We start from the raw sequence: 57,671 nt of genomic DNA, 5'->3' as shown, positions 1-57,671 counted from the left end.
AGGACATACTGACCACAGAAGAGATGGCATCAGATGATGTTAGATTCATCAAACGCACCACCACGGTGGCAATGGATTATGGGGTGATGAAGCTAGATAGCGGAGAGACCGTACGCATCTATGGCACACCAGGGCAGCGCCGATTTGACTTTATGTGGGAAATATTAAGCGAAAACGCACTGGGCTTAATATTGCTACTCAACGCCACCGATGCTGACCCCTTTGACGATTTGGATTATTATTTGGATAAGTTCATGCCCCTAATTAACAGCAGTGCTTTGGTGGTGGGCGTAACCCATGCCGAAGACATTCCATGGGATTTACATGAGCGGTTATCTGAGCATGTCGTTAATAAAGGGGTAACTGCCAATGTGATTTTGGTTGATGCTCGCAAACGTGAAGACATGCTAGAATTGGTAAAGTCATTGATTTATATGATTGTCAGTGGATTTTAGTAACTGACGTTGCCCAAATGACTGACGTTGCTGATTGATAAAATGACATTATTGGACAGATTGATAAGAAATTGGACAGATTGATAAGAACATCATGATTTTAAATTCTGAGACCGAACAGTCATCACAACATCAAAGCCAAGACAACCCCCATCTGATGCTGACCCCAGAAGGGGTGTTCGTGGCATTTGCCCAAGATAAGCCAAGCGAAGAAGCACTGTCGTTACAAGCACTGCTTGCCAATAAGCGAAGCTGGCTTGTTCGTGATTGGACAGATAAGTATGGCCATGAATGGCTAGATACCTTTATTGATAAGGGTTGGGTACAAAGAATCAATCAAGGCATTACCGCGCCCAATTTGCCGTTAGACCAGTTTTTGCCCTATGTGGTCGCCAGTCTGTCAGGCAGTCGCCGAGCTGCCATTGGCAATACAGAAGGCTTTTGTTTGGCTAGGGTTGGCTATAGTCAACAAGAAGCCGATACCCTATGTGTGGCAGGGGCGGATTTGGGAGAATTTTTAAACCGTCAACGTCAGCGTGGTTGGGTCATTCAAGAGCAGGCGGTTTCTTTTTTTCGTCATGTGGATTTATTGTTACCAGCAACTAGCTTTATGTTTTTATGGATTGATGGCAATGGCTTTATTCTAGTATTAGAAGACGAGCCTTTGACCAACAGTCGTGCCTTTGTGGAGTTGATATGGGCGATTAAAACATCGGGTTTGCGATTTGTACAAGAGTAATACCATTTATCGGTTGATTTTGTCATCTGATATCGCCATATTAAAACAGTCATGATGGCTTGGCTGTTTTAACTGACGCTGTCTATTAACAATATTTATCAATCATGTCTATTCACAATAAAATAAGGAATGTTATGACTCGCTTAACCGTAAATACCCTTGAATCTGCCCCAGAAGAAGCCAAATCCAGAGTGGAAGCGGTACAAAAAGCCAATGGTTTTATCCCAAATTTAATCGGTGTGTTGGCAAACTCACCACACGCCCTACAAATGTATCAAGAAGTGGGCAAAATGAATGCCAGTAACAGCTTGACCGCCGAAGAAGTTGAAGTAGTACAAATCACGGCGGCTGCTCATAATGGTTGTGATTTTTGTGTGGCAGGGCATACCAAGGTTGCCACCAGATTAAAAATGCCTGAGACAGTATTGACCGCATTGCGTTCACGCACCAATATTGATGATAACCAAAAGTATCAAGCCTTAGCCCAATTTACCATGCAGTTGATAGACAACCGTGGTAAAGTGTCTGATGAGCAAGTCAAAGCCATCAAAGAAGCAGGCTATGATGAACAAAATATTTTAGACATCATCATGGGTGTGGCGTTGGCAACCTTATGTAACTATGCCAACAACGTTGCCAAAACTGACATTAACCCAGAGTTGCAGGCATTTGCTCCGTAAAATTGGGTGGTAGATGGTTCATTTCTCCCATAAAAAATCCCTTATAATTATAAGGGATTTTTTATGGGTAGGTTTTTTGGGTTACATCATTAGGGCATGTGCTAATACAATACCCGCACCCGAATGGTTTCTTTGACATCTTTGAGCATTTGTAAGGCTTTATCTGAGTTATTATCGTCCACGTCCATCATCAGATAGCCAACATCATCTTGCGTCATCAGACTTTGTGCCAAAATGTTCACGCCAGCGGTTGCAAATAGGCTGTTGATTTGTGATAGCACCCCAGGGACGTTTTGGTGAATGTGTAACAAGCGGTGTGTGCCTTCTTTAAAGGGAATGGACACTTCTGGGAAATTCACAGCGGTGATGGTGTTCCCTGTGTCTGAGTAGTTAACCAGTTTTTCAGCCACTTCTAAGCCAATATTGGCTTGGGCTTCTTGGGTTGAGCCACCGATATGGGGGGTTAATATCACGTTATCAAAACGGCGTAAGGGCGATATGAATTCTTCATCGGTGGATTTTGGTTCATTAGGGAACACGTCTATGGCAGCTCCCAGCACTTTGCCAGATTCAAGCACATCGGCTAAGGCATCAATGTCGACACAGCCACCACGAGCGGCATTGATAAAGTAACTGCCATCTTTCATTTTAGCGAACTCTTTGGCGGTCATCATGTTGCGAGTGTTGGGGGTATCTGGCACATGTAAGGTTACCACATCAGCTTGGCTTAACAGTTCATCAAAACTGCCAACTTGCATGGCGTTACCTAATGGCAACTTGGTGATGATGTCGTGATAGATGACTTTCATGCCCAGACTTTCAGCAAGCACTGATAATTGTGAGCCGATAGAGCCATAGCCAACAATGCCCATGGTTTTGCCACGCACTTCATGCGAGTTTTTGGCAGATTTACTCCAACCACCACGATGAACGGTGGTGTTTTTTTCTGGAATGCCACGGTAGAGCATGATGGTTTCAGCCAGTACCAACTCAGCGACTGAACGGGTGTTGGAGTAGGGGGCATTGAACACCACAACCCCCAGCTCACGGGCGGCATCTAAATCCACTTGGTTAGTGCCAATACAAAAACAACCCACTGCCACCAGCTTTTCCGCTTGTTCAAGCACTTCACGGGTTAATTGGGTGCGTGAGCGAATGCCAATAAAGTGCGCGTCTTTGATTTTATCAATCAACTCGTCTTGGTCCAGAGCAATGCTTAAGTATTCAATGTTGCGATAGCCTGCCTTTTGCAAGGTGGTCAAAGCATTGTCATGAACGCCTTCTAACAGCAAAATGCGAATTTTTTCTTTGTTTAGTGAATGGGTCATCAAGGGCTTCCTTATGCAAAAAATGATGCCTGATTATCATACCTAAAAAAAAGCCCTAACGTTAGGGCTTTTGTGTCAAATTCGTTGGATTGGTTGGGGAGTGATGCTATTTTTTATAGGCTTCAACCTGAATGGTTAATTTCACATCTTGCATGCTTTTAAGGTCGCTGTATTTATCCATGCCCCATTTGTTGCGGTTAATCACGGTCTCAAAGTCGCCACCACAGGTTTTTGCCTTGTGCATGGGGCTGTCATAGCAGTTAAATTTGGTGGCGGTTAGGGTAATTGGGTGCGTTTGCCCAAGTAGCGTTAAGAGACCGTCAATCTTGCTGGGCTGATTGCCATTAAAGTGCCATTTGGTGGATTTAAAATAAGCGGTTGGGTGTTTTTCAATATTAAAAAAATCAGCAGATTTTAGGTGTTTGTTAAAGCCGTCAATGCCTGTGTCTAAATTTTCGATGGGAATGGTGATGCTAACAGCACCTGTTTTTTTGGCTGGGTCAAATTCCACTTGACCTTGTAAATCATAAAATGCCCCATGATTGGTGGATGTGCCAAAGTGGTCAATGGCAAAGCGAGCCACCGTGTGCTTGGAGTCAATGACAAAGGTTTCGGCTTGAGCCACACTTGTGATGGCAGATAGGGCTAAAATGGCAGATGCAGATAAGGTCAGTTTTTTCATAACAGCTCCTTTAAGAAAATGGCGAATAAATCATGGTGGAAGTGGATAGGTAAGGACCAATGAATTTGGTTGTCAATCTGGTTGTAAAGAAAAAGTTAATAACCACTCGTTTATGTTACCATAAAAAAACGAATTCACATCAGCATCATGGTTATTTTTAGTAACTGACTGCCAATGATTGATAAAGAATTGATGAAGGAGCTTGGGTTGTGTGTGTAAAAAAATTATTAGAAAAACTTCATAATACAACCCAAGCATGGTACAACCCAAGCTTATCACTGATTGGCTTATCGTTTGGGAATATGGGCCAAAGTCATTTTTAACCAGTCAAAGAACACAGCGACTGTGTCCACCTTCACTCGTTCATCAGGTGAGTGAGCCCCTGTGATGGTTGGTCCAAAAGAAATCATGTCCCAATGTGGGTAATGTCGTGCCAATATGCCACACTCTAACCCTGCATGAATGCCTTTTAGGGCAGGTGATTGCCCAAACAGCTCTTTGCCTGTGTGTTGCATGACTTTTAAGATATCTGAGTTCATATTGGGCGACCACCCTGGGTAATTGCCAGACAGCTCAACGCTTGCCCCTGCTAAGGTGTATAGGCTTTGTAATTGGCGAGATAAATCTTGTTTGCTGCTGTCTAGTGATGAACGGATGAGCTGACTGATGGTGATTTGATGCTCATCAGTGCTGACAATGCCCATATTGACCGAAGTTTCGACCAAGTCATTCATGCTCACACTCATGCGATAAACCCCATTGGGGCAGGCATGTATCACATTGAGCACCTTTTGGGCATCATCAGGCACAATGGCATCAGTTGGCTGTTTATCCTGTTGTGTATTGCCATGTTGCACAGGTTCAATGGTCATGCTCATCTGATTTTTGACATTTTCGATGCCTTGATATTCGCTTGCCAAGGTTAAAAGATGGTCTGTAAGATGTCGTTTGATGTCATCAAGATGGACAGGGTCAAAAGCGATGATGGCATCTGCTTCACGGGGAATGGCATTGCGTAAGTTGCCACCATCTAAGCGTATCAATCGCCATTTATCGCCTAAGACATCATCTAAATCAAGCAACCACCGCACCAATAGCTTATTGGCGTTAGCACGCTGGTCAATGATGTTTAGCCCAGAATGTCCGCCACGCAGTCCTGTCAGCTTGATGTGATGGATTGCCATGCCATCAGGTATGGGCTGGCGGCGAATGGTCATCTTGGCGGTTACATCAACTCCGCCAGCACAACCAATGTACAATTCTCCCAACTCTTCTGAGTCTAAATTAAGTAAAATCTCACCCTCTAACATATTGGGCTGTAGTCCAAACGCACCCACCATGCCTGTCTCTTCAGTGCTGGTAAATAAGGCTTCTATGTCAGGGTGAGCGATGTCATCACTGGCAAGCACCGCCATGATGGCAGCCACACCCATGCCGTTATCTGCCCCTAAGGTTGTGCCATGAGCCTTGACCCATTGTCCCATTTCATTGGCGTTGATGTTGGCAGGCGTGTCAGAAGTTACTTCATCAATGTATACTTGTAAAGGGTCGGTGGCAAAGTCATGTTGGCTGTCTTTGTTGGCTTGTGCCACCATGTCCAAATGTGATTGTAAAATCACTGGTTTACAATGTTCCATGCCTTGGGTGGCAGGTTTTTTAATGATGATGTTGCCCACTTCATCTTTTAGCGTGTCCAATCCCAAGCTTTTACCAAAATCTAGCATAAACTGTTGAATGGCTTCTTCATGGTGTGATGGTCTGGGAATTTGCGTGAGTTGATAAAAATATGACCAGACCTCTTTAGGCTCTAGATTGGCAACGGGGTGATTAAGTGTGTTGCTGGGGGTGTTGTTAGATGTGTTATTGGGGGTGTTGATGGTGTTATCGGTGGTCATAAATTTTCCTTTTGAATAAAAATGAATGGCTAATCATCAATTATCAATTGTTAACAATCAATCGTCAACAGATGACAAATTAGGAACACGCCCTAAGGTAGGTAACCGATAACTAACCCCTAGGGAAAATAACTAAGACAAATAATAAATCTCATCAGTCAGTTGCTGGATTTCTGATTTGTCATGGCTGACATACAGCATGGGAATGTGAGTGGTGCGGATAATCTGCTCAAAAAATGGCAAAATCTCTTGTTTATGAATGCTGTCTAAGGCGGATAACGGTTCATCTAAAAGTAACAAATTTGGCGAATAAAGCAACGCTCGCCCAAGTGCCACTCGCTGTTTTTCACCGCCTGACAGTTTGGTGGGCATACGCTGGGTCAGATGCCCTAATTTTAACAGCTCAATGATTTCATCAGGGTGAAAGCGTCTTTGGTCATCATCAATGTTGTGATAACCAAATAGCAAATTATTCATCACCGATTTATGGGGGAAAATTTGGGCATCTTGAAACACCAAGCCCACTCGTCGCTGCTGAATGGGCATGTTGATTTTTTTTTCGCCATCAAACCAAGTTTGCCCATTGATACGGATACTGCCTTTTTTTGGGGTGTTTAGCCCTGCGATGGTGTGTAAAATGCTGGTTTTGCCAGAGCCTGAAATCCCAAACAGCCCCATGACAGGCTGTGATGATTGTAAGTCAACGGATAAATCCAGCCTGCCAAGCACCAGTTGAAAATGACAATCAAATATCAAAGGGTCATCTTTTGATGTTTGGGCGGTTTGTGTTTGTGCGGTTTGGGTCATTGTGCAAGTCTTCTTTTTTGATAACGAGCATACCACTGCGACAACCATAATGCCGAAAACGCCACCCCAACCGACAACATCAACAATCGCATGATTTGGGCATCGCTGTCAGGTTGTTGTAGTAGGCTATAAATCGCCAATGGCAAGGTGCGAGTCTCCCCCGATATGTTGCCCACAAAGGTGATGGTTGCCCCAAATTCGCCCAAACTGCGACAAAACGATAAAATTGCCCCAATCACAATCCCAGCACCCGCCAGTGGCAAGGTTATCTGAAAAAATGCCTGTAAACGGCTTGCTCCCAATGACATGGCGGTCAGTTCAAGGCGTTTATCCACCAATTCAATGGCAAGGCGTACCGATTGCACCATCAAGGGAAAGCCCATGACCGCTGATGCCAGTACCGCCCCTTTCCAATTAAATGCCAAATCAAACCCCAACTGTGATAAATATTGTCCGATGACCCCTTGATTACCAAATAAGACCAGCAAAATATAGCCTGGCACAACAGGGGGCAGAACTAAGGGCAAAAACACAAGGGTTTCAAACAAAGACTTGCCAAAAAAATCTTTGCGAGCCAACAGCCAACCCATGGCAATTGCTGGCAATAGGTTGACCAGAAGACTCACGCTTGCGATTTGATAGGACAGTTTGATGACCTCCATCTCATCAGGCGACAGTGTTAGGTTCATGATTGTACCAAGCCTTGATAAAAATGATGACAAGACACTGATTACAAGACACTAAAACCATATTTGCGATAAACCGCTTTGGCTTCATTGGTCTGTAAAAAGTCATAATACTGCTGGGCTTCACGACTTTGCTTAACCATGCTGATGGGGTAGACAATCGGCGTGTGTGTGGTGATTGGGAAAGTGTTAATCACTTGCACATTTTTAACCACTTTGGCATCTGTGGCATAGACAATGCCCAACTGACATTCACCACGGTTCACAAAGTTTAGTGCAGCACGCACATCTTCGGTCTCTACCAAGCGTGGTTTGATGGTGTCCCACCAACCCAGGTTGGTTAGGGCTTCTTTGGCGTATTTGCCCACAGGCACGCTGGCGGTGTTGCCAGTGCATAGCTTGCCTGTAAAGGCATTGCCGATGTCAAAGGATTTATCCATCTTAATATTGGTCTTGATGGGGTTGTTTTTGGGGGTAATCATCACCAAGTGGTTGCCCAATAGGTTTTTGTAGCTGCTGGTAACAATCTTATCTTTTTTGGCAAGATAATCCATCCAAGAGGTGTTTGCCGAGATGTAAATGTCAGCAGGTGCACCTTGCTCAATTTGTTTGGCAAGGGTAGATGAAGCGGCGAATGAGGTTTTTACTTTGCTGTTGTATTTTTTTTCATACAACTTATTGATGTCTTCGACGGCGTTGGTCATGCTGGCGGCGGCATACACGGTGATGTCTGCATGAGCCGATGTTGCCCCCATGACCATCATGGCGATGAATAAAGGTTTGATGGCTGATTTGATGGTTGCTGTCATGACATGCTCCTGTTTGTTCTGTGGTTGTGGGGTTTGGGCGTTACTTTTTGACACCAACAACAATGTGTGATGCCTTAATTAAGGCAGTAACAGGCAAACCCACGGCTAAGTTTAGATTTTGACAGCTTTGGCTGGTGATGATGGCACTAATCACTGTACCGCTGGCGGTTTTGATGGTAATTTCGGCATTCACCGCACCGTCGGTGATGCTCTCCACCGTGCCTTGCAATTGGTTGCGAGACGATAAAATCAGTTCATCATCTGTTGCGACGATGACCGATGGGGCTTTAAAAATCGCCACCACGCTGCTGCCAACAGCAAGGTTAAGACGCTTGGTACTCTCTGAGGTAATCACAGCCGTTAATTCATCGCCATCGGTTAAACTAAGTTTGATGACATCATTGACCGCCCCTGATTGAATGTGTTTGATGGTGGCGTTAAGTTGATTTCTTGCACTGATTGCCATGGGTATTCTTCTTGATTGATGGCTGATAAAAATTGATTATGATAATGACTTAGCCATTATTACTTAGCCATAAACTTTGGTTGCTGTCGGTATAAAATTCTTGCTTCCATACAGGAATGTCTGCTTTGATGGCATCAAGTAGCCAGCGACAGGCATCAAAAGCAGAATGGCGATGTGCAGACACCACCCCTATCCATACCGCCATATCGCCAATCGCCAAATCACCAATGCGATGTATGGCGACCGCAGTTTTGATGTCAAAGCGTTCTTTGGCTTGGTCAATGAGTTTTTTGCCTTGATTTACTGCCAGCTGTTCATAGCCATAGTAGGTCAGTTTCTTGACTGGGCGAGCATTGTTGTGGTTACGTACCCAGCCTTCAAAGGTGGCCAACGCCCCACAATCGTCATACATTAGGGCAGATTTGAGCCGTTTGTCATCTATGGGTTTATCCACCAGAGCAAAGCCTTGTGATATGGCAACTTGATAAGCATCGTCAATGCTTGATGTGATGACAGATGACCCTTGATGTATCGATGTTTGATGTGCTGATGATGCCATGTTATCCTCCTGCCACAGGTGGAATAAAGGCGATGATGTCGCCATGGGCAATGGGTGTATGCCAATCACCCATTTGATGGTTAATGGCAACCGCAAGCTTATCTTGTGTTAAATCAAAAGCGTATTGCTCACTTAACTGTTCATAAAGTTCGCTCAAGCTTGTCCCAACAAATTGCAGATGCTCTTCATCTTTGCCTGCCTGTTCAGCAAGGCTTGCAAAATACAGCAGGTGTAATGTTTTGGCAGTTGACATTTTAGCGGTTGACATAGTCAGACTTCCCCCCAGTTTTGTTCACAAGCTTAATGTTGCTGATGTTGATGTCGTGTGATAATGCCTTGGTCATGTCATAAATGGTCAGACACGCCACTGACACAGCGGTTAATGCTTCCATTTCTACGCCTGTTTTGTGGGTAACTTTGGCGGTGGCGGTGATGTTAATGGCATGGTGTTTGTCATCGTATTCAAAGCTAAGTTTGACGCTGTCTAGGGGCAGTTGGTGGCAAAGTGGAATCAGCTCATGGGTATGTTTGGCAGCCATCACACCTGCAATGTGGGCGGTCTGGGTAATTGACCCTTTTTTTGTCATACCGTCGGTTGATTTTATTGCTTGATAAATATCGGCAGGAAAGATGACTTGTCCTGTGGCGGTGGCGGTGCGATGGGTGGCGGTTTTGTTTGACACATCAACCATGGCGATATCACCATCTGCTGTCAGGTGGGTGAATTGTTTATTTTCGGTCATTGGATTCTCTTTTTTTATGCCATTTTTCAAATGATGTAGGGCGGTATGAAATTCTTGAATGGTATTAAAATTGGTCAGCGATTGCCATTGATGGGGTATGCTGATGGCATGGCTGTTAATTTGTGATAAAAATGCCATTACCGAACGGTTACCCTTGTCCAAAAATTGGGTTAATTTTGCCAATAAATTGGTATGATACATGGCTAATAATGGATACTCTTTATCGCCTTTTAAATAAATCACATCGGCATGATTGCCATGTGTTAATTGCTCAAACACAATGTCCGCCCCAAGTAGGCTATCACAGCTTAACACAAGCAAAAATCCATCTTCTGAGCAATGTTTCATTGCCCCTGCGATTGCTGATAATGCCCCTGCTCCTTTACCATGTTTGTCATGGTTTAGATGGTCATCAATGATGGTTATGGTGTTAGACTGACAAAAATTTTTACCATTGTCTGCCACCATGATGGGCAGATTTAAGCGTTGGGCATGGCGAATGTGAAAATCAAGCAAAGTTTCATCATGCCTCTCATCATGCGTTAATGGCAACAACGCCTTGGGCGACCCCATGCGAGACGATTCACCCCCTGCTAAAATCACAACCCCCACTGGCATCATCATGTGTTTTGGCTCAATCATGCGTCGGATTTTCACGCATCAGATGTGGCACAAAGTTACATGGGCGGGTACGATTATCAAGCTGTTCTTTTAAAATCCCTTCCCAGCCTGTTCGGCATGCCCCTGTTGAGCCGGGCAAACAAAAAATTGCTGTGTTATTTGCCATGCCTGCCACCGCTCGAGATTGTAAGGTACTCATGCCAATGTCATCTTTGGATAAGATGCGAAACATCTCACCAAAACCTTGCACTTCTTTATCAAATAACGGTGATACCGCCTCTGGCATGCTATCACGGACATAAAAACCTGTGCCACCTGTGGTAATCACCGCATGAATGGCTGGGTTGGCTATCCATTTGCTGATGATGGCGCGGATTTGATAGATGCAATCGGTGGTTAAGGCCCGCTCCGCTAAGGTATGACCTGCTTGGGTTACGCTGTCAGCTAAGTATTTGCCCGATGTGTCTTCATCAAGCGTGCGAGTATCGGACACAGTTAAAACAGCGATGTTTAAGGGGATAAAAGATTTTTCGGATTTGGCGGTGTCATTCATAAAGTCTCCTTAACCAGACATTGACATAAGATGATATGATGCTAAGAATAGATGCTAAAGTCAGATGGTGATAGCTCAATGTGATGAGATGTGATTAGCCACCCACCATGGACAAGTTTTGCATGATGCCACTGTTGTTATCCAACAAATGATGATGTTCAGGCTTAATTGGCATCAAGCGTTGTAATGTGGCGATTAGACCATGAACATCGCCTGCCGTTAAAAACTGGCGAATGTCATAATTGGCCTGGTCAAATAAACACAAATGCACTTTGCCCAAACTGCTGACTCGCAAACGGTTACAACTGTTACAAAACTGTGGTGCATATGGCTCAATGATGCCAATTTTGCCCATATAATCAGCATGATGATACTCAATGGCAGGCCCTGCATCATCAGCTTTTGGGGTCATTATCCAACCATGGTCTAATAAATATCGCTGAATTATCTTACCGCTGGCATGTTGAGCAAAAAACAGCTCACGATTATCGCTGGTCTGCATAAATTCAATAAAGCGATAAGTAACAGGACGGTCTTTAACATACGCCAATGCGTGCTGTAGATTATCAAAGGCAGTATCTGCCTTTAAAATACCATTGAGCTTTAAACGAATGTCTGTGGTTTCTAATAAGGTGTCCAAATCTTTAAGCAAAGTTGGCAACATATCAAACCCTGTGATTTGGCGAAAAACATCAGCATCAAAGCTGTCAATACTGACATTTAATTGCGACAACCCTGCCGTTTGCCAAGCAGATAAATGCTTGGCAAGTTTATAGCCATTTGAGCTGACTGCCACAGTATTTAAGGTGGGATATTGACGAGCCAAGGCGATGATGTCCGCCAAATCACGGCGAATGCTTGGTTCACCCCCAGTTAGGCGAATTTTTTTTGTTCCAAGTATGCTAAAGCCATCGAACAAAACCGCCATTTCATCAAGGGTCAGTTCATTATTTGGGCGTTTTTTGCCATGAGCAAGATAGCCATTTGGTAGGCAATAATCACAACGGAAATTACAAAAATCGGTAACAGATAACCGAAGATAAGTTAGGCGACGCTGAAAATTATCAATCAAAGGCATCATGGGCGGATTGTGGCTGGCGATGGGCTGGCGAGATTGATGTAGACCAAGCCCAATATTGGCTGGTTGCATGATTGATAAGGTTTTCATAAAGGTATCTTGCGTTAAGCGTTGCCTCGGTGATGGGTGAATTGATACGGTAACAAATTTTTAATAAAATTACCATTCACCTAATAGTAAAATACCTACCACTTTAGTGGTAGATGGCTTTAATGGTGGACATCAAAGCTGATTAATGCCCATGTGATGTCAAATGGTGATTTATCAAACACATGATGATGGTCATCAAAATAATCTTGAAACTTTTGCATGTCTTATTGGGATAAATTTTGGTTTTTTTGCTGAGTAATTAAAAAGCTGAGTAATTAAAAAAAATCAAAATCCTTGCAATGACGAAATTTGCCTTTGATTTGCACAAAATATAATTTTGCCATATAACCTAACTGATAATATTTGCCGCATAAATATAATCAGCAAACGGTGGTTTTGGTTTGCCCAATAAGTGTGAAATGACCGCTGGCTTAAAATAACCGCCAACCAAATATGAATAATAAATCCAATAAAAAAGAAGCTTAATTTTTAAGTGTATCGAATACATTAAAAACCAATTCATCTTTGATTAAGACAGTCCAAGGAAAGATAGAACTTAAATATAAATACGATGGGATGGCTCTATATTTTAATGAGGTCTTAGGTTTAAATTTAGATGTCACCAAACCAGATTTTGCTTTTATTGGAGATTATTATGTACATTGTAAGATACCAAATAAACATAAGATTAATTCCAATAAAGAAATGGCTGCTAAAGTCATTAATCAACAGCGTTGATGGTCTGTCATAGATTTAATAACTTAGATTTTAAATAATAACTTAAATTTTAAATATAAAACCATTTTGCTTATTTCAACTTTACTTACCCCAACATCTGCTTTAAAAACTGCCCAGTATGCGACAATGCAATTTGAGCCACTTGCTCAGGTGTGCCTTCAGCGATGATTTCACCACCACCTTTGCCCCCTTCAGGACCTAAGTCAACAATCCAATCTGCTGTCTTAATCACATCTAAATTATGCTCAATCACCACAATGGTATTGCCCTTATCACGTAAGGCATGCAAGATATTAAGCAACTTGGCAATGTCATGAAAATGCAATCCTGTGGTGGGCTCATCAAGAATGTACAGCGTTTGCCCTGTGTCACGTTTGGCAAGTTCTCGAGCCAGCTTGACACGTTGGGCTTCGCCTCCTGATAACGTTGGGGCAGATTGTCCTAGACGGACATAGCTTAGTCCTACGTCTGTTAAAGCTTGTAGACGGCGATGAATGGCAGGAATGGCGGCAAAAAATTCAGTTGCATCTTCCACCGTCATCTCCAACACATCGCTGATGGTCTTGCCTTTATAATGGATTTCTAGCGTTTCACGGTTGTAGCGTTTGCCATGACAGCTGTCACATGGTACGTACATATCAGGTAAAAAGTGCATTTCTACTTTAATCAGCCCATCACCTTGGCAAGTTTCACAGCGACCACCTTTGACATTAAAACTAAAACGCCCCGCTTGATACCCCCTTGCTCTGGCTTCTGGCACTTGGGCGAACAGTTCACGAATGGGTGTGAACACGCCTGTATAAGTGGCGGGGTTGGAGCGTGGGGTACGCCCAATGGGACTTTGGTCAATGTCTACCATTTTGTCCAAATGCTCAAGCCCTGTTATGCTCTCGTACTGTTCGGGAACGAGCGTGCTGGCGTTGTTAAGTTGGGTGGCAGATATTGGCATTAAGGTGCGATTAATCAAGGTGGACTTACCAGAGCCTGATACACCAGTGACACAAGTCATGACTCCGATGGGTAATTTTAAATCCACAGATTTTAAGTTATTACCCATCGCACCTTTGAGTTCAATGTACATTGGCTGTTGTTTGGTTGCTTTTTGTTTGCCTGTGCCAATCTGTTGCTCTTGAGTTTTGGCAGAATGACGCACTTTGGGAACAGCGATTGATTTTTCTCCAGACAAATATTGTCCTGTTAAAGATTCTTTGACCTTAGCGATTTGTTTGGCATTGCCTTCGGCAATCACTCGCCCTCCATGCACGCCTGCCCCCACACCAATGTCAATAATATGGTCAGCTTGGCGAATGGCGTCTTCGTCGTGCTCCACCACCAACACCGTATTGCCCAAGTCTCTTAATCGAGTTAAGGTCTTAAGCAGGCGGTCGTTGTCTCGCTGATGCAGACCAATAGACGGCTCATCAAGCACATACATCACTCCCATCAATCCTGCCCCAATCTGACTGGCTAAGCGGATACGTTGAGCTTCACCACCTGATAAGGTTTCAGCACTTCTTGCCATGGTTAAATAATCCAACCCCACACTGACCAAAAAACCCAAGCGTTCGTTTATCTCCTTAATGATTTTATCGGCAATCTCACCACGATGGCCATCAAGCTTAAGGTTGGCATGGTGGTTTTTGGCATCACCAATCGATAATTTCACAATATCGGCGATGGTGCGACCATCTACTTTCACATTGCGGGCAATTTCGTTCAGTCTTGACCCATCACAGACGTTACAGGTGGTGTCAGCCAAATATTTTGCCAACTCATCACGCACCAAATTGCTGGTGGTTTTGGCATAACGACGCTCCAGATAAGGCAAAATACCTTCAAATGGCACGGTTTTATCCGTTTTGCGTCCACGTTCGTCGGTGAATTTAAAAGCAATTTTATCTTTACCAGAGCCTTGTAAAATGATGTTTTGCTGTTTTTTGGATAACTCTTGCCAAGGCTTGTCCATACTGATGTCATAATGCTGACAGACAGTGGTTAATAGCCCAAAATAATAGGCATGGCGTTTGTCCCAACCATGAATTGCCCCTTGGTTTAGGCTTTTTTCTGCATGGGTAATGAGCTTATCGGCACTAAAATATTGACGTTTGCCCAAACCATCACAGGCAGGACACGCCCCATAAGGGTTGTTAAAACTAAACAATCGTGGCTCAAGCTCACCCACCGCACGGTCACAAATGGGACAAGAATGCTTAGCAGATAACAACTGGTCGCCCCCATCAGCGTCATCGGCTCTGTCCATATGGTGCAATATCGCCAAATCTTGCCCCAATCGCAGGGCGGTCTCTAAGCTTTCCGCCACTCGGTTGCCCAAATCTTCACGCACCTTAAAGCGGTCAATCACCACCTCGATGCGGTGCTTTTTATTCTTCTGTAAGACTGGCAAGTTATCCATGTCATAGATATGACCATCAATACGCACTCGCACAAAACCTTGACCCATCAGTTGTTCTAACAACAGCGTATGTTCTCCTTTGCGGTCTCGTACCACAGGCGCTAATATCATCAGCTTACTGTCGATTGGTAACGCCATGATGTCATCTACCATCTCACTGATGGTCTGTGCCACCATCGGCTCGCCATGCTCAGGACAGTATGGGGTGCCTACACGGGCATATAACAGGCGTAAATAGTCATAAATCTCAGTAATTGTCCCTACCGTAGAACGTGGATTGTGGTTGGTGGATTTTTGTTCAATGGCAATGGCGGGTGATAAGCCTTCAATGCTGTCCACTTCTGGCTTTTCCATTTGTGATAAAAACTGGCGTGCATAGGCTGACAAACTTTCGACATAACGGCGTTGCCCTTCAGCATACAGGGTATCAAAGGCAAGTGAGGACTTGCCAGACCCTGACAGGCCAGTGATGACCACAAACTTATCTCGTGGAATGTCAAGGTCAATGTTTTTTAGATTATGGGTGCGCGCCCCACGGATTTTGATGTGTTCATGTGCCATAAGAGAATCTTTTGTTGGGTGTTTTGTTCATTTTGTTCAGTGAGCCATTGGGCAGATATGGGGTTAATGGGGGTAAACTCTGTTGCTTCAAGCAAAAAAAATAGATGACAGACTTAGGGCGTGCCTGTCATTGACATTTTATTGAGAACTGGTAAAAATTCACATCTTTAATCCATTCACACCCTAATCATTACTCATACAGATAAAATAACATCTTACTTGACTTATAATAAATGATTGGTTTAATAATTAGCCGCATCATTTTGCCACTCATGACGCAACTCATCTTGACATGCCACCCATCAATCCACCCATCAATGCCTTTTTTTAAAAGGCTAAAGACGTCATTGTCTTGGACAAGATTATCTTGGACAAGCAACATGCTGGTAAATACTTCGCCATTGTTAGTAAACCAAATTGTTAGCCAACCGAACCGTTTCCCCAAATTTTATCTGCAAAATTTGTTGTTGTGTCATCTGTGGCAGTTGCGTCAATTCTATCAGCACTCAATTCTATCAGCACCAAAACATCATCACACACCGCTAGATTTTCATGTCAATTTGCGTTAAAGTGAGGGTGAATTTTTGATAATTTTTTTTGATAAACTTTTGATAAATTACTTTTGATAAATTAAGGAAATTTTATGCGAGGCGTTAATAAAGTCATCATCGTTGGCAACCTTGGGGCTGACCCAGAAGTGCGTCAGTTTAATAATGGAGGCAATGTTACCAACATATCCGTTGCCACCAGTGAGCAATGGAATGACAAACAAACAGGAGAGCCTCGTGAAGCCACCGAATGGCATCGCATCAGTCTGTTTAACCGTCTGGGTGAAGTCGCTGCTCAATATTTGCGTAAAGGCAGTAAAGTGTATATCGAAGGCAGTCTGCGTACTCGTAAATACCAAGACCAAAATGGACAGGAGCGTTACATCACTGAAATCCGTGCTGACAACATGCAAATGCTTGACAGTGCCAACAGTGCCAGAGGAGGAGTCGCTAACCAAAATCATCAAGGCGGTTATCAAAGTGGTTATCAAGGCGGCCATCAAGGCTATGGTAACTTCCAAAACCAAAATGGCAACCCAAATGGCAATCAAAGTGGATTTCAAAACCATCAAAACACTGCCAATGCCTATCAAAATAACTTTAACAATAACAACTTTAACAACACCGACAATCACTCAGCCCAACAAGCAGGGCAAAACAATCAAAATCAACCCAAACCCAATAACGCCGTTGCCATGCAGCCAGCACCTGCCGATGAAGACATTCCGTTTTAATGGTGGGTGTTAAGCGAGGATAATATCATGGCAAAAAAGCCAGACAATCAGATTTGTGCCAATAAAAAAGCTCGGCACGAATATTTTATTGAAGAGAAGTTTGAGGCGGGGATTGCCCTACAAGGTTGGGAAGTCAAAGCCATTCGAGCAGGTAAGATGAGCATCACAGAAGCGTATGTGGTCTTCCGTGATGGTGAGGCATTTTTATTTGGGGCACATATTCAACCGCTGTTATCCAGCTCTACCCACATCAACCCTGATAGCATTCGTACCCGTAAGCTGTTACTTCACCGTAAAGAGATTGATAAGCTGTTTGGTGCAGTCAATCAAAAGGGGTTTGCCTGTGTGCCGTTATCTTGCTACTGGAAAAAATCCATGGTCAAATGCCAAATTGCCTTGGCCAAAGGCAAAAAATTGCACGACAAACGTAAAACCCTAAAAGACAGAGACTGGGAACGCAGTAAAGAGCGTGGCTTTAAACAGCATTTGAATGGATAACTTGATTTAACCGTTTTGAATCGCTGCCCACGCCAACCACAACCACGCACCCATCATCAGTATGCCTCCGATGGGGGTGATTGCCCCCAACCACCTTGGCAAGCCTAAGGTCATGGCAAATAAACTGCCTGCAAAAATCAACATGCCCAGCTGCATCATCCACGCCATGCCCTGTGGATAATGCCAGCCCTTTATCAGTATGCCCATCATAAGCAAGCCTAAGGCATGAAAAAACAGATACAGCGTGCCTGTGTGCCACCATGCTAACTGCTCTGAGTTGACGATGGATTTTAGCCCATGAGCCCCAAATGCCCCAAGAGCGACAGCAACGCTAAGATTGATGCCAGCGATGGCAATCCAGTTCATCAGTTGCCCCTTAATAATCTGGCATGACCAAGCTGTCGATGGTCATGGCATCACGGATTTTATCCATGGCGTTTTTTTCGATTTGGCGAACTCGTTCAGCAGAAATGTCATAGACTGCTGCCAGTTCGTGTAACGTTGATTTTTGCTCAGACAACCACCGCTGTTCAACGATGTCTCGTGAGCGGTCGTCTAGGGTATCCATGGCTGCCATCAGTGCATTGGTGTTATTGGCTTCCCAATCAGCCTCTTCAACCAACTCAGCAGGGTCAACACCATCTTCTAAAAATAACTGGGGAGCGTAGCGTCCTTCATCATCATCGTCGTTTTGGGTTTCAAAAGATGCGTCATACGACGTCAGGCGAGATTCCATTTCCAGCACCTGTTTGCGAGTCACGCCCAAGTCTTTGGCGATGGCATCGGCTTCGTCTAGGGTAAGTTGGTTGTTGCTTTTTTTTAGGCTTCTAAGGTTAAAAAACAGTTTACGGTGAGCCTTGGTGGTGGCAACCTTGACAATCCGCCAGTTGCGAATGACAAATTCATGGATTTCAGCTTTTATCCAATGTACAGCAAAGGACACCAGACGCACGCCTTTATTAGGGTCAAAACGTTTGACCGCTTTCATCAGTCCTAGGTTGCCTTCTTGGATAAGGTCGGCTTGTGGCAGTCCATAGCCTGAATAACTGCGGGCAATGTGAATGACAAAGCGTAAATGGGACATGACCAACATACGAGCAGCCTCAACATCGCCGTCATCATAATAGCGGTGAGCCAACTCTTGCTCTTGCTCTGGGGTCAGTATGGGGATTTGATGCACCGTATTGATGTACGCACCAAGATTAACCCCAGGGGCAGTCAAGTGCATGGGAATGGCAGGCACAACGGCATGGGTGGGCGTGCCTGCATAATCAATCTCATCTGTATCAATCTTTTGAACGTCTTTGTGATGGTCTTTGTTATGTCTGGTGTCGATGGGGTGGATGCGTGCCATGGCGTAACCTTTAGGTAGGGGTTGATTGGGTTTTTAATATTGAGCATTGAATGTTGGGCGTTTTTTGGTTGTCAGGCCATTGGTTGGGTTATTGTGTTGATTGTCAATGAGATTTTGTCATTATATGAATTTGATGAATGGATGTTAAGTGTTGTCGTGTAAGTAAATTGTGATGATGTGATTACCATAAGATAAAGTGGTATTGGCTGGTGTCAGTGTTGTTGCCGATGTCTATGTCGCTGTCTATGTTGTCATTGTCCATGCCATTGCCATGGGCTTGCCAAAGCTGTCGGTTGGCATGTTTGGCAAAGGCAGCAATGTCGTGGATAGAATTTTTATCAGACGCAAGTAAATAAACCGCCTGTCCTTGTGGGGTGTGTTTAAGTGCCATTTTGGCTTTTAGAAGTGGCATGGGACAAGCCAAACCTTGAGCATCAATCACCTGATAAATGGTGATGGCATCGGTCGCTTGACCGTTAATGATTAACTGCTTTTTGGCAAGCAAATCAGTTGCCAGTTGTGGCAGATGTTGTGATTGTTCGGACAAAGTAATGGTTAAGGTATTTTTGGTTAAGGTATTTGGCATGAGTGTGCTTAATTTGTGGGCAGTAACATAAATAAAGCATGATAGCAAGGTCATTTGATGCTGGCAAGCCATCTTATCTTTGACTGTGTCAATATGAAAAATTAGGATTTTTATCCATGATACTGAATATGTTATTTTTACAATAACCAAACAATGTATGACATTAAGGTCATTTTTTATGCAATTTTGTTGGTTTTTTTATTGCCATTACAACCAAATTTGTTTAAGATAATTCATATTAATGATTGCAAGTTCCTTGCTAATCCATCACGTCAAGTAAACCAACTTGATTTTTCATCAATCAAATATCCCACAACGTTTCATTTTATCCATTTATCAAGGAAGACCCATGTCTCACTTTTCACTGACCAAACTTACCCTTGGTGTTACCACCGCTTTAACATCATCTTTGAGCTTTGCCGCTGCCATGGACCGCTCAGGGCAAGATGTGACCGCTTTTTTACAAGATGGCACTTACGCCGAAGCCGTTTATACTCATATCGATGCCAATGTTACAGGTCATGATAATGCTGACTTAACAATTGACGACCTAAAAAAATACACAAAAGGCAATCCTGTGAATGATGCCGCCAAAGAATATGATTTTTTTCGTTACGGCGTTAAAGCAGATGTGAATGACACCTTTAGCGTGGGTGTCTTATATGACGAGCCGTTTGGTGCTGATGCGGTGTTTACTGGTCAAGATAACTTTGTCTCAAGAAACCCAGATGACATCATCAATAAACTGACTGGCGGTCGAATCACCTCCTTAGCCGCTATGCCAACCCCTGAGCAATTAGAGCAATTAGCGGCTGGTGCTAGGCAAGCTGGTGATGGTGCTAGGCAAGCTGGTATTACTGCCAAATCACTTGCTGAGCAAGCTCAGCAAGCTCAAGCTGCTGGTAATTTGACTCAAGCTCAAACCTTAAAAACACAAGCAGAACAAGCCCAAGCCCGAGCTCAAGAATTAGCAACCCAAGCTCAGACGCTGGCTGGCAGAGCCAGAAGCTTAACCGCTGCCAATGCCATCGCTGGAGGTGTGCAGTCGTCTTTGGGTCAAGCAACCACCGTGACGGTCAACTCAAAAAATTTAACGGGTTTGGTGGGCGTTAAATTGGGTGCTAATAAAAATTTGCAAATCTATGGCGGACCTGCCCTACAACAAATCAAAGCAGATGTGGCATTACGTGGGCCTGCCTATCTGACTTCAGCTGGCTACGATGCTCACGTCAGCCCACAAACAAAGCTCGGCTGGGTGGCAGGTGCCGCTTATAGCATTCCTGAGATTGCCTTTAGAGCCGCTGTGACGTATCGTTCTGAAATTGATTATGAAGCACCAATTGGTGAGAGCTTACCTTCTTTAAATTATCTGTCTCCCACCATGAAATCAGGCATTGAGGCAAGAGTGGTGAATGCAGATAAAGTCAAAATCACCACGCCACAATCAGTGAACTTCAACCTACAGACTGGCATCAGTCGTGAACATCAATTATTAGGTACGCTTGATGTGCGTTGGGTACCTTGGAGTGACTTTAAAATCACTCCGCCTTTATATCATGCCGCATCTAAAGTCCAATATCTTAAAGGGTTAAATTTGGTTCAATACAGCGAAGACCAATGGAAAGTGGATTTGGGACTGGGCAAACGCTTTAATGACAAACTCTCAGGCTCGGTTAATGTGGGCTGGGACTCTGGTGCTGGTAACCCTGTCAGTTCATTAGGTCCTGTCAATGGCTATTACAGCGTTGGTGGTGGGGTGAAGTACAATTTCACACCTGAGTGGGCATTATCTGTTGGTGGCAAATACTTAAAATTTGGTGATGCCACTGCCGAATTACCTAATGGTAAAGTCGTGGGTGAATTTAAAGATAACGATGGCTATGCCGTGGGTGTGAAGCTTGCTTATCAAGGCAAATAGCTTATCAAGATAAATGATTTATTAAGATAAATAACTGCCCATTTGTCTAAAAACAGCTCATTATTGAGCTGTTTTTTTGTCTGTTATTTAAAAATATTATTGTATAATAACACCATTCATACCTTGTCTTAACCATCAGCATCATCAGGCATTTTATGCTAGAGTTACGCCACTTATACACTTTAACCGCATTGCGTTCTCATGGCTCTTTGGCAGCTGCTGCTGATGAGCTACATGTAACGGCTTCGGCGGTTTCGCATCAACTCAAAGAACTTGAAGGTTATTATGGTGTCAACCTGATCAACCGCAGTCGCCCTGTCAGCTTTACCCCTGCTGGCAATGAAGTATTAAAGCTTGCTGATAAAATTTTACCGCATGTTACCAAGACCAAAACCGCCATTCATCGATTGGCACATGGACAGACAGGACGGTTACGTTTGGCATCAGAATGCCACAGCTGTTTTGATTGGCTAATGCCAATATTAAATGCCTATCGACAAACGTGGACAGATGTGGAGTTGGATTTTGCCAGTGGTTTTGAGCCAGACCCACATCAGCTATTATTAGATGAAGAAATTGACGTACTGATTACCACACACAACGCCCCGATAACAGGCATTCAATATCAGTTTTTGTTTGAATACGAAAGCCGTTTGACACTCGCCCCCACCCATTCATTGGCAGATAAGTCTGACATACAGCCCAATGATTTATCAGACCAAACACTCATCGCCTATCCTGTTGATAGCAACCGCTTAGATGTGATTGCTCATTTTTTGAACCCTGCTCAAGTAACACCAGCCCATATCCGTACCACAGAGTTAACGCCCATGCTCATACAGTTGGTTGCCAGTGAGCGAGGCGTGGCGGCACTGCCTGACTGGGTGGTGAAAGATTATGAAAAAAAAGGTTGGGTGGTCTCAAAACCTTTAGGCAAAGGAGTCATGTGTCAGTTGTATGCTGCCACTCGCAGTCATAGTCAAGAAGTTCCTTATATGCAAGGGTTTGCTGAGTTGTTGACTTCAATGGTAGGACACACCCTAGCAAACGCCACACTCTAGCATTGGCTTATTTGTGTTGATGCCATGCTGATTCATTGACACTTAAACATTGACACTTAAACATTGACACTTGGCAAATCACTGATGGGCCAGCGTGGGACACAACTGACGGCTAATCCATCTTGTTGCCCTGCTTGTAAGCGTTTATAACCAGCATAGGCAATCATTGCCCCATTGTCGGTACACAAGGCAGGCGGTGCATAATGTACTTGTGCGTTTATTTTGTTAAGGGCTTTTGTCAACTGCTCTTGTAGATACGTATTGGCACTGACTCCGCCAGCGATGACCAAATGGGTTAAGCCAGTTTGTTTAAGGGCTTTGACGCATTTTTGTGTTAAGGTATCGACCATTGCCTGCTCAAAACTTGCGGCGATGTCTGCCCTGATTTTGCAGTCGTGGTTAGCTCCTTTGGTGTCTTTAATCAGATTATGCACAGCGGTTTTCATGCCACTAAATGAAAAATCCAATCCCTTATGTTGCATGGGTCTGGGCAAATCATAGGCGTGTCGATTGCCATTGTTTGCCAATTTGGCGATATTAGGTCCACCCGGATAAGGTAAACCCAACATTTTGGCAGTTTTATCAAAACATTCACCTGCCGCATCATCTATGGACTCGCCAAGCAGTTCATATTTACCCAAACCATGAGCCGCCAGCAGTTGTGTGTGTCCACCAGAGACCAATAAGCAGACAAACGGAAAGTTTAAGTTTGGGTTAGCGATGAGCGGAGCAAGCAGGTGTCCTTCCATGTGATGCACACCGATGGCAGGCACGCCCAAACCATACGCCAAACTGCGACCAAATAACGCCCCTGTCATCAATGCCCCTATCAGCCCCGGCCCTTTGGTAAAGGCAACGGCATCAATATCAGACTTGTTTAGCTCACAGTGTGCCAATAACTCATTTAACAGTGGCACAAGCTTGCGAATGTGGTCACGACTGGCAAGCTCAGGCACAACGCCACCATAAATGGCGTGTAGCTCCACTTGTGAATACAGCACCTGCCCAAGCAGTCCGTGATGTGGCTTGCTCATCTGCTCACTGTCAAAAATTGCCAGTCCTGTCTCATCACAAGATGTCTCTAATCCCAGTACTTTCATGCTATCCACACACCCTTTTTGTCCACACAATCTGTCTTTATCCACACAATTTTTGCCCAAATGGTTGCATCAGCCGTTATGCAAAAAGTCGCCAGTGCTGACACAATGGCGACCTTACTTGCAACCAAAGAACAATCAACCAAATAACAACCAATGTTTGGCTGACCGTTTGATTCATTCAGTGGCATTATCTGACCAATTACTTGATGACCTGACCAGTCATATAGTCAACCGCTGCTTTTAACTCTGCGTCTGTTGCATCGTTGGCAGTGGCACGAGGTGGCATCGCCCCTTTGCCATTGATGACGCTTTGATATAAGACATCTTGACCCTGTGCCAAGCGAGCTTGCCAAGCAGCTGCGTCATCTAGCTTAGGAGCACCTGCCACACCAGCGTTATGACATACTGAACATTTGCTGTCGTATAGCTCTTTACCCACGCCTGCTGCCGCTGCTTGTACATCACCCCCTGCATCGGTAGCGGTGGGTTCGGTGGTGGCTGCTGATTCTGGCGGTTCACTTACGGTATCAGCTGTTGCCACGGCAGTGTCAGCAGGTGGGGTGTTGGCAGTGATGGTGGCAGGTTCATCAAGCACTGGCTCTGGGGTGGCTTCACGAGCGGCGGCGGCGGCTTCATCAACTTTATCAACGGCGGCGGTATGTTCATTACTGCCACCACATGCAGTCAATGCCAATATCATTGCCAATGTACCACTTTTACAGGCTAAGGCAAGTTTATTTGATTGGGTGGGTTGCGTTGTTTTCATAACTTTATCCTTTTATCTACATAAGCATTTTATGCACATAAGCATTTATTAAAATCACAATTTATTAAAACCACAATGTTTATATTGCTATCATAACATAATTTATCAGATGCTACCAATGCTTGGGATAAGGCGTGTTATACTACTTGTTATAATGTGATACCTGAAGTTTGCAATGTAATATTTACAATGTGATACGATGATGATGTTGATAAATAAGATATGCCAAGTGGGGGCGGTTTTTGGGTGTGTGTTGTTCATGCTGGTGTTGCCCATGATTGCCCATGCCCAGCCGTTTGCTGATTGTCAAAAGATGTTTGCCATGGGGCAACCACCAGCTTATTCACAGGATAAGTTGACTGTACAGACTGTACCGCTTTGTTTTTCTGGCTTTGCGGTGATGTATTCAGGGGTGGCACGCACGCCGTTATGGTCTGCAGAGTATCTTGACCGTCGGCGATTGACAGCGGCTGGCAAGCTTGAGCGTCGTGATAACTTCCATGCAGAAAGCCGTCTACCGATTAACAAGCAAGCAACTTTGGCTGACTATAAAGGCAGTGGTTATGACAGGGGGCATATGGCACCCAATGCAGACATGGCAACGCTGACCCAACAATATGAAAGCTTTAGCCTTGCCAACATCACCCCACAAACGCCTGAGTTAAACCGTTATGTTTGGCGAGATGTTGAGAGCCATACCCGTTATCTGACCCAAAAGCATGGCTCAGCGTATGTGGTAACAGGTGTGGGCTATGCCACAGCAAACTTGACCCAGATTAATGGGCGTGTGCTTGTTCCCAGTCATTTATTTAAAGCCGTTTATGTGCCAGAATTGAACCAAGCAGCCGCTTATTATGCCAGTAATGATGCGTCTGGGCGGGTGGTGGTCGTTAGCCTTGATGAGCTGGCGATGCTGACAGGCATAGATGCCATGCCTGCACTGGATAAAGCGGTGAAAGCTCAAGCGATGCTGTTGTCATTGTCCAATCAACATTCAGACGCACAACATGATGACATGACAGCTCAAGATGCCCCTTGGTGGATCATTGTCATCACCAAAGTGGTGCGGTGGCTATTGCACCAGTTGGGTTAATCCGTGGGTTTTGTTCAATATTTTTAGCCATCTGCTCAGTATTTTGGGCATCAAATGTCAGTCAGGTTGGTGGAGAGATGCCATGATAGACCCTTATCAAAACAATGCCCAAAGCATGCAGGTGGGTAACCTTATCATTGAAAATCAAGAAGACAAAATCAGCATCTATGGTGATATTGACTTGTACCAAAATGCCCAAGGATTAAAAGATGCCAAAACGCTACAGACATTGATAAACCGCATTGTGCAGGTGTTAGGAACACAGCATTTTACCACCAATCATGAGCCACAGAGTCAAACCACTCTGTCCTTAAACACCCAACAAGTCAGCAATCCTTTTTTGTAATCTACAGGGTTAACTTGACAAAAAATCCAATAAATAAATAATTTGAAAGGTTCAATCATTGGGTTTTTGATGTCATGTCAAATTTTATATAAATTTTACATGTTAGGATAGTTCGGTCCACCACCCCCTTCTGGCGTTACCCAAGTGATGTTTTGTGATGGGTCTTTGATGTCGCATGTTTTGCAATGCACGCAGTTTTGGGCATTGATGACAAATTCAGCACCATCTGCTTTTTGTACCACTTCATACACCCCAGCAGGGCAGTAACGCTGGGCAGGCTCAGCATAAATAGGTAAGTTTACTCCAATCGGCACACTCGAATCGGTTAATTTTAGATGCACAGGCTGGTCTTCGGCATGGTTGGTGTTGGATATGAACACCGAAGACAGCTTATCAAAGGTCAGCTTGCCATCAGATTTGGGATATTTTGGTATAAACGCATGTGCTGAGCGTTCTAGTTGAGAATAATCTGGCGTGGTGTCATTGATGGTCAATGGCATCTTACCACCCAAAAGGTTATGCTCAACAAACGTAAAACCACCGCCCATAAACATTCCCATGCGGTGCGTGGCAGCGGCAAAGTTGCGAGCTTCATAATTATCTTGATACAACCAAGAGTCTTGATACAGTGTGGTATAAGCGATGACTTCGTCATGCTGGCGACCAGCACTGACCGCTTCATAAATGGCTTCAGCCGCCAACATGCCTGATTTCATTGACGTGTGTGTGCCTTTAATTTTGGCGGCGTTTAAAAATCCTGCATCATCACCAACCAGTACCCCACCAGGGAAAGTCAGTTTGGGCAGTGAGTTTAACCCACCTTTGACCAATGCCCTTGCACCATAGGACACCCGTGTGCCTCCTTGTAAAATATCACGGATAACAGGGTGGGTTTTTAGTCGTTGTAGTTCGTCAAAGGGGGACATGTATGGGTTATGGTAAGACAAATCGATGACCATGCCAAAGCTGACTTGGTTGTTTTCATCATGATACAACCACCAGCCTCCTGTTGAACCAGTCTCGGTCAATGGCCAGCCCAAGCCGTGCATCACCAAACCTTCTTGATGTTTTTCAGGTTTGATGTCCCACAGCTCTTTAAGTCCGATGCCATAATGTTGCGGATCGGTGTCTTTATCCAGATGAAAACGACTGATTAAGCGTTTGCCCAGATGCCCACGGCAACCTTCGGCAAACACCGTATATTTGGCAAGTAGCTCATAGCCGGGTTCATAGCCAGCTTTATGTGAGCCGTCTGCTGCCACCCCCATATCACCTGTCAACACACCTTTGACTGAGCCATCATCGTTATACAATATTTCAGCAGCAGCAAACCCAGGGAACATCATCACGTCAAGTTCTTCGGCTTGCTCCGCCAGCCAACGCACCACATTGCCCAATGAAACAATGTAATTGCCTTCATTGTGCATGGGTTTGGGTATCAAACCATCAGGCACTCGGGTGGCTTTGGTGGCAGAACGTAAATAGTAAAATTGGTCTTCAGTTGCTGTTACACGCACAGGGGCATTTTTGCTTTTCCAATCTGGGATAAGCTCGTCTAATGCCCTTGGCTCTATCACCGCACCTGACAAAATATGAGCCCCAAACTCAGAACCTTTTTCAACCACACAAACCATAAACTCTTCATTGCCTGCTTGTTGTGCCAGCTGACGTAAGCGAATGGCAGTAGACAATCCAGCAGGTCCACCGCCGACGATGACAACATCGAATTCCATCGACTCTCGTTCTATAGCCTGCATAATAACTCCTTATAATTTATAATCAATTTTCTGTATATGGTTGTTAAAACGTTTGGTAAATTTAATAAAAACATCACATTCATCAGCTATTATAAAAGATAAACATCATTTTCACGAAAAATATGCCATAAAAGCGTGACTAAAGGGTTACTGAATTTTTAGATGACATATTTTCTTTATCAACATCAGCAATAAACATGAATGCCATCAATCACAACAGAGTATGTCCTTAGCCATGTCAAAAACCAACCTTTTGCTTGATACTCACCTATTACGCATCGCATGCACAACACCGACAGCAGACAGCCCCATCGGTGTGTTTGATTCGGGGGTGGGTGGTCTATCAGTATATCGACACTTACGCCAACAACTGCCTTACGAGCGTTATCTGTATTATGCCGATACCAAGCATGTCCCCTATGGCAGTCGCACCGCCGAAGACATCAGCCATTTGACCTTAACTGGCATTGATTGGTTAATAGCGCAGGGGTGCAAGCTGGTGGTGGTGGCGTGTAACAGTGGTTCTGCCCATGCGTTGAATCAAGCACGCTTGCGATATCCAACCATACCCATCGTGGGTCTTGTGCCAGCATTAAAACCTGCTTTGGCTTATGTGCAAGCCAAAAACGCCCAACTGACCCAAGCATCTGCCAACTTGAGCAACCACTTGAGCAGCCATGTGGCAGTATTGGCAACCATGGCAACCTTGCATGGACAACCGCTTAATGATGTGATGGCTCAATTTGCCACACCCCATGGCATTAGGGTGAGTAAATGGTATGAACCAGCGTTAGTGCCTTGGGTAGAGAGGGGCATGCCACCGACAGATGCCACCGCTGAGCGACTTCGTAAGATGCTGATGCAATTTGCCAAACAAGGGGTACAAGCCATTGTGCTGGGCTGTACGCATTATCCGTTTTTTAAGGAATTTTTGTTAAATCAAATGGTGGTTCAAGGGCATGACATGGCGTTGTTTGACTCTGGCGATGCCGTCGCACGGCGAGTGAAGCAATTATTGGCTGAGCAAGGCTTATTGATAGCACAAAAAAACATACCACAAAAAAACACCTTAGCGGTCAGCAACCACTTTGGCAATCGACACAGCAAACCCAATCCACATCAGTTGCAATTTTTTGCCACGGCAATGACGCAAGGCTTGAGTGAATTGGTGATAAAGCTCTGTGGTGAAGAGGTGATGGTTGATGCCATTGATGGTTGATAAAATTAGGATTAAATAAGAATGATGGGTCGATTAAAAAAGTGACACAAAACAAATGATACAAAAAAATTGATAAATGTTTGTCATTTGCCATTCGCATTTTGCTGGGGCTATGTTAGAATTTTATATTTAACTTAATAACAGTACGGTATTGATGAACAACATTGATAAATAACACGGTTTGTTTTATTTATCGTTTTTTATTGTCTTTGTTTTTTGGACATGATGTATAATTTAGCCATTTGAAAATTTAGCACTTTGCCAATCTCGCTAACTGCTTTTTGTTTCCATCAGTCACCATGCTTGAGGTTACTTTGCCAAACCGCCGTTATCACATTCATGTCATATGTGCCAATGATGACCAATCATCATCATTGGACGCATTGGTGTTGTATTTTGAACACCGAGCATTTTTGACTTTTGATTTGGCGTTGGGTGATGTGCTGGCAAGCAATCACAGTCGCCGTCGCATTGATGAGTGTGATTATGTGTTGCTGTTAATCGGTGACAGCTATGGCAAGCCGAATAATACAGGTGTCAGCCAACTGCACTTAAGCTACATCAATGCCAGAACCAAAAATAAATCCATGCTGATTTTGCGAAAAATCCACAGTGGTCGTGGCACACAAAAAGGTCTGTCACGCCAGCTGACAGATTTAATCCGCTTGATTGAACAACAAAATTCAGGGAAAATCTTGTACTATGATGACCAAACAGACCTTGAACAACTGCTTGAATTCCCTTATTTACAAATGCTTTCTGAACACCCTGCCAAAGGTTGGATAAGAACAGAAAACATCATCGAAGAGACGCTATTAACCACCTTTAATGCCATCAAAAAAAGCGAAGCACCACCGACCCAAAGCTCCATCTTTGATGTCAAGACACTTAATGGCAAAATGACAGACCATGATGATCAAGGCCAAGATCTGTCATCTGAACTCTCTGACATCGTCATTGATTTGAGTGATGACATCATGCTTAACTTCTCCACCCATGCTTATGAAGGTGGCAATCTAAGCGAAGTGTCATTTTTAGCGGTGGTGGCGTGGCGAGACATTGTTACAGCGTTGAATGACCTACAGATGCAATTCACCAGTACAGGCATTCAACGATGTGTTAACGACTTGGTGCATGAACAAGCCTTAGATTTGGTTCAAGATGTCAGACCCAATGCTCATGCGGTGTCACGCACGCAAGTTGCCACGGCTGAGCAGGAATGGGTAAAATCGCAACTATTGGCGGCAGGTTGGATTGTGGTTGCTCAAACGGGTGGGCGAGGCAAACGCAACTTTTATCAAGTGACAGATAAAGCCAAAAAGGCTTTGGCTAAGTAAGAGATTGATTATCATCACCATGACCATCATCATTGGTACGGTTATTGGTGCGGTTATTGGTACGGTTATCGGAGAAACATCATGACAAATGCACAAAACACTGACACACAAAATACTGACGCACGCATTCAAAAGCTTGATGAGTTGGCAGAGACCATGCGTCAAGCTGACCAATATCATACCTTAGAAGAACAAACCGCTGACATGAAGCGTCGTGGGATTAATGCCACTGAGCAATACGCTGAATGGGACGATGAAGATACTGCTGAAGATGATTGGGGCGATGCCACTTGGAAAGAGAATGGCAAATGGGAATCCAAAACCCCAGCAGATTTAGATGATGATAATGTGACACCACCGCCAATCGTTTAATATTCAGTGTTGAATGTTAAGATGAACTGCTAAGGTTGGGATTACCTTGGCTTGTGTGTGGTTGGTGATTGAATTGTGGCTACCGAAGCGAACTTTTATCAGACCAATCAGATGAGTTGCCCATTATCAGTTGATAAAATTTTTGCCCAGCCCGACCATCAGCAGGCATCACCCCATGATTGCGTTGGTAATCTTGGATAGCACGGCGGGTATTATCACCAATGATGCCATCAACATCACCAATGTCATGACCTGCATTTAATAACGCTTGCTGAATTTCTCTGGCTTGGCGACGGCTGATGCCAGCATCATCGGTTGGCCATGCACGGACAAAGCCAGTTGAATTTGGGTGGACATTGGTCTGCCCTGTTTTAATCAAATGTGATAGCTGAGCGATGCCTAAGGCATAATTCTCTGACGCATTATAAGAATAAAAAGTGTCAAAGTTTTTGCCCACCAAAAACGCAGGACCATTTAATCCAGCAGGCAACAACAACCCTGCATGGTTTAAGTCATTGGGTAAAGGGCGACCATCGGCCAGGGTGATGCCTTGATTACGCCAGTGACTCATGGGTTTTTTGTTTTTACGGTTACTGACTGCCCAATAGCCAGCTGGCAATTTGACTTCATAGCCCCACGGCTCACCATAACGATAGCCCCGTTTTGCCAAAAAGTTAGCGGTAGAAGCCAGTGCGTCAGGCACGCTGTTGACCAAATCTTTGCGACCATCACCATCAAAGTCAACCGCCAATTCCAAAAAAGTGCTGGGCATGAACTGTGTTTGCCCAAATGCCCCTGCCCAAGAACCTGTCATGTCATGTATGTGAATGTCGCCACGCTCAAGGATTTTTAACGCATTGGCATACTCACCCCGAAAATATGACTGACGGCGATCAAAGCAAGATAAGGTTGCTAAAGATTCAATCAATGGTTTTTTACCCAATGTTTTGCCAAAATTGGATTCCACACCCCACACGCCCAGCACGTCTTCAGCTTTAACCCCATAACGCTGTTCAATTTGGCTTAAGGTGTTTGCCCACTGACGGCGGGCTTGAACGCCATCTTGTACCCGCTCTGCGTCGACCAATGCAGACAAATAATCCCAAACATTCTTTTGAAACTCTGGCTGATGGTTAAGCGACTGTATGACGCTGGGGTCAGGTTGGCTTGGGCGATAACGAGCAAAGCTTGAGCGGACGCTGGCAAACTGATTGCTGTTTTGTAAACGGCTCAAGCACTGCTGAAACTCGGCATTGGACAGATTGGGAGCAGGCGGTTTGGCAGCGGCGTGGCTGGTCAGCATCATCGCCATGATTGCTGTGATTGCCATGGGCAAAACAGCAACATGGGTATTAATATATTGACGCTTAGGGCGAACATCAGGGCGAACATCAAAGCGAGCGTCATTGGTATGAGAATGAATAGACATGACAAAATCCTTCAGTACAAAATAAATGGGCCATGGGTAATGTAGATTGGTTTTTAATGATATTGTTTACCAAATTTTGCCTTAGCTGATTTTCTGCTCTTGGCTGATTTTCTGCCTTTGGCAACCAATTCTTTGGTAAAAAATGGCACATCACCAAACTTGTCAGAGTTGCCATTTCTGCTGACTTTGTTTGGACGGTTCAGATGATTGTGGCGTTTGAATTGTGAGCCATCTTGCCTGTTGTTGGTTTTTTTGGTGTTAAAAGTTTGTTCGTTTCTGTTGTCGCTTTTGCTGTTGTTATTGCTTTTGCTATGGTTGTTGCCATGACTGCCACGACTGTCATTGGCAAAGCGGTTTCGTTGACTGGCACGGCGACCACGGTTACGTCCTTTTTTTTCTTCATCAAAACGGCGGTCAGCGGTGTTGATACTCGGTTCTAAGCCGTCTATTTCGGCGATGGTCATATGACGTTTTAAATAACGATTGATGGCATCGAGCTGTTTGCGGTCATCAATGCCACATAAGTTCATGGCGATGCCTGTGCGACCAGCACGCCCACTGCGTCCGATGCGATGGACATAGTCTTCAACTTGACGGGGCATGTCATAGTTGATGACGTGGGTGATGCCACTGATATCAATGCCACGAGCGGCCACATCGGTGGCGACCAAAATGTCCACTTTACCTGCTTTAACATCGCTTGTGATGCGGTTGCGTTTGGATTGTGGTAGGTCTCCATGCAAGTAGCGGACTTTATGCCCTTTGTCGTTTAAGCGATTGGCAAGGGTTTCACTGCTGTGTTTTGTGGCAGTGAAGATGATGGTTTGCCCACGATTTTTGTCATTGAGCAGGGCATCTAGTAAGTTGTTTTTATGATGCAAATCATCACAATAATAGGCGAACTCTTCAATATGAGCAGACTGCACCTTAATGGCGATGCGTTTAGGGTCAGTGGTGAAGCTTTCGGCGATTTTCCCCACCGCTCCGTCCCAAGTGGCAGAAGACATGATGGTTTGACGGCTGGCAGGTGTGGCGGTCATAATGGCTTTGATGTCATCGGCAAAACCCATGTCTAACATGCGGTCAGCCTCATCGAGTATCAACATGTTAAGAGCAGATAAATCAATGCGACCAGCGTTCATATGGTCAATAAACCGCCCTGGGGTGGCGATGATGATTTGTACGCCTTTTTTTAAGGCTCGGATTTGTCCATGATAAGGAGCACCACCAACCAATGGCACGCTGAACACATCTTTCATCTGTGAGCTGTAACGGCGTACGCTGTCACTCACTTGGTTGGCAAGTTCACGAGTGGGGGTTAAGATGACGGTATGTACCTGAGATTTTTTGGGTTGGTTACGGATAATGGTGTCCAAAACAGGTAACACAAATGCTGCTGTTTTACCACTGCCTGTTTGGGCAGACAACAGCAAATCCTTGCCTGCCAAGGCAGGGGGAATGGCTTGGGCTTGAATGGGTGTGGGCGCATCATATCCACTGTGATTCAATGCTTTGAGTAGTTGCTTTGACAATGCCAAATCAGCAAAGCTTATGCAGTCTATTGGGTTGGCATTGGCATGGATTGTGGGGTTGCTATTTATGGTTTGGGTGTTGTGCATGATATGTCCATGATGGGGTTTGCCAGCTGATATTGGCAAAAAATAATGGCACAACAGCGATAAGCGTCAATTCACAAAAAGCTTGTTTGATTTAAAAAAGCTTAAATAAAAAACTTAAACTAAGGACAAGCAAGCATAAATCAAGACAAAAACAACGGACATTCCTTGGATAATTTGTCGTTGTTTTAAGACGTATTTTGAGTGTTGTTACCAAAGAATGGTTGGCAAACTGCCAACAGCAAAATCATCGGCAACAATTATTAAGGCTTGTTCAGGCGTGTGAGCCTGACAAATCAAGCCAACAGGTCGTCTCCAGACCCAATCGGTGGCGATGTTATCAATCAGCAAAAACAGATTATAACACAGACATCACCGCTTTAAGGCAAATTTCTTTTGTTTTTTTGCCGTCATCTCATTGATGGCGTATTCAATCTCGCTGTCATCTAAATCAGAGATTTGATGCAACATTTGCATGGTGTCCGCCTTTAGCACATAACGGGCATAGTGGGCGATGTTCTTGATGCGTTGGTCAAATTGCAAACACTGGCTGTCGGCATCAGTGTGTAGATAGTTTAGGCGGATAAGGGCATTGATAAAACTGGTGAATAAGGAGCGGTCAAAGGCATCAGGAATGTCATCGGCATGTAACACTGATAGGCGTTGCCCCAGTAGCTGGCTTAAATCAACCACCTGTTCAGCACTGAGCTTACCTGAGCCTTGCTGTGCCAGTAATGCCAAGGTCATAAAATAGCGTTCAAGGCTTTGCTCCACAGGTGAGCCAAGCAGTTTCAGCTGTTGGTATGGCTCACTGTGCTGTTCAGGGGCTGCCAAGATATCTGTTCCCAAATCCACCATCAAGCCCAGCTCAATTAGGTTATCCAGCTGGCAATCAATGGTTTTGTTAAGATTGCGAGAAGAATATTTTAAAAACAGTTCACTTTGTAAAAATGGATACAACAAACTGGTGATGTCATGTACCAGCGTTCTGCTTAAGCGTCCATTGCCTGCCATCAATGCTGCTAAAAATGAGGGCAAAATGAACACATGCAAAATGTTGTTCCGAAAGTAGCTTAATAAAGCCGCTTGATTGTTCGCCACTTGTATCATATCGCCTAAGATGTGCGGTGTTCGCTCAATCAGCTTAAGTTTGATGCCATAATCAATGATGGCTTTTGGGGTCATTTGGGTAATGGTGGTGTCGGCATCATAAGGCATTTCCCTTGCAAGGCGTTGATACAATGCAAGCTGTTTTTGACAACTGTCTTCGTCCAGTGCTGATTTTGGGGTGGATAACAGCACCAGCCCAAGCAGTGAGACTGGCGTAACCACGGCGGCTTTGTTGATGTTTTGTAAGATTTTTACCCCAATATTTTCAACCATTTGAGTGATGGTGTTTGTTAACACAATGATGTCAGCATCATCAGTGTCTTTGTTGGATTGAGTGTGGTTTGCTTGAACGTGGTTGGTTCGAGCATGGTTTGCTTGAACATTAAATTTATCCATAAAGTCTTGCAAATACAGTGGGCTACCAAAGCTCAGATGTACCGTGCCAAAGATGCGTTCTATCTTACGGCTGACCTTTAACAACCCAAGTAGGGACTCGCTTTCTTTGGGCTTGCCTTTGAGTTCTCCCACATAAGTTGCCCCTTCCATGATGCGTTCATAGCCAATATAGGTGGGGATAAACACAATCGGCTTGCTTGCTTGACGCAAGTGACTTTGCACTGTCATTGATATCATGCCAAGCTTGGGTGGCAGTAATCGACCTGTGCGTGAGCGACCCCCTTCAATAAAGTATTCAATGGGCTGATTGCGACAGATGATGCTGTGTACGTATTCTTTAAACACAGTGGCGTATAATTCATTGCCTTTAAAGCTACGACGCATAAAAAACGCCCCAGCACTTCTGAGTATTTTACCCAAAATAGGAATGTTTAGGTTATTGCCTGCCGCCACATAAGGAATGGATAAGCCATGTTTATAGATGATAAAGGATAATAGCAGATAGTCAATGTGGCTGCGATGGCATGGTACATAGATGATTTCATGGTCATCTGCCAATTCACGAATCCGTTCAAAATGCTGTACCTGCACACCATCATATAGTTGCGTCCATAGCCAATTTAAAAAATGCTCAAAAAAACGGATAACAGGATAAGAATAGTCGGTGGCAATTTCATTAAGATAACTGCGAGCCTTTTGGCGGACGCTGGCGATGGGTTTGTCTGTTTTTTGGCTTTCTTGCTCAATGGCGTGGCGAATGGCAGGCGAGTATAACAGCTTGTCAATGACATTGCGTTTGTCTGATAAGTCAGGGCCTAAGATGCTGGCACGGCGTTTATCCAAAAAGACAGTCAGCTGATGATGAATACTAAGGGTTAATGACTGTTGGGCTTGTTGTGTGGTTAATAGAGCTGTGCTGGCAGATGGCTTATGTGGTTGGGTTGCGTTGTCGGTATTGCCGTGTGTGCCACTTTGGGCAATCAAGTCCTTAAGGTACATGGGCTTGTGAAACTGCACATAAGTGTCTCGCCCCATGATGCCAATGTTAAACAGCTGTTTGCTGATGCTAGGCTCTTGCCAGTTATCAGCCACCAACAGCTTAAACAGTGAGTCTTCTTTTTCAGGTGCTCTTCCCCAAATGATGGTAACAGGCACCAAACGAATGGTCAGCTCTGGGTGAGCCAAACTTGCCGCCACCAATCTTGCCAGTCTTGGTGATAATTTGCCTGATGCCAAGTTAGCTTTGCTGGTATTATTGCCATTATTAGCATTGGGGTGATGTAAAAACAAAATTCCTGCATGTTCATCAATGCCAAAACGGGCATCTTGCACCCCTACCAATGCGGGTGGCAAATGATGTTCTTGGGTTTGTAAATCAATCAACACGCTGTTTGAGCGAGAATAGTCCTTTAGCACATAAAAGGTTAGGGTATTTTTGTTGGGGCTTAAATCAGGCAATTCACCAACCAGTTGCGGTTTGACCGCCACCGCCAATGCCTGCCCAGATGCCTTTCGGTATAGGTTTTTAAATAAAGATGGCATAAAGACAGATGAACGGTCATCTGATTCTGATTGGCTTGATGATGGGGAAGGGTGTCTGTTACGTCGGCGATTCAGCATGGGTTACCTAAAAATGTGTTCACAACATGATATGATGCTATGATGCCATAATTGCAATAAAAATCCCAACAAAAAAGGCAGACGCAGACCTATCACGGTAAAAGGTCACGGTAAAACGTTGGTTTCCGATTAGCCACATTCACAGACCTAGTCAAAAATGGCATATTTGGTTAATATGACGTTAGACCATGTGAATAAGCCCATTTCAATAAGCCCATGTATCAACAAACGTAGCGATATTTCTATGAACAGCACTCACCCCCACGCCAATAAAATGTCCAGACAAACCAAACTGGTCAAACAGCTGATAGACACACTGACGCTGATGGAAATTGAGCGGACAGCGGACAACACAACAGCAGACGTTGATGCTCCTGTGCATCTGTTGCCAGAGCATGATGCTCATCATCACCGCTTATTCATCGGACAAAGCCGTGATTTTGTCGGTCCACGGATTTTTGGTGGGCAAGTTTTGGGGCAAGCCTTGATGGCAGCGGCGTTAAGTTTACATCAGCCTTTACATCGGCTCACCACTCAAACCCAAACAGCACCATCTGATGATAAGTTGCGTCCTTGCCATTCTTTGCATGGGTATTTTTTAAGGGGTGGCGATGTTCGTTTGCCTGTGTATTACCATGTGCAGACTCTAAGAGATGGACGCAGTCTGTCTGCCAGACGAGTCACTGCCATTCAGATTAAACACAACAAAGACAATCAGCCCATCGAACAGATTATCTTTTCGATGATAGCGTCATTTGCCCCAATGGAAGGCGGATTGGAATTTCAACCGCCCATGCCCGCATACCCACCACCAGAAGACTTGTTGAGTGAGCAAGAACTCAAAGACCAAGTGATTGGTAAAATCCCCGATGCCTTACAAGAGCGGTTTATGCGAGAGCGTCATATTCATATTAAGCCTGTTACGCCACGAGACCCCATTGACCCACAACCCATGCCACCCAAGCAAGCCAACTGGCTGTGCGTGCCACAACTGGGGGCATTAGACCAGTTGGGCATTGCCCCCATTTATGTTCAGCAGGCATTGTTGGCATTTTCGTCAGATTTTTATTTGGTGGGAACAGGGCTGATGGCTCACGGCATCAGCTTTATGACCAAAGGCTTGCAAGTTGCCAGCATTGACCATAGCATGCACTTTCATCGCCCATTTGACATGAATGATTGGTTGCTTTATGACATGTGGAGCGACAACACCGCCAATGCCAAAGGGCTAAATCATGGGCAGTTTTGGCAACATGGTCAGCTGATTGCCACCACCCAACAAGAAGGGTTGATGCGGTTAAGACAAAGCGACAGCACACCTGCTCATCTATAGCAGGCATGATTGTCTTAATACCGAAGCACTCAATCAGAGATGGCCGATTTTGCAAAAAACACCGCTGACAAACCGCTTGCCACAAACCAAGCCAATGCCATCGATACCAAAGTATGGCTAAAAAAATGATCGCCTACCATCATTTTATAAAGCCCCATTGTCCAGCCGATGGCACTGACCAAAATCACATAACGCCAGCGTTTGTGTTGTAACGCAGGCACAAACGCCAAACCATATAAACCAAAGCCAGAGCTGGCATGAGCCGCAGGGAAGCATTTGGCACGCTGTTGGCTTAGTATGTCTTGCCATAAAGACAAATAAGGCTTATCACCAGCAAAAATGAGCAGTTCATGGGGGCAAGGCACATGCGTCAGCGATTTTAATGTTGCCACCAACAGCGGTGTTAATGCCAAAACAGCAAACACATATAAAATATCAGATTGCCCAAAGTTAGCCAAAGGAGCATAAATGGGGGCATCTCTCCGCCCAAACAGCGATTTTGCTGAGTTGTCTGTTTTATCAGCAATGAATTTTGTATCAGCAATGAATTGACGCCATGCCAAAGTAGCAAGCAGATACACCCCAAACACAATCAACAACCATTTGGGTAATTTATAAAACAGCATGGAAAAGACAAATTGGTCTTTGCTTAATAACCAGCGGCCTTGCTCCACATAAAACCATGAACTGATGGTAACATCGACCGAACCATGCTCAATAAACACAGCAGTCATCATGATGACTGCCAATGCAAGCAGGGCTTGGTTGATGGGGCTGATGGGAGACACAGGGCGTAAACTTGACATTTGATGATTCTACCTATTATTGGTTGGAAAGCTCCATTGGAAAGCTTATCAATCCAAAGGATTAACAAACGCTGTTTTATCTGCCGTGGCTTGCGTGCTGACATCAAATAAGTTGAGCAGTGTCGGGGTGATGGCATCGTGGCTAAAGCCAGCCGTTGGCGAATTTGCCACAGCAAATGGAGTGTCTGCTCCCAACCAAAGTAACGCAGGAATGCTCAATTGTTCTTTTGGGGCAAACGCCTTAGGCATGCCATGTAAATAAACGCCTTTTTCTCCTAAGCTTTCACCATGGTCGCTTAAATATAACATGGCGGTGTCAGCGTGTGTTTGTGCTGCCAACCAATCGATGGTTTGTTTTAAAAAGTCATCAGTCGCCAATAACGCATTGTCATAAGCATTAATGACCGTTTGTCGCTCACATTGCGCCAACTCGCTACTTGTACAAACAGGCAAAAACTGAGCAAATTCATCATCATAACGTTTATAATAAGCAGGGCCATGGTTGCCCATTTGATGCAACACTATCAATATGTCTTGATTGGCATGAGCCTTGACATGGTCATCTAAATCCACCAACATGCCCACATCACGGCATTCATCATAAGGGTTGGTGTGGCAAATGGTGTTATTGCCACCTTGAAGAGGGCTGTTTTTGTAGTCTTGATACTGTTTGGCAGGCAGGCGATTCATAACGCCTTTTGAATCAGAGTTATTATCTCGCCACAATATCGCCACACCCAAGCGGTCTAAGGTGTCAATGACATTTTCATGGTAATCGGCGGTATCAACATCGTATTTTTCTGCTCCCAAATAACTGAACATACATGGGACAGAATATGCCGTTGATGTGCCACAAGAAGTGGCATTACCAAAATTATGCACTTGCCCTAAGCCAATGAGTTTGTCCATATGGGGAAAAGTGGCTCGCTGATAACCATTAAAAGACGCATGGTCAGCACGGGCTGTCTCACCCACCACCATCACCACCAATCTGGGCTTGCGAGTGGAAGCGGTGGTTTTTTGTATGGCATCATTGGCGTGCATGATGGTTTCGGTGGGTTTGGTGGCGTTTTTATAACTCATGTTGGCAAGCTTGCCCGCTGAATACATCACCGTAACAGGATTGGTAAAAAATCGCAACGGTTTATGTTCCCTAAAAAAACTGGCGTATTGACTGCTCAATGCCAAAATGGGCAACCCAACCAATGCCAAAGCCACAAGATAGGTAACCAGCCGCTTCATTAAACTGACTTTGAGTGTGCCAAATGACAATGGCTGCCCAATAATCCAACAGATGGGCAAACCAGCCAACAACACAACACGGATTAAAAGCCTCATGCTTAATAAATCTTTGGTTTCTGCCGTGTCAGTTTGTAAGGCATTTTGTAGCATGGTGGTGTCGTAGACAGTGCCATAGGTGTCGGTAAAATGACCAGCAAAAGCAGCGATTAAAATAAAACAAATTGCCACCGTTTTTAAGGTATGCCGATAGCCAAGCAACACCAATAAAAGTAACAAAATGCCTGTTAAGACCACTGCCAATGAAGCGATAAAAAGTGCGTGATTTGCCAATGGGTATACTGACATGACTTGTTGAAAAAATGTCACATTGGCAGTTGTGGTCAAAAATATCGCCACAATTGCCATAAACAGATAAGCATCTAACCCTTTTAAATCTTTGGTGCGGTGATGGCGGTTAGACCAAAAGCCCTTAGACCAAAAGCTGTTGGACTTTAAAAATTTGGTAAAAGTGGGGTTGTGGGTTTGGTTGTGTTTAAGGGACATGGTGCGGTGTCTTATATCAGATGTCTAAAATGAAATGCTTCAAATAACATATTTGAGATGACATATTTGGGATAAAATATCTTTAAATGACATGGTTTAGTCACATCATCAGTGGTGATATTATACTGAATATTATATGGTAAGTTGTTGTAAAGCCTTAAGTTTCTCAAGCATAGGATTGCCTCATGTCTGCACAAAAACCCACACAGTCTTCCAACCCACGTTCTTCCAACCCACGTTCTTCTAACACACGTTCTTCTAACACACGTTCTTCTAACACACGGAGCAACAGCTATGCCCAAGAGTATAAGGGTAAGACAGGCATTTCACGCATCATCAAGGCGGTGGGTTACTCAATAGATGGGTTTGTGGCGGCGTATAAAAATGAACCCGCTTTTCGGCAAGTGCTGTTGATAAATGTGGTGTTACTTGGGCTATTGATACCATGCCCTTTTACCATGACAGTCAAGATGATACTGGTATTTGCGTCGGTATTTTCGCTGGTGGTTGAGCTGATTAACACAGGCATCGAAGCTGCCATTGACCACACGTCCACAGAACGCCACCCTCTTGCCAAAATTGCCAAAGATGTTGGCTCAGCGGCTCAGTTTTTGGCATTGGGGCTGTTGTTGGTGTTATGGGCAATGGCGGTGGTAACCGTGAGCTGATGCGTTTTGGTTTTTAGCGTTTGGTCATTTGCTTGCCCACCACCAATTTATCCACACCACGATTTGCCCCATTCATCTGCCAATCATCTTGATGATGGCTGACAATCACCAACAGTCCATTGGCTTGGTGTGCCTTGAGCTGTTGCCAGACATATTGACGAGTGTGGGCATCTAGCCCTGCAAATGGTTCATCTAATAACAGCACTTTGCGGGGTTTTAATAGCAGTCTAGCCAAGGCGATACGCCGAGCCTGCCCACCAGATACCAGTGTACCATATTCGCCCAGTTGCGTCTCTAGCCCTTGTGGTTGTGAGGCAATCCAATCACTCAATGCCACTTTGTCCAAGGCGGTCAGGAGCTCATCATCAGTGGCATTTGGGTTACCCAATCGCAGATTATTGGCAAGACTTTGGTCAAAGATATCCAACCGTTGCCCCAAATAACCCAACTGGTCTACCCAATCATAATCATACCAGTTCACACCGTTTAATGTGATGTTGCCAGTTTGTGGCAGCAACTCCCCCGCCAAACACGCCAGTAAGGTGGATTTACCTGCTCCTGATGCACCACTGATGATTAGGGGTATGCCTGAGCGTATGGTGGCATTGATGTTGCTTGCGCCCACTAAGGCTTGTGGCAGTTTGGCGGTAACGTTGGTGAGTTGTGCTGTTAGTGGGGCATTGGGCATATTGGGCAATGGGGTATGTGGTGATGGGGTATGTGGTGATGGGGTCGTGGGCAAAAATGTCGTTTGCTGTTGATTTAATAAATCATTGAGACGTTGCTTGGCCACGGTGGCATTACCATACGCCAGATAATGCTGAGCAAGGGGCAATACCACTTCGTTTAAGCCAAATAACCCCAATACCAAACCCACAACTAAGGGGATATTAAAAGGCACATGAGTTAAGTTGACATGAGCTAAGTTTGATGGGGTGGTTAATGCGGTGGGGGTTGCCATGTCATTGATGGATTCATGCCCATGCCCCATACTCAAGCCAATCGCCAACAACGTCAATAACAGCACGCTCATGATGCCCCATTGCATGATAAGCATGGCGATGCTTCGGTGTTTTTGGGCTTGCCAATGTTGTTGTTGTGCGTTTTTATCCAGATTGATAAAGGGTTGCGTTTGTTTTTGCCACTGTCCCCACAATAGCAATGGCGTGATGATGGATAAGGGATTTATCAATGCCAATCGGCGATTTTCATTGTTTTGGGCCAAGCGTTTGGCATGGGCAATACCTTGGCGATTTAGCACCATAGGCACAAATAACACACCAATTAAACCTCCAGCCAGTGGCGTAACCACCGCCCAATGTAAACTGCCAATTCCTGCCAGCACCCAACACAAAAACCCTGCCAGCACCAGCACGGTTAACGTTCCCATCAACCAAGGGGAAACAAAACGTAGGTTAAACTCATTTAATGTGTCAATATCACTGACCAAGCGGTGCATGTGTTGCCCTGACTGTAGGGCAGTGCGTTGCTGGGTCAATGGCTTGGCAGATAACGCAACAAAAAACTTAACTCGTAAGACTTTAAGCAGATGAAATATCGCATGATGTGAGACCATCAGCTCACCATAACGCCCTGCTGTGCGAGTGATGGCAAGGGTGCGGATAATTGCTGCTGGCAACAGATAATTAAACGTATGTGCCCCCAATGCCGTCATGCCTGCCAGTGCCGCTGCACTCAAAAACCAACCAGAGAGCATCAGTAAGATAAGCACCGAAAACACGGTAACCAAACCCAAAACCCACGCCAACAGCCACAAATCAAATGATGGTTTGATAAGGTCTTGTAGGGCAAAAGCGCTCATGTTTAAGTCATTGGTATCAGTACCAACATCAGCTGGCTGGTTGGTTGGTTTGGCATTTAAGCGTGTGTTTGCTGGCTGTTTTCTCATGATATCTTATCCATGTGTATCACTTTATCTAGCCATGGCAACTGCTTGGCATCATGCGTTACCCAAATGACGGTTTTGCCATGGCTAATTTGTCCAAGTAATTGATGAATGGCATCTTTGGTATCTGAGTCAAGGTGTTCGGTGGGCTCGTCCAACAGCCAAAGTGGGGCGTCTTGTAATAGCAACTGTGCCAGCCCCAATCTTTGTGCCTGCCCACCTGACAAACCACTGCCACGCTCACCAAGTAGGGTATGAATTCCTTCAGGCAACTGTTTAACCAAATCCCATAACTGCACCTGCTCCAATGCGGTCATCAGCTCGTCATCAGTGGCATCAGGTTTTGCCAAGCGTAGATTATCGGCAATGCTCATTGGCAATAACGCCACCGTTTGTGCCAGATGGCTAAGATTATCTCGCCATGTGACCAGCTCCTCAGCAGATAATTGACTGAGTTCATGGGTGATATTGATGGGGCTGTTATTGTTATGGGTGCTGTTATGGGTATTGTTATGGGTGCTGCTATGTTTGTCATTATGGGTGTCATGGTCATTATCGCTCTTATTAGCGTCAGACCAACCAATCTGTATTTGCCCTTGATAATCGCTAAAGCCCATCAATGCTTGTAATAGGCTGGACTTACCACTGCCACTTTGCCCCATTAAAGCGATGCGTTCTTGGGGGGCAATGTGTAGGCTTATTGGCGTTAGGCGGGTACGCACTGTGTCATCAGTTTGGCTGATGATGCCAACTTCTGTCAATGTTAAGCTGGGGGCTTGATTTGGGTGGTAGCAAAATGGGGGAGAAGACGGATTGACCTGCACACTTAAAGGCGGTGATGCCTGCAATTTCTTAGCTTGATGTAACAGGGGCAATAGACTTTTAACCGCCCCTTCAGCTTGGGCTTTGGCATGATAGTCTGAGCCAAGCTGTCGTAATGGGGCGTAAAACTCTGGCACAAGCAACAAAATAAACAAGGACGCAAAATAATCAACAGGCACATGCCCCTTTGCCCATGGCAATACCCCCATTAAGCCAAAACCCAAATACACTGCCACCAAAGCAATGCACAAAGCGGACAACAGCTCTAATACCGCCCCATTTAAAAAGGCAATCTTAAGCACATTCATGGTACGGTGGCGATAGTCTTCGCTGGCGTGTGATAAATCCACTTGGGCAAAGGGCGTGGCCTGCAGGCGTTTGAGCGTGGGCATGCCTCTTACCCAATCCAAAAACCGCCCTGACAGTTGCGACAAAGCATCAAACTGCTCAGCTGATTTATTGGCAGTCATGCGACCAATTAAAATCATAAACACAGGCACAAGCGGAGCGGTCAGTAACAAAATTCCTGCCACCATCAGACTTTGTGATGCCACCGCAATCAGTAAAATCAGTGGTGTGCTGGCAACCACTTTTTTTTGTACCGCAAAGCGACTGATAAAGCCATCTAACGCATCAGTTTGTTCAATGACTTGTGTTGACAGACTGCCATCGCTACCAAACTGAGTGCGAGCAGGACCAAGACTCGCCAAGGCGGACAATAACCGCTCTTTAAGCATGGTCTTGACTGTCAGACTGGCATTGGCACTGATAAGCTCACGTAATGTTTGCAAAGCAGGGCGGGCAAACACACACACAGCCAACCAAGGCAAGTATCGCCATAACACATCAACGTGTGGTGTCTGATTGGCAAAATAGTGATGAAGCCACACCGAAAAGATACTTGCCAATGCCCATGCCTGAAACACAAACAGCACTGTTGAGATGACGGTCATCAACCATGACAGTTGTAATTTTTTGGTAACAGGGGTAAGCAGTTGGTTTAAAAACAGCTTTTCTTGTGAGTTGAGTTTTGCCATATTTCTGCCTTGTGAGCAATTCACCGAACAACTTTTTATGTGTCTTGTGTGTCTTTTGACAGCAACGATGGATAAAATTTGGAAATAAAAGACATCAAAAAGCAAGTTTAACACATTTAAATCTGATGACAGATTGCTTGTTGTAAAATGGGCATCAGCTTACGCATCAACACTAAGGTGTGTTGCTAATTTGCCACCACCGCCACAACAAATGTTAATGGGCTAAACATGGGTGAACAGCTTAACCATCGCCTTAGGCACACCCAATGTCAAGGCGGTGGGGGCATCTAACCACTGATACACACAACCTGCCATTTGTAGAACATCAGACAACTGAGCCACCTGCTCATCATTTAATGTTATGTGTTTGTGGTTGATGTGCCAATGAAAATGCGTCAAAGTGTGTTTAATGCCTGTTTTAATGTCTGTTGTGTTTGCTTGCAAAACAGCAGGTTCATCACTTTTTTGTTGTTCCTGCTGTTTTAGAAACTCAAGAATGACCTGCTCAGCCAACGTGTGTTCTTGTTCATAAGTAACATCATCTTGCCCATCAGTCAGCAACTCATCACCTTTGGCTTTTTGAATGGCGTTGGTTTTTTGGATAATGTTGGTTTTTTTAATAAATTGCAATGGCAAACACCACAACCCACCCCAAATGCCTGAGTTGGGGCGTTGTAACCATAGTAACTTACCATCGGCATCACTTAACAGCAGAGCATGACTGTGTTTGCTGGGCTTTGGCTTTTTTTTTGCTTTAACAGGATAAGCGGTGGGATTGCCTTGAGCCTTTGCCACACAGTCGCTTTGTAATGGGCAACGTTGGCAAGCAGGTTTGTTACGGGTACAGACGGTTGCCCCCATGTCCATCATGGCTTGAGCAAAATGGCCACTTTGCTGTTTGGGAGTAAGCTTGGTTGCTAATTGCCATAATTGCTGGGTGGTGGCGGTTTTGTTAATGTCTGCATCAATGCCTGCCCAACGTGTCAGTACTCGCTTGACATTACCATCACAGATAACCCCATGGCCATGCAGTCCCATCGCCACAATTGCCCCGGCGGTTGAGCGTCCCACACCAGCGATTTGTTCCCAGTCGTCCACGTTTTGGGGCAGTTGCCCTGTGGTATTGATGATATCAACCAGCTGTTTTGCTCCTTTGTGTAGATTTCTGGCACGCGCGTAATAGCCAAGCCCTGCCCAATGCTCAGCAACTTCATTCCAACTGGCATCAGCCAAAGCATGAACGGTGGGAAATGATGTGATGAATCGCTCAAAATAAGCCATGACCGTAACCACTTGTGTCTGCTGTAGCATGACTTCAGAAACCCACACCCAATAAGCGTTTGGCGTGTCGGTGTGGTGTTGTTGCCAAGGTAAGTCATGGCGACCGTGTTTGGCAAACCATGTTAATAAACGTTCAGAAAAGTTGTTACTTTGTGTTTGGGTAGGCATTGGCATAAACATTGGCATAAGCATTGATATCAATATATTGTCGTGGGTGTTGGTGTATTGTTGTCGTGGGTATTGTTGTCATCATTTTTGTGGGCAGTAGGGCAGTAAGGTGGTTGTGGGCATGTCGGGTTACTGACCGTTAATCATATCTAAAAATCAAACAACAAAAAAGCAGTCAGCGTTCTGACTGCTTTTTGTTGGCATGTCTGATGCCTTAAAGACAAGCATCAGACACGTTGAGGCAGATTATTTAGAAGAAATCTCTAAAATTACCAGTGAAAACCTGCACCAACTGCCGCCCCTGCATTGCCTTGGGTGTCGGCTGAACCATTGATTTTAAATACCCATTGACCATTATCTGACAGCTTAGACAGTCCCACTGCCACCGCACCTTGACCGTTGTAGGTGGCAATGCCCCCTGTAACCATGGATCTGCCAGGAATGTAGGCTTGTGGCATGGACGCCATCGCCATCGCTGATGAAATCCCTGCATTGGCTTTGTTTTCGTTTTGGTGGATACGATGACCAAGCTCATTGGTTGCATTGGCAAGACCTTGGGTGGCTTTGTACAACTGGCTACCATTGACCGCATCGGTACTGGTGGCACTGACCTCACCTGCCGCCACATTTTGGATACGGCGTTCAGCCCCTGAGGCACCCACGGAGACCGCACCAACTGCCGTTTGTCCAGCAAAGCCTTTGACAGTGCCTGTTGCACCTGCTGTGGTGGTTGCACCTGCTGTACCGTCAGATTTTTTGGCTTGTGTGCCTGCTTGTGTGCCTGCACTGATGGCAGAGTTTGAACCTAAGGCAACCGAGTTACTTTCGGTCACGGTGATGTTATTCCCCACACCAAAGACATCGGTTTGAGTGGCATCGGTAAACTGGTTGTTATTACCCACACTGTAACTGTTATCAGCCTTAACAGTACTTGGGTCACCGATGGCACCAGAGTGCTTACCTGTTACCACATTGCCTGTACCGATGGCGATGGATTGATTGCCTGTGGCTTGTGCTTTATCACCGATGGCAATGGACTGGTTGCCTGCTTGGGTTTGTCTGCCCACGGCAACGGCGGCTTCACCATTTGCCTTGGCCTGATAACCGACCGCCGCTGAATACCTGCCAGAGGCGCTTGAATCAATGCTGTTACGCCCTTGTACCACAGGTTCTTGATTGCCATCGTTGACATGGAAGAAGCGAATGCCTTGCTCGTTCATTCTGTCAATGGCTTCTGCGGGGTTGTTGGTAATATAGTTAGTTTGGTCTTGGACGTTATAAGTAGTGAGCAGGGCTTTTTTACTGCCATCTTTTTGGGTTTTGACCCAAACATTGTTTAAATCACCGTTAGCCTTACCGTCTTTATCCACGCCCACTTGTACGCCACCATTGGCAAGTTTTTCGGTATTGTTATTGCCTTTACCACCAAGTACCGTGCCTGCTTTGATGGCAGGGCTGTTAGATGATGAGCTTGAGCCTGAATTTGGGTCTTTTTTGATGTCAGCAATGTTCACCTGACCATTGCCAGCGTTGCCACCACCAGAGTTGCCAAGACCCAACAAGCTGCGTACTTCGTTCAGCTGTTGCATGTTGGCAGCATCGGTGTCTTTTGTGCCTTTGCCCACATTGCTGATGACCTTACCGCCCATGTCCAGCCCATTGGCACTTAGCACAGGGGTATTTGCTTTTGCTTGACCGTTGCGGTCTACAAAAGACACACCTTTTTCATCAATTTTGGTGCCACCTGCGCTAACGCTGTTAAGATCTTTTAGGTCTTTGGCAAGTTTAAACTGTACACCATCTGGCTGTGAGACCACGCCAATGTTTTTGCCGTCGCTAAGGTTTTTATAATCAGCACCGCCTGTCATGGCAAAGGTGTCGCCCAAATTGACCTGACTGTGTACGCCATCATCTGATTTAAAGGTAAGGGGCGTGCTTGCCACCTGATGTAAATCATTGACGGTAACGGCGGCGTTTTTGGTTTTGTTATTGGAAGCGGCTTTTTCAAGTCCTTTGACAAAGGCGTTGTCTTCATTGATGCCATTGGCTGTATTTTCTCTCTCTTTGGTGATGACCGATTTGACATTCATTTGAGCCAATGTGCCATCTGGGGTTTGGGCTTGGGCAACCAGTTTGTCTTTGGCGACTTCTACTTTGGTGTTGCTGTTGCCATTGGCTTGATAGTACTTGTTATCGGTACTGTCATAGATGACTTTATTGCCATCAGCATCAACATAGCCTGCTGAGTTACCTGCTTGACTGGCCCCTTTGGCGGTTTGGATATCGCCAGCTAAGGTATTTAGATGGGTAACGATGTCTTTGGCTTTAATAAGGGCATCGCCATTATCTGAGCCAGCACCTTGATTACTTAGGGCAAATTTATTAGTACCTGTGCCATTACTGGTCAGTGTGGTGGTTTTTACGCCAATTTGTTTTTTACCATTTTGACCATCAATTAATGTTAAGGTTGTATTATCCACATTGACATCATAAGTGACTGTGTTGGTTTTGCTGGCTTCATCATAAGCTACCTTAGCGGTGGTGGCGTTGCCATTGGTAAAGTTGACGGTGTCATAAGTTGAGACAAAGTCAACCGCTGTACCATTACCTTGCAAGTTAAAGCCTGCATTTAGCACATCACCGATACTGGCGGCACGGGTTTTGTCTGCATCTTGTGCCAAGCCCTTGATTTCGCTGACATGCCCTGTGTTCGGATTGGTGGCATCGGTTAGGGTGTGAGTTAGCCCTGTGATGGTGTTTTGACCATTTTTGCTGTCAATCACAATTCCTTTGTTTTGACCTTGACCACCATTACCTACGGTCAATTTAGAGCTGGTTAGTCCTTTATTTTGATCAATGCCAAAAGTAACAGTACCATTTTTGTTGGTGGTAATGTTGATGCCATTATCCCCTTTGAGTTTTAAGGTGTTGACTTTATCTTGACCTACATTTTTACCAACGGTGATTTTATTATCATTGCTGGTTTCGCCTTCTTTTTCTACAGTAAAGGTCTGTAGGGCATTTGCGACATTGTTTAATGTGCTCTTATCTATATTTTTGAGCTTTTCAGCAATTTCTTTGTTTTGTTTTAGTGCCTCTGGATCTAGACCTTTTATCTGCTCAGCAATTTGTTTATGTTGTTTATAGCTGACGGCATCAGTATCATGTGTGCCATCGGCAATGTTGATGATTTTTTGATTGCCTGCATTGATGCCATTTTTGTCAATGATTACCTTATTGCCACCAGTATGATCACCTACGGTGAGTTTGGAGGTGGTTAAACCTTGGTTTTGGTCAATGCCAACTTTGACTTTACCTGTGGCTTTATCACTGCTAATTTTGATGCCATTTTCACCTGTAAAGGTAACTTTGTTAAATTGATTGGTGGCAGCTTTTTCATTTTTGCCAACGGTAAAGTTATTGGCATCTGTACCATCACTGACGGTAAAGGTTTGTAGAGCCTTGTTTGCTGTGTCTTCAGCTGATTTGGCAGATATGGCGGCGTTTTGGGCTTCCTCCGAAGAGGCTTTGGCTTCTTCCGCTGCTGTTTTGGCTTCAGCCTTGGCTGCCATACTTTGTGCTATGGCATTATCAGCTTTGCGTTTTGTTGTATCGATAGACTGGTCAAGTTCATTTAGGTATGTACTTAAGTCTTCAGCGGCAACAAAGCCTTTTTTATCCTCATTCCTAACCTCAAATCTATTCTTGACTTGGGCTCCACCAACGGAGTTGTTATTGACAGTTAACCTAACAGATTTGACTTTATCTTGTATCAGTTGGTTAACTTGTTTTTTATTGACCGCATCGGTGTCAGCTTGACCATCAGCAAGCTTAGTGATTTTCTGATTGCCTGCATCAATACCATTGTCTTTGGTAATCGCAACATCGCCAACTTTAAGCTGTTTTTGGTCAAGATAGGGTTTGCTTTCATCAAGCGAACCATCTTGTTTAGCAAAACCAACTTTCTCTTTGGTGATGTAAGTTGTGCCTGCAATTGCTGTGTTATTGCCATCAGTAAACTTCACGCCATCAATGCCATAGTGAGTTTTGGTATTGATGGTTGAGTTGGCTTTCTTGTTAAAGGTTAGACCACCACCCAATAGTTCAGAGGTACTGTTGCCACTGCCTGCTGTGATTTTATCGGTGGCGGTTAGGGTTTTGGTGTTAACCGCTTCAAGACCAGTTAAAGTTTTAGCAAGTTTGACGGTTAAGCCATTGGTACTATCAGCTACGACACCAATATTACCATCAGTTAGCTTACCAGTGTTAGCCTCACCACCTTTGACAGTTAAGGTATCCCCCAGTTTTTTAGTAACATGACTGCCTATATCCCCTGCAAAGGTCAGCGGTGATTGTGATAGTTCGTACAAATCTTTAACCGTGGCAGCAGAGTTTTGTTTATCAGTATTAGTTTTCCCTGCTTCTTCCAAACGAGTGATGAAGTTTTTCTGATTGTTGGCGCTGGGGTCAATGGCAGATTTCACCATTTTGATGGTTTGACCACCTGCATCAATGCCATCTTTGGTCAGATGTGGTTTGTTTTCATCAACTTGACCAGTACTATTTGCAAAGCCGATTTTATCTTTGGTGATGCGAGTTGTGCTTTCATTAGTATTTGCCATACCAGCGTTAACATTAGCAAATTTAATGCCATCAGCACCCACTTGGATTTGTTCGTCCATCTGCTGATTACTAACAGACAGGCTGCCATCTTTAAGAGAGGTTTTGCCAACGGTCAGACCTTTGGTGGTGTCAATACCAACCGTGATTTTTCTGTCAGTGGTATTAGACTTAACGGTGATACCATCGCTGCCTGCCAAGGTCATTTCGCTGTTGGTGCTGTCTAGCGTGATGCCATTATTGTTAGGTGCTGTATCATCACCAGCTTTAATGGTCAGTGTGCTGGTGGCAGAGCCTCCAGAGCCTCCTTTTGCGTTTTTGGCGGTATTAATCTCTTTGGCTAAGATATTTAGGTTCTCTTTGATGTCTTTGGCTTTGATAAGCGCATCGTCATCTTCAGATTTAACGCTAAAGTTAATCGGCGTTTGACCATTGGCATCTGTTTTGGTCAGTGTGGTGGTTTTTACGCTAAGCTGTTTATTACCATCATTACCTGTCAGATTGATGGTTTTATTGTCCACATTGACATTGTAAGTGACTTTATTGGTGTCTCCAGTATAAGTAACGTTGGCGGTGGTGCCATTGCCATTGACAAAGTCGATGGTGTCGTAAGCTGACACAAAATCAACTGATCTGCCATTATTTTTTAGGTTAAAGCCTGCGTTTAGCACATCTTTGACACTGGCAGCGTTGGATTTTTCTTGTTCTTTGGTGATTGTATTGCCTTGTTCTATGGTGTGTGTAGTACCTGTATTGATGATATCAATTAGTGTTGGTTTTACACCTGTGATGGTTTTATTACCTGCACTGATGCCGTCTTTGGTGATGGCAGGGGCATTCATGTCTTTTTGATTGCTACCTTTGCTTAAAAAGTGAATGCCATTTTCTTTGTCAATGCTTAATTTATTACCATTATCATTGGTATTGTTACCCACGGTTAATTTAGGGGTGGTTAGACCATTGCTTTGGTCAATACCAAAGGTAATCGTGCCGTTTTTATTGGTGGTAACATTGATGCCATTATCCCCTTTGAGTTTTAGGGTATTGACGTGACTGCCTTGTTTGTCTTTAGCAACGGTGATTTTATTCTCTTCTTCAGTTTCGCCTTCTTTTTCTACTTTAAAGGTTTGTAAGGCTTTATTTGCTATGTCTTCGACAGCTTGGGCAGATGTGGCGGCTTTTTTGGCTTCCTCCGAAGAGGTTTTGGCCTCTTCCGCTGCTTGTTCCGCTTTTGTCTTGGCTTCTGCGCTTTGGTCTACGGCACCTTTTGCTGTGGTTCTGGTTATATCGATAGATTGGTCAAGTTCATTTAGATACTTGCTTAAGTCTTCAGCGTTAACAAAGCCTTTTTTATCTTGACCTTCAGCTTCAAATCTGGGCTTAGGCATTGAGTTAGGATCATTGGGATCAGAACTGGAATTATCGTTGACGGTTAACTTAGTAGATTTGACTTTCTCGTCTATCAGGTCGCCAACCTGTTTTTTATTGACCGCATCGGTATCAGCTTGACCATCAGCAACCTTAGTGATTTTCTGATTGCCTGCATTGATGCCTGTGTTTGTGATGTGGGCTTTATCTGTATCAAGTCTGCCATCAGTTTGACTAAAGCCAATGCCACTGTTGGTGATACGCGTTGTTCCAGTTTTTGGGGTATTACTTTTATCAGTGAATCTTAATCCATCTGCTCCCAATAGTAGTTTTTCTTCTTGATTGTTTATGATGTTCAAACCACCGCTATTTAGAGTGCTATTCCCCACAGACAGATAGCCACTATTGCCCAGTTTGATGGTGTCACTTAAATCAAATTCAACTTTTTTACCCGTTCGGGTGATTTTGATGTTTTGATTTTGAGAGGGACCATCACCTGTTTTTTTACCAGCGAAGTCCACTTCGTCGTTGTTGTTGATTGTTTCTGAGTTACCACCATTGGCTTTGAGTTTCCATGTGCTGCTTTTCTTGGCGATTTCTTCCACCGCTTTTAGCTGTGCCACATTGACCGCATCGGTGTCGGCATTACCTGCACCGACATTGATGATTTTACGCTTGATACTGCTGCTACCTATGGACAATGCCCCTGTGGCGGTGGCTTTGTGGCTATCTATCGAACCACCTTGTGGTACATAGGCATCGGTGCTGTTGTTAGAGCTGGTAACTTCAGATCCAGCACCTAGGGCAATGCCTTTTTCGGCTTCTACTTTGGTATTTGCACCAAGGGCTAGGGCATCAGTCTTATTAGCCTCTGCACTTGAGCCAACAGCAACCGAAGATTCACCAGCGGCTTTAGAAGTGAGCCCCATTGCTAGAGAAAATGCCCCTTCAGCCTCTGCTCGTGTGCCAAGAGCATTGGAAAAATCCCCTGATGCCTTTGACATGGTACCGATCGCCATACTGGCATGTCCTAATGCTTGTGTGCGTTGGTACCCTGATTTTTGTTGAATTTCCTTTAACTTTGTATGCTTGTTGATGAGATTTTGGGTATTATCAGTAAGTGTACTAGCAGTACCTGAAACTGAATTTATATATAAGTCATCACTACCAATGGCAATCGAAGCATGACCTTGGGCAGTTACATCACCACCGATGGCAATGGATTCTTTACCTTTTGCCTTAGCACCTGAATTATCATCTTTTTTTTCACTGCTACCGATGGCGATGGATTGATCACCATCTGCAGTTGAATTTGCTCCAAGAGCGATGGATTTTTGACCATTTGCAGACGCAGAATTTTTTACTGGATACTTGGAATTGGTACCGCTACCCATACCACCAATGCTAATACTAGCATTAGCAGTATGAACGGTATTAAATATGGCAGCGATGGAGAGTATGGCAAGTGTTGCAACTCGAGTAAAGGAGACTGTACATAGGTTACCAACCTGCCCTGAAGTGCTGATATCCCCCCCCCCCCCTGTGTGGGATTTGGCATACTCTGCCACCGCCGTAAACGTACCTGTGGCTTTGTTAAAGACGACTTTATAGATGTGGTTCATAGAGAACTCCTAAATGGGCATGTTGCTAAGTTCTTAACCCATGTTAAAACAAGATAAAAGGTTGTTTTTGCACATTCATATGTATATATGTACAAATGAGTGGTAAAAAATGCAAAAATTATGCCTTTTTTGGCTTTTTGATGAATAAAAGACGATAAAAGTTGATAAAAACTGACAAAATGCAGAAAACATGCAGAAATGGTATGACAATTGCCAGCCAGCCACCCATTTGTTTGTCCATCGATGAACATTTATTGACAAAAATTAACAAATAGTCCATTCAATTTGTTGATTTTATGTTATTATTACAGTACAGTACAGTACAGGATATTGACAAATTATGACCATGTGTCATGCCTTTTTTTATGAGATGGGCTTGTGGGGACAAAAAATGTCATCATCATGGCATAAATGTGCCATAATCATCAGCTTTCATATGATGCTCATGCGATGCCATCAAATCAAAACATCACATAAAAAACGTCTGTCAATAAAAGAGTACCGTCTGTCATGAAAAAAAACGAACAAGCCTATCTTGACCTTATCCGCCATGTCAAAGACCACGGCACGCCAAAGAGCGACCGCACAGGTGTCGGCACGCTAAGCCACTTTGGGGCTCAGATGCGTTTTGATTTAAGCGATGGCTTTGCACTGTTGACCAGCAAAAAAGTGCATTTTAAATCGGTGGTCTATGAGTTGTTGTGGTTTTTACGGGGCGATACCCATGTGCGATATTTGCAAAATCATGGCGTGCGTATTTGGAACGAATGGGCAACCGCTGAGCAGACTGCCAAATTTAACCGAGCTGAAGGGGATTTGGGCCCCATTTATGGGCATCAATGGCGAAATTATGGGGCAAGTCAAGATGAGTATGGCAACCATCGTCAAGATGGCATCGACCAAATCACCGAGGTGATTAATGCCATTCGCCACACGCCAGATTCACGGCGTTTAATCGTCTCTGGTTGGAATCCCGCCGAAGCCACCCAAGTGGCGTTGCCACCTTGCCATACGTTGTTTCAATTTTTTGTGGCGAATGGTCGCTTGTCATGTCAGTTATATCAACGCTCAGCAGATTTGTTTTTGGGTGTGCCGTTTAACATCGCAAGCTATGCCTTACTGACCCACATGATTGCCCATGTGTGTGATTTAAAGGTGGGTGAATTTATTTGGACAGGGGGTGATTGTCATCTGTATGTCAATCACTTAGCACAAGTTGAAGAGCAATTAAGTCGCACGCCTTATGCCCCTCCCACTTTGACGCTTAACCCAAGCGTAACGGATATTTTTACCTTTGGTTATGATGACATTTACCTAACCAATTATCAATGCCACCCTGCCATTAAGGCGGTTGTGGCGGTGTGATGCGTGTTTGTTGCGTTTTTATCAAGACTTGGTTTTGTTTGTTTTGTTTTAGTGCCATTCAGATGACCGTTTAGATGTTTTTAAAAGACCATTTTTGAGAGACCACCCATGAGTTATGCCAATATCCAAGTTGCCCAAATTGTCGCCATCAGTCATGACCGCTGTATCGGTAAAGCCAATCAACTGCCATGGCATTTGCCTGCTGATTTAAAGCACTTTAAAGCCATCACAACCGAAAGCAAAGACAGCATCAATGACAGCATTAAAGGCATCGTCATCATGGGTCGTAAGACCTATGAATCCATTGGCAAGCCATTGCCAAAACGAATGAACTTTATCATCACCAGCCAAATGGATTATGCCAGCAAACACGGCTTGTCTGAGCGAGATGATGTGTGTGTGGTGCATCATCTTGACCATGCGTTGGCTCAGGCTGCCAGCCTTGCCCATGCCATCAAGCTTAGCACCATTTGGGTCATCGGTGGTGAGAAGATTTTTGGGCAAGCGATGACAGTGACCGACCGCATTGAGATTACCGAAGTGGATATGACGGTTGATGCTGGCGATGCGTTTTATCCTAAGTTGCCTGATGGGTTTGTGGCAGTGGCTCACTCTCAATGGCAAACCGACACAGACAGCAATCTTGCCTATCGGTTTGTCCGTTATGAAAAAGATGACGCCTAAAACCTAAAAAGACGTCAAACCGCTTTTTTATCAAATTAAAATTTCATGGCATCATATCGCTTGCGTTCTTTGCGTTAGCCATGCCAACGCATCGCCTTGCACCATCTCGTTCAGCTCATCAAAGACGGTTTTGTGATAATCATTCAGCCATGAGATTTCCTGTTCGGTTAATAACTGCTTATCCACCAAGCGAGTATCAATCGGGCATAACGTCAAGGTTTCAAAGCACAGATAGTCACCAAATTGATGCTCTTTTGGCTTGGCAACTGGCACATTGGCGACCAAGTTTTCAATGCGAATGCCCCATTGACCTTCTCGGTACAGTCCAGGCTCATTACTCGATATCATGCCTGCTTTCATGGCACGTTCAGCAGGGTTGCTGGCAGCATAAGCGATGACTTGTGGGCCTTCATGCACATTCAAAAAATAGCCCACACCATGCCCTGTGCCATGCCCATAATCCATCTGCTGTTGCCACATCGGTGCTCGGCAAATGGCATCAATCAAGGGGGACGCAATGCCATCAGGGAAGCATGCCACGGCCAGAGCAATATGGGCTTTTAACACCATGGTAAAATCACGTTTGTGCGCATCGCTGACCGTGCCAATGGGGACAACACGAGTGATGTCGGTCGTGCCATTTTGATATTGTCCGCCTGAATCAATCAACAGCAAGCCATTGCCATCAAGATAACTAAAATCATCTGGCAATGCTCGGTAATGTGGCAACGCCCCATTGGCATTAAAGCCTGCAATGGTGGCAAAACTTGGCGACACATAATTGGGTTGGCGACTTCTGGCATCAATCAACATGGTATCCACGTCCAATTCACTTAAGCGTTCACCATCAGCCAACCGCTTCTCAAATTGGGCAAAAAACTCACACAACGCCGCCCCATCTTGTCGCATGGCATCTTTGACATGAGCCAAGTCATCTTTGGATTTGACTGACTTAAGTAAGGTGCTGGGGGCTATTTGCTCAATGACCATCACCGCATCTGACAATGTCGATAACGTACCAACCGCCACTTTATTGGGGTCATACAACAAAGCATCACCATCACCGAGTAAGCCCAAATCTGCTTGTACCAAAGCATAATCCGCCACGGCAATGCCTGCTTGCTCTAAGTGGGCGACGATGGCAGGCGTGAGTTTATTGACATCGACATATAAGGTGGTAACCAGTTTGTTGGCATCATCGGCATTGGCATTGGCATTGTCATTGGTATTGCCATCTTGCACAATCAACAAATGTGCTAAAAACACAGGATTATATTCCACATCACTGCCACGCAAATTGGTCAGCCACGCAATGTCATCTAAAGCAGACAGCAAATGGTGGCTGGCGTGTTTGTCTTGTAGGTGTTTTTTGACTTGTGCCAGTTTGTCTTTTGCAGATGTGTCAACAAACTGAGCATCATGGGCATACAAAGGAGCGGTGGG

Annotated in this window: 47 protein-coding genes and 1 pseudogene (2 of these 48 cut by a window edge); 17 read left to right on the top strand and 31 right to left on the bottom strand. The window is 44.6% G+C overall.

All coding sequences use genetic code 11. From position 1 onward, the window contains the following. The 3 genes from WDM69_RS08820 to WDM69_RS08810 form a co-directional block, all read left to right on the top strand. Positions 1 to 455 carry the 3' portion of a GTP-binding protein gene (locus tag WDM69_RS08820; protein ID WP_078308252.1) on the top strand. The gene continues 85 nt to the left of window position 1, outside the view, so the window shows 455 of its 540 coding nt (coding positions 86–540); its start codon lies beyond the left edge, outside the window; the stop codon is at positions 453 to 455. 94 nt (positions 456 to 549) lie between these two features. Next, entirely contained in the window at positions 550 to 1,194 is a 645-nt protein-coding gene (locus tag WDM69_RS08815) for a hypothetical protein (protein WP_338755358.1), read from the top strand. A 134-nt stretch (positions 1,195 to 1,328) separates the two neighbouring features. Next, positions 1,329 to 1,874 (top strand): carboxymuconolactone decarboxylase family protein, encoded by a 546-nt coding sequence (locus tag WDM69_RS08810; protein ID WP_338755357.1) that lies wholly within the window; start codon positions 1,329 to 1,331, stop codon positions 1,872 to 1,874. Positions 1,875 to 1,975: 101 nt separating this feature from the next. On the opposite strand, the gene serA is transcribed toward WDM69_RS08810, so the two are convergent. The 14 genes and pseudogenes from serA to uvrA form a co-directional block, all read right to left on the bottom strand. Further along, entirely contained in the window at positions 1,976 to 3,202 is a 1,227-nt protein-coding gene (gene serA, locus WDM69_RS08805; protein WP_411350679.1) for a phosphoglycerate dehydrogenase, read from the bottom strand. Between the two features lie 106 nt (positions 3,203 to 3,308). Next, positions 3,309 to 3,884 carry a YceI family protein gene (locus WDM69_RS08800; RefSeq protein ID WP_338755355.1) on the bottom strand — a complete coding sequence of 192 codons (576 nt, stop codon included), beginning with the start codon at positions 3,882 to 3,884 and terminating at the stop codon, positions 3,309 to 3,311. Between the two features lie 287 nt (positions 3,885 to 4,171). Continuing rightward, positions 4,172 to 5,779: an aminoacyl-histidine dipeptidase gene (locus tag WDM69_RS08795; protein ID WP_338755354.1), complete on the bottom strand. Its 1,608-nt coding sequence runs from the start codon at positions 5,777 to 5,779 to the stop codon at positions 4,172 to 4,174. A gap of 132 nt (positions 5,780 to 5,911) precedes the next feature. Then, on the bottom strand, positions 5,912 to 6,532 hold the full coding sequence (locus WDM69_RS08790) for an ATP-binding cassette domain-containing protein (RefSeq protein WP_411350804.1): 621 nt from the start codon (positions 6,530 to 6,532) through the stop codon (positions 5,912 to 5,914). A gap of 50 nt (positions 6,533 to 6,582) precedes the next feature. Next, on the bottom strand, positions 6,583 to 7,275 hold the full coding sequence (gene modB, locus WDM69_RS08785; RefSeq protein WP_003657683.1) for a molybdate ABC transporter permease subunit: 693 nt from the start codon (positions 7,273 to 7,275) through the stop codon (positions 6,583 to 6,585). A gap of 41 nt (positions 7,276 to 7,316) precedes the next feature. Continuing rightward, positions 7,317 to 8,081: a molybdate ABC transporter substrate-binding protein gene (gene modA, locus WDM69_RS08780; RefSeq protein WP_338755352.1), complete on the bottom strand. Its 765-nt coding sequence runs from the start codon at positions 8,079 to 8,081 to the stop codon at positions 7,317 to 7,319. A 40-nt stretch (positions 8,082 to 8,121) separates the two neighbouring features. After that, a complete protein-coding gene (locus WDM69_RS08775; protein WP_338755351.1) occupies positions 8,122 to 8,547 on the bottom strand; it encodes a TOBE domain-containing protein in 426 nt (141 codons plus the stop codon). Positions 8,548 to 8,596: 49 nt separating this feature from the next. After that, the gene (locus WDM69_RS08770; protein WP_338755350.1) at positions 8,597 to 9,106 is read right to left on the bottom strand and encodes a molybdenum cofactor biosynthesis protein MoaE; all 510 of its coding nucleotides are present in this window, start codon (positions 9,104 to 9,106) and stop codon (positions 8,597 to 8,599) included. A 1-nt stretch (position 9,107) separates the two neighbouring features. Continuing rightward, on the bottom strand, positions 9,108 to 9,359 hold the full coding sequence (locus WDM69_RS08765) for a MoaD/ThiS family protein (protein ID WP_422393277.1): 252 nt from the start codon (positions 9,357 to 9,359) through the stop codon (positions 9,108 to 9,110). A 1-nt stretch (position 9,360) separates the two neighbouring features. Continuing rightward, on the bottom strand, positions 9,361 to 9,849 hold the full coding sequence (gene moaC / locus WDM69_RS08760; RefSeq protein WP_338755919.1) for a cyclic pyranopterin monophosphate synthase MoaC: 489 nt from the start codon (positions 9,847 to 9,849) through the stop codon (positions 9,361 to 9,363). A 186-nt stretch (positions 9,850 to 10,035) separates the two neighbouring features. Next, positions 10,036 to 10,422 (bottom strand): annotated as a pseudogene (gene mobA / locus WDM69_RS08755) (molybdenum cofactor guanylyltransferase); the annotation flags it as partial. A 61-nt stretch (positions 10,423 to 10,483) separates the two neighbouring features. Beyond that, on the bottom strand, positions 10,484 to 11,023 hold the full coding sequence (moaB, locus tag WDM69_RS08750; RefSeq protein WP_338755348.1) for a molybdenum cofactor biosynthesis protein B: 540 nt from the start codon (positions 11,021 to 11,023) through the stop codon (positions 10,484 to 10,486). Between the two features lie 94 nt (positions 11,024 to 11,117). After that, entirely contained in the window at positions 11,118 to 12,104 is a 987-nt protein-coding gene (gene moaA / locus WDM69_RS08745; RefSeq protein WP_411350806.1) for a GTP 3',8-cyclase MoaA, read from the bottom strand. Between the two features lie 910 nt (positions 12,105 to 13,014). Beyond that, positions 13,015 to 15,903, bottom strand: a complete 2,889-nt coding sequence (gene uvrA / locus WDM69_RS08740; RefSeq protein WP_338755346.1) for an excinuclease ABC subunit UvrA — start codon at positions 15,901 to 15,903, stop codon at positions 13,015 to 13,017. Between the two features lie 380 nt (positions 15,904 to 16,283). Between uvrA and WDM69_RS08735 the strand changes: the two genes are divergently transcribed. The 3 genes from WDM69_RS08735 to smpB all read left to right on the top strand — a co-directional run bounded on the left by WDM69_RS08735 (position 16,284) and on the right by smpB (position 17,683). After that, positions 16,284 to 16,472 carry a hypothetical protein gene (locus WDM69_RS08735; protein WP_338755345.1) on the top strand — a complete coding sequence of 63 codons (189 nt, stop codon included), beginning with the start codon at positions 16,284 to 16,286 and terminating at the stop codon, positions 16,470 to 16,472. 74 nt (positions 16,473 to 16,546) lie between these two features. Further along, on the top strand, positions 16,547 to 17,185 hold the full coding sequence (gene ssb, locus WDM69_RS08730) for a single-stranded DNA-binding protein (RefSeq protein ID WP_338755344.1): 639 nt from the start codon (positions 16,547 to 16,549) through the stop codon (positions 17,183 to 17,185). Positions 17,186 to 17,212: 27 nt separating this feature from the next. Further along, positions 17,213 to 17,683, top strand: a complete 471-nt coding sequence (gene smpB / locus WDM69_RS08725; protein WP_078308278.1) for an SsrA-binding protein SmpB — start codon at positions 17,213 to 17,215, stop codon at positions 17,681 to 17,683. Between the two features lie 6 nt (positions 17,684 to 17,689). Here the strand turns inward: smpB and WDM69_RS08720 are convergent, their stop codons facing one another. The 3 genes from WDM69_RS08720 to WDM69_RS08710 all read right to left on the bottom strand — a co-directional run bounded on the left by WDM69_RS08720 (position 17,690) and on the right by WDM69_RS08710 (position 19,623). Continuing rightward, complete coding sequence (locus tag WDM69_RS08720; protein ID WP_338755343.1) at positions 17,690 to 18,049, bottom strand: DUF423 domain-containing protein; 360 nt, start codon at positions 18,047 to 18,049, stop codon at positions 17,690 to 17,692. A gap of 10 nt (positions 18,050 to 18,059) precedes the next feature. Then, positions 18,060 to 19,037, bottom strand: a complete 978-nt coding sequence (gene rpoH / locus WDM69_RS08715; protein ID WP_338755342.1) for an RNA polymerase sigma factor RpoH — start codon at positions 19,035 to 19,037, stop codon at positions 18,060 to 18,062. 181 nt (positions 19,038 to 19,218) lie between these two features. After that, positions 19,219 to 19,623, bottom strand: a complete 405-nt coding sequence (locus WDM69_RS08710) for a sulfurtransferase TusA family protein (protein ID WP_143823343.1) — start codon at positions 19,621 to 19,623, stop codon at positions 19,219 to 19,221. 349 nt (positions 19,624 to 19,972) lie between these two features. Between WDM69_RS08710 and WDM69_RS08705 the strand changes: the two genes are divergently transcribed. Both WDM69_RS08705 and WDM69_RS08700 read left to right on the top strand, forming a co-directional pair. Next, complete coding sequence (locus tag WDM69_RS08705; protein WP_338755341.1) at positions 19,973 to 21,541, top strand: hypothetical protein; 1,569 nt, start codon at positions 19,973 to 19,975, stop codon at positions 21,539 to 21,541. A 155-nt stretch (positions 21,542 to 21,696) separates the two neighbouring features. Further along, positions 21,697 to 22,602, top strand: a complete 906-nt coding sequence (locus tag WDM69_RS08700; protein WP_078308283.1) for a LysR family transcriptional regulator — start codon at positions 21,697 to 21,699, stop codon at positions 22,600 to 22,602. 56 nt (positions 22,603 to 22,658) lie between these two features. On the opposite strand, the gene tsaD is transcribed toward WDM69_RS08700, so the two are convergent. Both tsaD and WDM69_RS08690 read right to left on the bottom strand, forming a co-directional pair. Then, positions 22,659 to 23,702, bottom strand: a complete 1,044-nt coding sequence (tsaD, locus tag WDM69_RS08695) for a tRNA (adenosine(37)-N6)-threonylcarbamoyltransferase complex transferase subunit TsaD (RefSeq protein ID WP_078308284.1) — start codon at positions 23,700 to 23,702, stop codon at positions 22,659 to 22,661. A gap of 199 nt (positions 23,703 to 23,901) precedes the next feature. Then, on the bottom strand, positions 23,902 to 24,468 hold the full coding sequence (locus WDM69_RS08690) for a c-type cytochrome (RefSeq protein ID WP_078308286.1): 567 nt from the start codon (positions 24,466 to 24,468) through the stop codon (positions 23,902 to 23,904). Positions 24,469 to 24,667: 199 nt separating this feature from the next. Here WDM69_RS08690 and WDM69_RS08685 point away from each other — a divergent pair, with 199 nt between their 5' ends. Beyond that, entirely contained in the window at positions 24,668 to 25,561 is an 894-nt protein-coding gene (locus WDM69_RS08685) for a DNA/RNA non-specific endonuclease (protein ID WP_143823344.1), read from the top strand. Between the two features lie 10 nt (positions 25,562 to 25,571). Then, positions 25,572 to 25,907 (top strand): hypothetical protein, encoded by a 336-nt coding sequence (locus tag WDM69_RS08680; protein WP_240494951.1) that lies wholly within the window; start codon positions 25,572 to 25,574, stop codon positions 25,905 to 25,907. 95 nt (positions 25,908 to 26,002) lie between these two features. Here WDM69_RS08680 and WDM69_RS08675 read toward each other — a convergent pair whose 3' ends face one another. After that, a complete protein-coding gene (locus WDM69_RS08675) occupies positions 26,003 to 27,664 on the bottom strand; it encodes an electron transfer flavoprotein-ubiquinone oxidoreductase (protein WP_338755340.1) in 1,662 nt (553 codons plus the stop codon). A 235-nt stretch (positions 27,665 to 27,899) separates the two neighbouring features. Between WDM69_RS08675 and murI the strand changes: the two genes are divergently transcribed. The 3 genes from murI (at position 27,900) to WDM69_RS08660 (ending at position 30,592) form a co-directional block, all read left to right on the top strand. Further along, the gene (murI, locus tag WDM69_RS08670) at positions 27,900 to 28,883 is read left to right on the top strand and encodes a glutamate racemase (RefSeq protein ID WP_338755339.1); all 984 of its coding nucleotides are present in this window, start codon (positions 27,900 to 27,902) and stop codon (positions 28,881 to 28,883) included. Positions 28,884 to 29,182: 299 nt separating this feature from the next. Next, positions 29,183 to 30,220: a DUF4062 domain-containing protein gene (locus WDM69_RS08665; RefSeq protein WP_338755338.1), complete on the top strand. Its 1,038-nt coding sequence runs from the start codon at positions 29,183 to 29,185 to the stop codon at positions 30,218 to 30,220. Between the two features lie 81 nt (positions 30,221 to 30,301). Next, a complete protein-coding gene (locus tag WDM69_RS08660; RefSeq protein WP_338755336.1) occupies positions 30,302 to 30,592 on the top strand; it encodes a hypothetical protein in 291 nt (96 codons plus the stop codon). Between the two features lie 79 nt (positions 30,593 to 30,671). On the opposite strand, the gene WDM69_RS08655 is transcribed toward WDM69_RS08660, so the two are convergent. From WDM69_RS08655 to plsB, 4 genes are all read right to left on the bottom strand, one after another. Next, a complete protein-coding gene (locus tag WDM69_RS08655) occupies positions 30,672 to 31,949 on the bottom strand; it encodes a lytic murein transglycosylase (protein WP_411350807.1) in 1,278 nt (425 codons plus the stop codon). 125 nt (positions 31,950 to 32,074) lie between these two features. Continuing rightward, positions 32,075 to 33,640: a DEAD/DEAH box helicase gene (locus tag WDM69_RS08650; protein ID WP_338755335.1), complete on the bottom strand. Its 1,566-nt coding sequence runs from the start codon at positions 33,638 to 33,640 to the stop codon at positions 32,075 to 32,077. A 207-nt stretch (positions 33,641 to 33,847) separates the two neighbouring features. Beyond that, on the bottom strand, positions 33,848 to 33,988 hold the full coding sequence (locus tag WDM69_RS08645; RefSeq protein ID WP_338755334.1) for a hypothetical protein: 141 nt from the start codon (positions 33,986 to 33,988) through the stop codon (positions 33,848 to 33,850). Between the two features lie 21 nt (positions 33,989 to 34,009). Next, complete coding sequence (plsB, locus tag WDM69_RS08640; RefSeq protein ID WP_338755918.1) at positions 34,010 to 36,685, bottom strand: glycerol-3-phosphate 1-O-acyltransferase PlsB; 2,676 nt, start codon at positions 36,683 to 36,685, stop codon at positions 34,010 to 34,012. Positions 36,686 to 37,037: 352 nt separating this feature from the next. Between plsB and WDM69_RS08635 the strand changes: the two genes are divergently transcribed. Then, positions 37,038 to 38,096 (top strand): acyl-CoA thioesterase, encoded by a 1,059-nt coding sequence (locus WDM69_RS08635; protein ID WP_411350808.1) that lies wholly within the window; start codon positions 37,038 to 37,040, stop codon positions 38,094 to 38,096. 29 nt (positions 38,097 to 38,125) lie between these two features. On the opposite strand, the gene WDM69_RS08630 is transcribed toward WDM69_RS08635, so the two are convergent. Next, positions 38,126 to 38,902: a PAP2 family lipid A phosphatase gene (locus WDM69_RS08630; RefSeq protein ID WP_078308296.1), complete on the bottom strand. Its 777-nt coding sequence runs from the start codon at positions 38,900 to 38,902 to the stop codon at positions 38,126 to 38,128. 48 nt (positions 38,903 to 38,950) lie between these two features. Further along, complete coding sequence (locus WDM69_RS08625; RefSeq protein ID WP_338755917.1) at positions 38,951 to 40,549, bottom strand: phosphoethanolamine--lipid A transferase; 1,599 nt, start codon at positions 40,547 to 40,549, stop codon at positions 38,951 to 38,953. Between the two features lie 323 nt (positions 40,550 to 40,872). Between WDM69_RS08625 and WDM69_RS08620 the strand changes: the two genes are divergently transcribed. Then, positions 40,873 to 41,355: a diacylglycerol kinase gene (locus WDM69_RS08620; RefSeq protein ID WP_338755332.1), complete on the top strand. Its 483-nt coding sequence runs from the start codon at positions 40,873 to 40,875 to the stop codon at positions 41,353 to 41,355. A gap of 13 nt (positions 41,356 to 41,368) precedes the next feature. Here the strand turns inward: WDM69_RS08620 and WDM69_RS08615 are convergent, their stop codons facing one another. The 4 genes from WDM69_RS08615 to WDM69_RS08600 all read right to left on the bottom strand — a co-directional run bounded on the left by WDM69_RS08615 (position 41,369) and on the right by WDM69_RS08600 (position 54,179). Further along, on the bottom strand, positions 41,369 to 43,264 hold the full coding sequence (locus WDM69_RS08615; protein ID WP_338755331.1) for an amino acid ABC transporter ATP-binding/permease protein: 1,896 nt from the start codon (positions 43,262 to 43,264) through the stop codon (positions 41,369 to 41,371). After that, entirely contained in the window at positions 43,261 to 45,120 is a 1,860-nt protein-coding gene (gene cydD / locus WDM69_RS08610; RefSeq protein ID WP_338755330.1) for a thiol reductant ABC exporter subunit CydD, read from the bottom strand. The genes WDM69_RS08615 and cydD overlap by 4 nt, the downstream gene beginning before the upstream one ends. Before the next feature lie 222 nt (positions 45,121 to 45,342). Continuing rightward, positions 45,343 to 46,575: an A/G-specific adenine glycosylase gene (gene mutY / locus WDM69_RS08605; protein WP_338755329.1), complete on the bottom strand. Its 1,233-nt coding sequence runs from the start codon at positions 46,573 to 46,575 to the stop codon at positions 45,343 to 45,345. A gap of 263 nt (positions 46,576 to 46,838) precedes the next feature. Further along, complete coding sequence (locus WDM69_RS08600) at positions 46,839 to 54,179, bottom strand: YadA-like family protein (RefSeq protein WP_338755328.1); 7,341 nt, start codon at positions 54,177 to 54,179, stop codon at positions 46,839 to 46,841. Positions 54,180 to 54,689: 510 nt separating this feature from the next. Here WDM69_RS08600 and WDM69_RS08595 point away from each other — a divergent pair. Continuing rightward, positions 54,690 to 55,544 (top strand): thymidylate synthase, encoded by an 855-nt coding sequence (locus WDM69_RS08595; protein ID WP_338755327.1) that lies wholly within the window; start codon positions 54,690 to 54,692, stop codon positions 55,542 to 55,544. Positions 55,545 to 55,652: 108 nt separating this feature from the next. Continuing rightward, complete coding sequence (locus WDM69_RS08590) at positions 55,653 to 56,228, top strand: dihydrofolate reductase (protein WP_338755326.1); 576 nt, start codon at positions 55,653 to 55,655, stop codon at positions 56,226 to 56,228. 51 nt (positions 56,229 to 56,279) lie between these two features. On the opposite strand, the gene WDM69_RS08585 is transcribed toward WDM69_RS08590, so the two are convergent. Further along, positions 56,280 to 57,671, bottom strand: partial view of an aminopeptidase P family protein gene (locus tag WDM69_RS08585; RefSeq protein WP_338755325.1) — the 3' portion only. 519 nt of this gene lie beyond the right edge of the window; only the last 1,392 of its 1,911 coding nucleotides appear in the window; the start codon falls outside the window, past its right edge; the stop codon is at positions 56,280 to 56,282.

Origin of the sequence: Lwoffella lincolnii (genome assembly GCF_037201985.1) — a bacterium.
GTDB lineage: Bacteria > Pseudomonadota > Gammaproteobacteria > Pseudomonadales > Moraxellaceae > Psychrobacter > Psychrobacter lincolnii.
This window is presented reverse-complemented; position numbering and strand designations above follow the sequence as displayed.

What these genes read in the sequence shown, in the direction of transcription:
- WDM69_RS08815 (WP_338755358.1), top strand. Translation starts at nt 550, where the DNA reads ATGATTTTAAATTCTGAGACCGAACAGTCATCACAACATCAAAGCCAA.
- WDM69_RS08810 (WP_338755357.1), top strand. Translation starts at nt 1,329, where the DNA reads ATGACTCGCTTAACCGTAAATACCCTTGAATCTGCCCCAGAAGAAGCC.
- serA (WP_411350679.1), bottom strand. Translation starts at nt 3,202, where the DNA reads ATGACCCATTCACTAAACAAAGAAAAAATTCGCATTTTGCTGTTAGAA.
- WDM69_RS08800 (WP_338755355.1), bottom strand. Translation starts at nt 3,884, where the DNA reads ATGAAAAAACTGACCTTATCTGCATCTGCCATTTTAGCCCTATCTGCC.
- WDM69_RS08795 (WP_338755354.1), bottom strand. Translation starts at nt 5,779, where the DNA reads ATGACCACCGATAACACCATCAACACCCCCAATAACACATCTAACAAC.
- modB (WP_003657683.1), bottom strand. Translation starts at nt 7,275, where the DNA reads ATGAACCTAACACTGTCGCCTGATGAGATGGAGGTCATCAAACTGTCC.
- modA (WP_338755352.1), bottom strand. Translation starts at nt 8,081, where the DNA reads ATGACAGCAACCATCAAATCAGCCATCAAACCTTTATTCATCGCCATG.
- WDM69_RS08775 (WP_338755351.1), bottom strand. Translation starts at nt 8,547, where the DNA reads ATGGCAATCAGTGCAAGAAATCAACTTAACGCCACCATCAAACACATT.
- WDM69_RS08770 (WP_338755350.1), bottom strand. Translation starts at nt 9,106, where the DNA reads ATGGCATCATCAGCACATCAAACATCGATACATCAAGGGTCATCTGTC.
- WDM69_RS08765 (WP_422393277.1), bottom strand. Translation starts at nt 9,359, where the DNA reads ATGTCAACTGCCAAAACATTACACCTGCTGTATTTTGCAAGCCTTGCT.
- moaC (WP_338755919.1), bottom strand. Translation starts at nt 9,849, where the DNA reads ATGACCGAAAATAAACAATTCACCCACCTGACAGCAGATGGTGATATC.
- moaB (WP_338755348.1), bottom strand. Translation starts at nt 11,023, where the DNA reads ATGAATGACACCGCCAAATCCGAAAAATCTTTTATCCCCTTAAACATC.
- moaA (WP_411350806.1), bottom strand. Translation starts at nt 12,104, where the DNA reads ATGATGCCTTTGATTGATAATTTTCAGCGTCGCCTAACTTATCTTCGG.
- uvrA (WP_338755346.1), bottom strand. Translation starts at nt 15,903, where the DNA reads ATGGCACATGAACACATCAAAATCCGTGGGGCGCGCACCCATAATCTA.
- WDM69_RS08735 (WP_338755345.1), top strand. Translation starts at nt 16,284, where the DNA reads ATGCTGGTAAATACTTCGCCATTGTTAGTAAACCAAATTGTTAGCCAA.
- ssb (WP_338755344.1), top strand. Translation starts at nt 16,547, where the DNA reads ATGCGAGGCGTTAATAAAGTCATCATCGTTGGCAACCTTGGGGCTGAC.
- smpB (WP_078308278.1), top strand. Translation starts at nt 17,213, where the DNA reads ATGGCAAAAAAGCCAGACAATCAGATTTGTGCCAATAAAAAAGCTCGG.
- WDM69_RS08720 (WP_338755343.1), bottom strand. Translation starts at nt 18,049, where the DNA reads ATGAACTGGATTGCCATCGCTGGCATCAATCTTAGCGTTGCTGTCGCT.
- rpoH (WP_338755342.1), bottom strand. Translation starts at nt 19,037, where the DNA reads ATGGCACGCATCCACCCCATCGACACCAGACATAACAAAGACCATCAC.
- WDM69_RS08710 (WP_143823343.1), bottom strand. Translation starts at nt 19,623, where the DNA reads ATGCCAAATACCTTAACCAAAAATACCTTAACCATTACTTTGTCCGAA.
- WDM69_RS08705 (WP_338755341.1), top strand. Translation starts at nt 19,973, where the DNA reads ATGTCTCACTTTTCACTGACCAAACTTACCCTTGGTGTTACCACCGCT.
- WDM69_RS08700 (WP_078308283.1), top strand. Translation starts at nt 21,697, where the DNA reads ATGCTAGAGTTACGCCACTTATACACTTTAACCGCATTGCGTTCTCAT.
- tsaD (WP_078308284.1), bottom strand. Translation starts at nt 23,702, where the DNA reads ATGAAAGTACTGGGATTAGAGACATCTTGTGATGAGACAGGACTGGCA.
- WDM69_RS08690 (WP_078308286.1), bottom strand. Translation starts at nt 24,468, where the DNA reads ATGAAAACAACGCAACCCACCCAATCAAATAAACTTGCCTTAGCCTGT.
- WDM69_RS08685 (WP_143823344.1), top strand. Translation starts at nt 24,668, where the DNA reads ATGATGATGTTGATAAATAAGATATGCCAAGTGGGGGCGGTTTTTGGG.
- WDM69_RS08675 (WP_338755340.1), bottom strand. Translation starts at nt 27,664, where the DNA reads ATGCAGGCTATAGAACGAGAGTCGATGGAATTCGATGTTGTCATCGTC.
- murI (WP_338755339.1), top strand. Translation starts at nt 27,900, where the DNA reads ATGTCAAAAACCAACCTTTTGCTTGATACTCACCTATTACGCATCGCA.
- WDM69_RS08665 (WP_338755338.1), top strand. Translation starts at nt 29,183, where the DNA reads ATGCTTGAGGTTACTTTGCCAAACCGCCGTTATCACATTCATGTCATA.
- WDM69_RS08660 (WP_338755336.1), top strand. Translation starts at nt 30,302, where the DNA reads ATGACAAATGCACAAAACACTGACACACAAAATACTGACGCACGCATT.
- WDM69_RS08650 (WP_338755335.1), bottom strand. Translation starts at nt 33,640, where the DNA reads ATGCACAACACCCAAACCATAAATAGCAACCCCACAATCCATGCCAAT.
- plsB (WP_338755918.1), bottom strand. Translation starts at nt 36,685, where the DNA reads ATGCCATCTTTATTTAAAAACCTATACCGAAAGGCATCTGGGCAGGCA.
- WDM69_RS08635 (WP_411350808.1), top strand. Translation starts at nt 37,038, where the DNA reads ATGTCCAGACAAACCAAACTGGTCAAACAGCTGATAGACACACTGACG.
- WDM69_RS08630 (WP_078308296.1), bottom strand. Translation starts at nt 38,902, where the DNA reads ATGTCAAGTTTACGCCCTGTGTCTCCCATCAGCCCCATCAACCAAGCC.
- WDM69_RS08625 (WP_338755917.1), bottom strand. Translation starts at nt 40,549, where the DNA reads ATGGCAATTGTGGCGATATTTTTGACCACAACTGCCAATGTGACATTT.
- WDM69_RS08620 (WP_338755332.1), top strand. Translation starts at nt 40,873, where the DNA reads ATGTCTGCACAAAAACCCACACAGTCTTCCAACCCACGTTCTTCCAAC.
- WDM69_RS08615 (WP_338755331.1), bottom strand. Translation starts at nt 43,264, where the DNA reads ATGAGAAAACAGCCAGCAAACACACGCTTAAATGCCAAACCAACCAAC.
- cydD (WP_338755330.1), bottom strand. Translation starts at nt 45,120, where the DNA reads ATGGCAAAACTCAACTCACAAGAAAAGCTGTTTTTAAACCAACTGCTT.
- mutY (WP_338755329.1), bottom strand. Translation starts at nt 46,575, where the DNA reads ATGCCAATGCCTACCCAAACACAAAGTAACAACTTTTCTGAACGTTTA.
- WDM69_RS08600 (WP_338755328.1), bottom strand. Translation starts at nt 54,179, where the DNA reads ATGAACCACATCTATAAAGTCGTCTTTAACAAAGCCACAGGTACGTTT.
- WDM69_RS08595 (WP_338755327.1), top strand. Translation starts at nt 54,690, where the DNA reads ATGAAAAAAAACGAACAAGCCTATCTTGACCTTATCCGCCATGTCAAA.
- WDM69_RS08590 (WP_338755326.1), top strand. Translation starts at nt 55,653, where the DNA reads ATGAGTTATGCCAATATCCAAGTTGCCCAAATTGTCGCCATCAGTCAT.